General features: G+C 38.4%; 60 protein-coding genes, 1 pseudogene and 1 riboswitch (2 of these 62 running past the window's edge). Of the genes and pseudogenes, 16 read left to right on the top strand and 45 right to left on the bottom strand.

What is annotated here, in order from left to right; genetic code table 11:
• On the bottom strand, nt 1-457 hold the 5' portion of the coding sequence (gene queC, locus A3GQ_RS0115380) for a 7-cyano-7-deazaguanine synthase QueC (protein WP_028777815.1). The gene continues 227 nt to the left of window position 1, outside the view; 457 of the gene's 684 nt are visible here — the first part of the coding sequence; its start codon is at nt 455-457; its stop codon lies off the left edge, out of view.
• A 1-nt stretch (nt 458) separates the two neighbouring features.
• Nucleotides 459-1,145, bottom strand: a complete 687-nt coding sequence (locus tag A3GQ_RS0115385; RefSeq protein WP_037465170.1) for a 7-carboxy-7-deazaguanine synthase QueE — start codon at nt 1,143-1,145, stop codon at nt 459-461.
• Nucleotides 1,146-1,331: 186 nt separating this feature from the next.
• Between A3GQ_RS0115385 and A3GQ_RS0115390 the strand changes: the two genes are divergently transcribed.
• Both A3GQ_RS0115390 and A3GQ_RS0115395 read left to right on the top strand, forming a co-directional pair.
• Entirely contained in the window at nt 1,332-2,714 is a 1,383-nt protein-coding gene (locus A3GQ_RS0115390) for a TcaA 3rd/4th domain-containing protein (RefSeq protein ID WP_028777817.1), read from the top strand.
• Nucleotides 2,715-2,887: 173 nt separating this feature from the next.
• The gene (locus A3GQ_RS0115395) at nt 2,888-3,664 is read left to right on the top strand and encodes a hypothetical protein (protein WP_028777818.1); all 777 of its coding nucleotides are present in this window, start codon (nt 2,888-2,890) and stop codon (nt 3,662-3,664) included.
• A 27-nt stretch (nt 3,665-3,691) separates the two neighbouring features.
• Here A3GQ_RS0115395 and A3GQ_RS0115400 read toward each other — a convergent pair whose 3' ends face one another.
• Together A3GQ_RS0115400 and A3GQ_RS0115405 are read right to left on the bottom strand one after the other, a co-directional pair.
• The gene (locus A3GQ_RS0115400; RefSeq protein WP_028777819.1) at nt 3,692-4,120 is read right to left on the bottom strand and encodes a hypothetical protein; all 429 of its coding nucleotides are present in this window, start codon (nt 4,118-4,120) and stop codon (nt 3,692-3,694) included.
• 18 nt (nt 4,121-4,138) lie between these two features.
• Entirely contained in the window at nt 4,139-4,879 is a 741-nt protein-coding gene (locus A3GQ_RS0115405; RefSeq protein WP_028777820.1) for an IclR family transcriptional regulator, read from the bottom strand.
• 218 nt (nt 4,880-5,097) lie between these two features.
• Here A3GQ_RS0115405 and A3GQ_RS27185 point away from each other — a divergent pair, with 218 nt between their 5' ends.
• Nucleotides 5,098-5,241 (top strand): hypothetical protein, encoded by a 144-nt coding sequence (locus A3GQ_RS27185; RefSeq protein ID WP_156877756.1) that lies wholly within the window; start codon nt 5,098-5,100, stop codon nt 5,239-5,241.
• A gap of 281 nt (nt 5,242-5,522) precedes the next feature.
• Here A3GQ_RS27185 and A3GQ_RS0115415 read toward each other — a convergent pair whose 3' ends face one another.
• From A3GQ_RS0115415 to A3GQ_RS0115430, 4 genes are all read right to left on the bottom strand, one after another.
• Entirely contained in the window at nt 5,523-6,920 is a 1,398-nt protein-coding gene (locus A3GQ_RS0115415; RefSeq protein WP_156877757.1) for a HAMP domain-containing sensor histidine kinase, read from the bottom strand.
• The gene (locus A3GQ_RS24565) at nt 6,910-7,623 is read right to left on the bottom strand and encodes a response regulator transcription factor (protein WP_051271881.1); all 714 of its coding nucleotides are present in this window, start codon (nt 7,621-7,623) and stop codon (nt 6,910-6,912) included. Before A3GQ_RS24565 ends, A3GQ_RS0115415 begins: the two co-directional genes overlap by 11 nt.
• Nucleotides 7,624-8,235, bottom strand: a complete 612-nt coding sequence (locus A3GQ_RS0115425) for a DedA family protein (RefSeq protein WP_028777822.1) — start codon at nt 8,233-8,235, stop codon at nt 7,624-7,626.
• Between the two features lie 66 nt (nt 8,236-8,301).
• Nucleotides 8,302-8,862, bottom strand: a complete 561-nt coding sequence (locus tag A3GQ_RS0115430) for a class I SAM-dependent methyltransferase (protein WP_028777823.1) — start codon at nt 8,860-8,862, stop codon at nt 8,302-8,304.
• A gap of 190 nt (nt 8,863-9,052) precedes the next feature.
• Between A3GQ_RS0115430 and acnA the strand changes: the two genes are divergently transcribed.
• A complete protein-coding gene (gene acnA / locus A3GQ_RS0115435) occupies nt 9,053-11,764 on the top strand; it encodes an aconitate hydratase AcnA (RefSeq protein WP_028777824.1) in 2,712 nt (903 codons plus the stop codon).
• Between the two features lie 188 nt (nt 11,765-11,952).
• On the opposite strand, the gene A3GQ_RS0115440 is transcribed toward acnA, so the two are convergent.
• From A3GQ_RS0115440 to A3GQ_RS0115450, 4 genes and pseudogenes are all read right to left on the bottom strand, one after another.
• Nucleotides 11,953-12,402, bottom strand: coding sequence for an SMI1/KNR4 family protein (locus A3GQ_RS0115440; protein ID WP_028777825.1), 450 nt, complete (start codon nt 12,400-12,402; stop codon nt 11,953-11,955).
• A gap of 64 nt (nt 12,403-12,466) precedes the next feature.
• Nucleotides 12,467-12,698, bottom strand: a pseudogene (locus A3GQ_RS26335) (IS1595 family transposase); the annotation flags it as partial.
• 571 nt (nt 12,699-13,269) lie between these two features.
• Entirely contained in the window at nt 13,270-13,524 is a 255-nt protein-coding gene (locus tag A3GQ_RS0115445; RefSeq protein WP_028777826.1) for a hypothetical protein, read from the bottom strand.
• Between the two features lie 179 nt (nt 13,525-13,703).
• Nucleotides 13,704-14,087, bottom strand: coding sequence for a hypothetical protein (locus A3GQ_RS0115450; protein ID WP_028777827.1), 384 nt, complete (start codon nt 14,085-14,087; stop codon nt 13,704-13,706).
• 450 nt (nt 14,088-14,537) lie between these two features.
• Between A3GQ_RS0115450 and A3GQ_RS0115455 the strand changes: the two genes are divergently transcribed.
• Both A3GQ_RS0115455 and A3GQ_RS0115460 read left to right on the top strand, forming a co-directional pair.
• Nucleotides 14,538-15,659: a cytochrome P450 gene (locus A3GQ_RS0115455; RefSeq protein ID WP_425423385.1), complete on the top strand. Its 1,122-nt coding sequence runs from the start codon at nt 14,538-14,540 to the stop codon at nt 15,657-15,659.
• Nucleotides 15,660-15,989: 330 nt separating this feature from the next.
• Nucleotides 15,990-17,933 carry a glycoside hydrolase family 3 protein gene (locus A3GQ_RS0115460; protein WP_028777829.1) on the top strand — a complete coding sequence of 648 codons (1,944 nt, stop codon included), beginning with the start codon at nt 15,990-15,992 and terminating at the stop codon, nt 17,931-17,933.
• A gap of 812 nt (nt 17,934-18,745) precedes the next feature.
• On the opposite strand, the gene A3GQ_RS0115470 is transcribed toward A3GQ_RS0115460, so the two are convergent.
• Complete coding sequence (locus tag A3GQ_RS0115470; protein ID WP_028777830.1) at nt 18,746-19,552, bottom strand: ATP-binding cassette domain-containing protein; 807 nt, start codon at nt 19,550-19,552, stop codon at nt 18,746-18,748.
• A gap of 316 nt (nt 19,553-19,868) precedes the next feature.
• Nucleotides 19,869-20,390 carry a thiol peroxidase gene (gene tpx, locus A3GQ_RS0115475; RefSeq protein WP_028777831.1) on the bottom strand — a complete coding sequence of 174 codons (522 nt, stop codon included), beginning with the start codon at nt 20,388-20,390 and terminating at the stop codon, nt 19,869-19,871.
• A gap of 137 nt (nt 20,391-20,527) precedes the next feature.
• On the opposite strand from tpx, the gene A3GQ_RS0115480 reads away from it, so the two are divergent.
• On the top strand, nt 20,528-20,869 hold the full coding sequence (locus A3GQ_RS0115480; RefSeq protein ID WP_028777832.1) for a hypothetical protein: 342 nt from the start codon (nt 20,528-20,530) through the stop codon (nt 20,867-20,869).
• Nucleotides 20,862-21,437: a YdcF family protein gene (locus A3GQ_RS0115485; RefSeq protein ID WP_037465174.1), complete on the top strand. Its 576-nt coding sequence runs from the start codon at nt 20,862-20,864 to the stop codon at nt 21,435-21,437. The genes A3GQ_RS0115480 and A3GQ_RS0115485 overlap by 8 nt, the downstream gene beginning before the upstream one ends.
• Here A3GQ_RS0115485 and A3GQ_RS0115490 read toward each other — a convergent pair.
• Nucleotides 21,411-21,794: a DUF309 domain-containing protein gene (locus A3GQ_RS0115490; protein WP_028777834.1), complete on the bottom strand. Its 384-nt coding sequence runs from the start codon at nt 21,792-21,794 to the stop codon at nt 21,411-21,413. The genes A3GQ_RS0115485 and A3GQ_RS0115490 overlap by 27 nt on opposite strands.
• A gap of 34 nt (nt 21,795-21,828) precedes the next feature.
• On the opposite strand from A3GQ_RS0115490, the gene A3GQ_RS24570 reads away from it, so the two are divergent.
• A complete protein-coding gene (locus tag A3GQ_RS24570) occupies nt 21,829-22,059 on the top strand; it encodes a DUF1128 family protein (protein ID WP_028777835.1) in 231 nt (76 codons plus the stop codon).
• On the opposite strand, the gene A3GQ_RS0115500 is transcribed toward A3GQ_RS24570, so the two are convergent.
• Complete coding sequence (locus tag A3GQ_RS0115500) at nt 22,047-22,439, bottom strand: acyl-CoA thioesterase (RefSeq protein ID WP_028777836.1); 393 nt, start codon at nt 22,437-22,439, stop codon at nt 22,047-22,049. The genes A3GQ_RS24570 and A3GQ_RS0115500 overlap by 13 nt on opposite strands.
• A 689-nt stretch (nt 22,440-23,128) precedes the next feature.
• Here A3GQ_RS0115500 and A3GQ_RS0115505 point away from each other — a divergent pair.
• Nucleotides 23,129-23,401, top strand: a complete 273-nt coding sequence (locus A3GQ_RS0115505) for a hypothetical protein (RefSeq protein WP_028777837.1) — start codon at nt 23,129-23,131, stop codon at nt 23,399-23,401.
• Between the two features lie 6 nt (nt 23,402-23,407).
• Here A3GQ_RS0115505 and A3GQ_RS0115510 read toward each other — a convergent pair whose 3' ends face one another.
• From A3GQ_RS0115510 to pdhA, 5 genes are all read right to left on the bottom strand, one after another.
• Nucleotides 23,408-23,989, bottom strand: coding sequence for a carbohydrate-binding protein (locus A3GQ_RS0115510; RefSeq protein ID WP_028777838.1), 582 nt, complete (start codon nt 23,987-23,989; stop codon nt 23,408-23,410).
• A 221-nt stretch (nt 23,990-24,210) separates the two neighbouring features.
• Nucleotides 24,211-25,617 (bottom strand): dihydrolipoyl dehydrogenase, encoded by a 1,407-nt coding sequence (gene lpdA, locus A3GQ_RS0115515; protein ID WP_028777839.1) that lies wholly within the window; start codon nt 25,615-25,617, stop codon nt 24,211-24,213.
• Nucleotide 25,618: 1 nt separating this feature from the next.
• Nucleotides 25,619-26,917, bottom strand: coding sequence for a dihydrolipoamide acetyltransferase family protein (locus A3GQ_RS0115520; RefSeq protein WP_028777840.1), 1,299 nt, complete (start codon nt 26,915-26,917; stop codon nt 25,619-25,621).
• A gap of 61 nt (nt 26,918-26,978) precedes the next feature.
• A complete protein-coding gene (locus A3GQ_RS0115525; RefSeq protein ID WP_028777841.1) occupies nt 26,979-27,956 on the bottom strand; it encodes an alpha-ketoacid dehydrogenase subunit beta in 978 nt (325 codons plus the stop codon).
• Between the two features lie 12 nt (nt 27,957-27,968).
• Nucleotides 27,969-29,066 (bottom strand): pyruvate dehydrogenase (acetyl-transferring) E1 component subunit alpha, encoded by a 1,098-nt coding sequence (pdhA, locus tag A3GQ_RS0115530; protein ID WP_083964264.1) that lies wholly within the window; start codon nt 29,064-29,066, stop codon nt 27,969-27,971.
• A gap of 678 nt (nt 29,067-29,744) precedes the next feature.
• Here pdhA and mnmL point away from each other — a divergent pair.
• Nucleotides 29,745-30,722: a tRNA modification radical SAM protein MnmL/YtqA gene (gene mnmL, locus A3GQ_RS0115535; protein WP_028777843.1), complete on the top strand. Its 978-nt coding sequence runs from the start codon at nt 29,745-29,747 to the stop codon at nt 30,720-30,722.
• A 195-nt stretch (nt 30,723-30,917) separates the two neighbouring features.
• Here mnmL and A3GQ_RS0115545 read toward each other — a convergent pair whose 3' ends face one another.
• A complete protein-coding gene (locus A3GQ_RS0115545) occupies nt 30,918-31,373 on the bottom strand; it encodes a hypothetical protein (RefSeq protein ID WP_028777845.1) in 456 nt (151 codons plus the stop codon).
• An 856-nt stretch (nt 31,374-32,229) separates the two neighbouring features.
• Complete coding sequence (locus tag A3GQ_RS0115550) at nt 32,230-32,634, bottom strand: S1 RNA-binding domain-containing protein (RefSeq protein WP_028777846.1); 405 nt, start codon at nt 32,632-32,634, stop codon at nt 32,230-32,232.
• A gap of 270 nt (nt 32,635-32,904) precedes the next feature.
• Here A3GQ_RS0115550 and pckA point away from each other — a divergent pair, with 270 nt between their 5' ends.
• Nucleotides 32,905-34,476: a phosphoenolpyruvate carboxykinase (ATP) gene (gene pckA, locus A3GQ_RS0115555; RefSeq protein WP_156877772.1), complete on the top strand. Its 1,572-nt coding sequence runs from the start codon at nt 32,905-32,907 to the stop codon at nt 34,474-34,476.
• A 157-nt stretch (nt 34,477-34,633) separates the two neighbouring features.
• On the opposite strand, the gene A3GQ_RS0115560 is transcribed toward pckA, so the two are convergent.
• The 6 genes from A3GQ_RS0115560 to A3GQ_RS0115585 all read right to left on the bottom strand — a co-directional run bounded on the left by A3GQ_RS0115560 (nt 34,634) and on the right by A3GQ_RS0115585 (nt 37,613).
• The gene (locus A3GQ_RS0115560) at nt 34,634-35,167 is read right to left on the bottom strand and encodes a hypothetical protein (RefSeq protein ID WP_028777848.1); all 534 of its coding nucleotides are present in this window, start codon (nt 35,165-35,167) and stop codon (nt 34,634-34,636) included.
• Nucleotides 35,168-35,320: 153 nt separating this feature from the next.
• Nucleotides 35,321-35,737, bottom strand: a complete 417-nt coding sequence (locus tag A3GQ_RS0115565) for a hypothetical protein (protein WP_028777849.1) — start codon at nt 35,735-35,737, stop codon at nt 35,321-35,323.
• Between the two features lie 184 nt (nt 35,738-35,921).
• Complete coding sequence (locus A3GQ_RS0115570; protein ID WP_037465176.1) at nt 35,922-36,149, bottom strand: DUF2553 family protein; 228 nt, start codon at nt 36,147-36,149, stop codon at nt 35,922-35,924.
• A gap of 18 nt (nt 36,150-36,167) precedes the next feature.
• Nucleotides 36,168-36,548: a glycine cleavage system protein GcvH gene (gene gcvH, locus A3GQ_RS0115575; protein ID WP_028777851.1), complete on the bottom strand. Its 381-nt coding sequence runs from the start codon at nt 36,546-36,548 to the stop codon at nt 36,168-36,170.
• Nucleotides 36,545-36,994 carry a TlpA family protein disulfide reductase gene (locus A3GQ_RS0115580; RefSeq protein ID WP_028777852.1) on the bottom strand — a complete coding sequence of 150 codons (450 nt, stop codon included), beginning with the start codon at nt 36,992-36,994 and terminating at the stop codon, nt 36,545-36,547. The genes gcvH and A3GQ_RS0115580 overlap by 4 nt, the downstream gene beginning before the upstream one ends.
• Before the next feature lie 79 nt (nt 36,995-37,073).
• Nucleotides 37,074-37,613, bottom strand: coding sequence for a peroxiredoxin (locus A3GQ_RS0115585; RefSeq protein WP_028777853.1), 540 nt, complete (start codon nt 37,611-37,613; stop codon nt 37,074-37,076).
• Between the two features lie 142 nt (nt 37,614-37,755).
• On the opposite strand from A3GQ_RS0115585, the gene A3GQ_RS27195 reads away from it, so the two are divergent.
• Nucleotides 37,756-37,893 (top strand): hypothetical protein, encoded by a 138-nt coding sequence (locus A3GQ_RS27195; RefSeq protein ID WP_156877759.1) that lies wholly within the window; start codon nt 37,756-37,758, stop codon nt 37,891-37,893.
• A gap of 193 nt (nt 37,894-38,086) precedes the next feature.
• Here A3GQ_RS27195 and A3GQ_RS27865 read toward each other — a convergent pair whose 3' ends face one another.
• Nucleotides 38,087-38,713 carry a hypothetical protein gene (locus tag A3GQ_RS27865; RefSeq protein ID WP_051271887.1) on the bottom strand — a complete coding sequence of 209 codons (627 nt, stop codon included), beginning with the start codon at nt 38,711-38,713 and terminating at the stop codon, nt 38,087-38,089.
• 304 nt (nt 38,714-39,017) lie between these two features.
• Here A3GQ_RS27865 and A3GQ_RS24580 point away from each other — a divergent pair, with 304 nt between their 5' ends.
• Nucleotides 39,018-39,785 (top strand): AIM24 family protein, encoded by a 768-nt coding sequence (locus A3GQ_RS24580; RefSeq protein ID WP_037465180.1) that lies wholly within the window; start codon nt 39,018-39,020, stop codon nt 39,783-39,785.
• 377 nt (nt 39,786-40,162) lie between these two features.
• Entirely contained in the window at nt 40,163-41,104 is a 942-nt protein-coding gene (locus A3GQ_RS27210) for an LPXTG cell wall anchor domain-containing protein (protein ID WP_028777855.1), read from the top strand.
• Nucleotides 41,105-41,137: 33 nt separating this feature from the next.
• Here the strand turns inward: A3GQ_RS27210 and A3GQ_RS0115610 are convergent, their stop codons facing one another.
• From A3GQ_RS0115610 to A3GQ_RS0115690, 15 genes are all read right to left on the bottom strand, one after another.
• The gene (locus A3GQ_RS0115610; protein WP_037465184.1) at nt 41,138-41,491 is read right to left on the bottom strand and encodes an arsenate reductase family protein; all 354 of its coding nucleotides are present in this window, start codon (nt 41,489-41,491) and stop codon (nt 41,138-41,140) included.
• A gap of 13 nt (nt 41,492-41,504) precedes the next feature.
• Nucleotides 41,505-42,062, bottom strand: a complete 558-nt coding sequence (locus A3GQ_RS0115615) for a cob(I)yrinic acid a,c-diamide adenosyltransferase (protein ID WP_028777857.1) — start codon at nt 42,060-42,062, stop codon at nt 41,505-41,507.
• A gap of 428 nt (nt 42,063-42,490) precedes the next feature.
• Nucleotides 42,491-43,291 carry an ABC transporter ATP-binding protein gene (locus A3GQ_RS0115620; protein ID WP_037465186.1) on the bottom strand — a complete coding sequence of 267 codons (801 nt, stop codon included), beginning with the start codon at nt 43,289-43,291 and terminating at the stop codon, nt 42,491-42,493.
• Nucleotides 43,288-44,304, bottom strand: coding sequence for a FecCD family ABC transporter permease (locus A3GQ_RS0115625; protein WP_051271890.1), 1,017 nt, complete (start codon nt 44,302-44,304; stop codon nt 43,288-43,290). Before A3GQ_RS0115625 ends, A3GQ_RS0115620 begins: the two co-directional genes overlap by 4 nt.
• A 1-nt stretch (nt 44,305) precedes the next feature.
• Complete coding sequence (locus A3GQ_RS0115630) at nt 44,306-45,226, bottom strand: ABC transporter substrate-binding protein (protein ID WP_028777860.1); 921 nt, start codon at nt 45,224-45,226, stop codon at nt 44,306-44,308.
• 73 nt (nt 45,227-45,299) lie between these two features.
• Nucleotides 45,300-45,508: riboswitch (cobalamin riboswitch) on the bottom strand.
• A gap of 52 nt (nt 45,509-45,560) precedes the next feature.
• Nucleotides 45,561-46,064, bottom strand: a complete 504-nt coding sequence (locus tag A3GQ_RS0115640) for a hypothetical protein (RefSeq protein WP_028777861.1) — start codon at nt 46,062-46,064, stop codon at nt 45,561-45,563.
• Between the two features lie 94 nt (nt 46,065-46,158).
• The gene (locus A3GQ_RS0115645) at nt 46,159-48,780 is read right to left on the bottom strand and encodes a transglycosylase domain-containing protein (RefSeq protein ID WP_028777862.1); all 2,622 of its coding nucleotides are present in this window, start codon (nt 48,778-48,780) and stop codon (nt 46,159-46,161) included.
• Nucleotides 48,781-49,188: 408 nt separating this feature from the next.
• Nucleotides 49,189-49,365 (bottom strand): hypothetical protein, encoded by a 177-nt coding sequence (locus tag A3GQ_RS27215; protein WP_156877762.1) that lies wholly within the window; start codon nt 49,363-49,365, stop codon nt 49,189-49,191.
• 54 nt (nt 49,366-49,419) lie between these two features.
• Entirely contained in the window at nt 49,420-49,761 is a 342-nt protein-coding gene (locus A3GQ_RS24590; RefSeq protein ID WP_051271893.1) for a DUF2085 domain-containing protein, read from the bottom strand.
• Nucleotides 49,758-50,003: a hypothetical protein gene (locus A3GQ_RS0115660; protein ID WP_028777863.1), complete on the bottom strand. Its 246-nt coding sequence runs from the start codon at nt 50,001-50,003 to the stop codon at nt 49,758-49,760. The genes A3GQ_RS24590 and A3GQ_RS0115660 overlap by 4 nt, the downstream gene beginning before the upstream one ends.
• Before the next feature lie 108 nt (nt 50,004-50,111).
• A complete protein-coding gene (locus A3GQ_RS24595) occupies nt 50,112-51,758 on the bottom strand; it encodes a transglutaminase-like domain-containing protein (RefSeq protein WP_051271896.1) in 1,647 nt (548 codons plus the stop codon).
• A 257-nt stretch (nt 51,759-52,015) separates the two neighbouring features.
• The gene (gene ligA / locus A3GQ_RS24600; RefSeq protein WP_037465189.1) at nt 52,016-54,022 is read right to left on the bottom strand and encodes an NAD-dependent DNA ligase LigA; all 2,007 of its coding nucleotides are present in this window, start codon (nt 54,020-54,022) and stop codon (nt 52,016-52,018) included.
• Between the two features lie 10 nt (nt 54,023-54,032).
• Nucleotides 54,033-56,159, bottom strand: coding sequence for a DNA helicase PcrA (pcrA, locus tag A3GQ_RS0115680; protein ID WP_037465239.1), 2,127 nt, complete (start codon nt 56,157-56,159; stop codon nt 54,033-54,035).
• A 12-nt stretch (nt 56,160-56,171) separates the two neighbouring features.
• Nucleotides 56,172-56,882 (bottom strand): heptaprenylglyceryl phosphate synthase, encoded by a 711-nt coding sequence (pcrB, locus tag A3GQ_RS0115685; protein WP_028777865.1) that lies wholly within the window; start codon nt 56,880-56,882, stop codon nt 56,172-56,174.
• 119 nt (nt 56,883-57,001) lie between these two features.
• Entirely contained in the window at nt 57,002-57,298 is a 297-nt protein-coding gene (locus tag A3GQ_RS0115690; RefSeq protein WP_028777866.1) for a YerC/YecD family TrpR-related protein, read from the bottom strand.
• Nucleotides 57,299-57,517: 219 nt separating this feature from the next.
• Here A3GQ_RS0115690 and A3GQ_RS27220 point away from each other — a divergent pair, with 219 nt between their 5' ends.
• Nucleotides 57,518-57,671, top strand: partial view of a hypothetical protein gene (locus A3GQ_RS27220; RefSeq protein ID WP_156877763.1) — the start only. It continues 320 nt past the right edge of the window; 154 of the gene's 474 nt are visible here — the first part of the coding sequence; the start codon lies at nt 57,518-57,520; its stop codon lies beyond the right edge, outside the window.

The raw sequence follows: 57,671 nt of genomic DNA on the forward strand, positions 1-57,671 counted from the left end.
CTCCAACTTTTGTTGCTAAATTGATCGTTTCACTCATGGATTCAATAAATTCAGGACGGCAGTCGGGATATCCGCTGTAATCGACTGCACTTACTCCAGTATATATTTTTTTTGCTCCTACGACTTCTGCATATGCAGTTGCTAAAGAAAGGAAAATCATATTTCGTGCTGGTACATAAGTGTTTGGGATGTCGTCCGTGACGCCATCTGTTTGAACTGATTCCGTTTTATCTGTCAATGAACTTCCGCCTAGCTGTTGAAAAAAGGAAAGGTTCACAATCCGATGATGCTTGGAGACTCCATAATACTCTGCTATTTTCCGCGCACACTCCACTTCACATTCATGTCGTTGTTCATAATGAAATGTAATGGGGTATAGCTGATATCCTGCTGCTTTTGCGATACCCATACAAGTGGTGCTATCCAACCCACCACTCAGTACAATAACTGCCTTCATATTATACGCCCCTTAAATCTGGATCCCAAATGAATTTATGTGTTTGCAAATTTAATTTCACTTTTTTAAGTTTATCAGCTAAAATCCAATTCACTAATGTGTCTGGAGCCATCTTTCCCCAAACTGGGCTAAACAATCCTGTTCCTTTTTGTTGAAGATTCTTATAAACTTTCACAGCTACCTCATAATCATTCCGATCTTGTATCACAAACTTTACTTCATCCTGTTGATCCAAGTAAGTAAAGTTTTCCCCTATCATCTTTTCTATTTCTCCACTCGCAGGAAGCTTATAATCCATGATAAAACGCATTTTCTTCTTTACATTGGTATCTTTTTCACGTAATTCAGCAAATGGCTCCAATGAAATTGCTCCGTTTGTTTCAATATGTATATCTTCTATAAAAGACAGACTCGCCAATTGTTCTATTAATTGAAGAGATTTCTCCCCATGCATCAGAGGTTCGCCCCCTGTCAGGCAAACATTTACGTTTCCAAATTCCGTTACTTTTTGGATAATTTCTTCTAGTGTGGAAAAAAACTCGGGTTTAGATGGTGCATAACTATATGTTGTATCACACCATGTACACCTTAAATTACAATTAAAAACGCGCACAAAAGTAGTGGGGAAACCAGCTCGCAACCCTTCCCCCTCTACTGTTTCAAATATTTCAACCATAGGTAGCTTCATCAAACTCCCCCTAGACACAATAAAATATAAATACTTTCTATAGCATATAGGGAATATGATGAGTGGTAAACCCATTTTTTCCTTTTCTATCGTTATTTAAATTATTTATGGCGGACATTAGAAAGACTTCTTTCTTTAAATCTGTTAAAATACGTAATAGTCTAATATGAAATGGAGGAAATTAATTTGGAGCCGAAACAACAACTCACTGATTTCCAAAATACGGTAAAACAAACTACTAACAAATTATTTCCATTTTTTAGAAAAAATAAAAAATGGAGTTTTGCACTTCTAAGCGTTGTTTGTTTGATCGTTGTTGCATACATAGCAGGTGCATCCTTGATGGACCCCAGAGACAAAGTAATTCAATTTGAACAAGCAGTGCATAATGGCGATGTGAAAACGTTGAAAAGTTTAATAAACTCCCCAGAAAGCAACTTAGAAGTTGATGACAAACATATCAAAGATTTGATTACGTACAGCAAAGAAAACCAAGAATATCTACCTGATATGATCAGCAATATGATGTTTCAAATCAATGATGAAGAGAATGGAATTACGAATATAGGTTCAAGCTGCGATTATTACCTAAAACAGACAAAAATACCATTGTTCTACAGTAAATACAGCATTGAATTTAGACCTTATTTTCTTGAATTATCCACAAATGAAAGTGGAGCGACACTAAAGGTAGATAGTAAGCAAGTATTTAAAACAACAGAAAAAGAAAAAAAATTCACGTTGGGACCCCTCATGCCTGGGATTTATAAGACATCCGCTGAAAAAAAGTTCCCCTATGCCATGCTAAGTCAAGACAGCACAATAAGTGCATTTGATGAAAAAACAGCCAATTCCAAATCAAACTTAGAATTGAACGGTGGAACCCTCCAATTAGAAAGTAACTTTGAAAACACCACTATTTTTGTAAATGGCAAAGCCATTGGAAAAACAATCCACCAGATGCCGGAGATTGGACCAATCTCCTTTAATGGCACGATTCGAATTCATGGAGAACAACAAATGCCTTGGGGTCTTGAAAAGAGTGCAGATGAATTAGTAGAAGAAAGTACAAGCAGTATTAACATCACGCCAGTCCCTTTTGCTACGGAACCTACTCGAAAACCCATCATAGAACTTATCAATACTTTTTCTAAACAAGACCTTGAATCAAGAGTAAAACAAAATGCAAATGTATTGACAACCATTGGAGATACATTAAGAACCAAGTATATCGAAGACATCAATGATGATGTGAAATATAAGTATACTTGGAAAGGTAAAGCACTTGGTACACGTATTGACTTCGACAATATCTCGCTTTCACAGAACGAACAAACGAAAATCTATGAAGCTGTTGTCCCACTGGAAATACACGCCAAATACAAGCAGTATGGCACATTTTTTAGTTCTCCTAATGATCCGCTCGAAGATAAGATCGATTATTATAAAATAACTCTTTCTTATAATGAAAAAACAAAAAAATGGTTGGTCACAACTATTGATTCTACCAACTATTCTACAGATGATTACTTTAATGGTAAAAACACGATAAAAAGCGAATTTAAATAATATCGACAATAACCCCTCTATTCTTTATAAGAGGGGCTTTATTTCGGATAAATATGATACAATATATTACAAACAAGGAAGTTTCATTGTAATAATAAAAAACATTTTATTTTTGGTTCATTTTATAATATTATGTTGACGATGATAACTTCATAAAGGAAATTGGTGATATTATGAAAAAACTTGCAATTCTTGCATCATCTCTTGTACTTCTTATCTTACTTGCTACTGGCTGTATGAAACCAGAAACCCAAAAAAATCCGGGGCCAAAACCTGATCCAAAACCAGTTGTAGAGGAACAAAAAACTCCTCTTGAAGTTTTAAAAGAGACACAAAAGAAAATTGCAACCATCCAAGGTTACAAATTTACTCGTATGTCTATGGAAAAAGGATACACCGATTCCTACAACAATACGGAATCAGGTGTAGAACAACTTAACCCTCAAGTTGCCCATTTTACCAACTCTAAAAATAATGAATATTATTATGACAAACAAAACGTTTATATGAAAAAAGATGGGCAATGGTTTAAAAAAGCAAATGCCGATGGAAAAGTATTGGTAAGTGTCCTTTTTACCAATAATGTGGAATTCCTTCTCCAGAATCTTGGAACAAAGGATGAAGTACCAGGAATTACAGTTACCAAAAAAGCAGATGAATATATTGTGACTGTAGACTATTTAGTATTTAAAGATCCTGAAATGTCAGATGCTGACTTTACAAAATCCAAAACGGAATCCAAAATACGTAAAACAGAGTTAGTAATTGATGCAAATTCATTTGAACCAAAAAAATATATGTTTAACTATGAGTCAATGGATGGTAAGAAACTTCGCTCTGTTGATATGGATCTAGCTAGTTATATTACACCAGTAGTCATCCCTGCTGATGTGATGCAAAACGCACAACCAGCTCCAACTACTCCGACCACTCCAAATAGCACAACCTAAAAAACCTAGGCTGATACCCTAGGTTTTTTATTTTACCCAGAAATAGATCGATGTTATTGTCGCGATGAACCATACTGGCCATAAGTTTGGTATCCATCTACCCAGAAGAACTTCAAAAAAACCTTCATCTGTCCCTACTAACGAAGGACTTTGTTCACTCCATATAAGTAAATAACCGGTTTTCACATCCATGATTCGATCTAAGTAGTTGCCGTCTAATTTTTCAGCGATTTTCTCCTCTTGCCCAACAGGAATGTAACTTACTTGCTGCTCCACACCCGCTATCCAGTTTTCATCAAGTTGAAATAACCAACCCGTTGGCCGGTGTGCCCCCACCTCTGCAAAATCGATCAATTGAAGCCCTGTACCTAACTCCTGTTGTAACCACCGAACCATTTTTTCTGGTTCCGTATGCACGGGAAAAAATCGGTATAAAGGGACTTTTCTTTCTCCCATCTCTATCCCCCCCTAAGCCTATCTTGCGATCTGTTTGCAATGTTCTGCAGCATCTTTTAGTGTGGGGATAAAAGTATACATTTGATCCGTGCTCATTCTAGATACAGGGCCAGATACAGCAAGTGCTGCAAGCAGATGTCCGTCCCGATGAAAAACGGGTACAGATATTGCCGCTGTTCCTGTCTCCCGTTCTTCAACACTCAGCGCAAATCCATTTTGTCTTATTTCCTGCAATTGGTTCTCATACTCTTGTTGTTCTGCTACTGTCATCTCGGAATCTGCAAACAATCGCTTTCGTTCACTTGCCTGCATAAATGCCAGAAATACCTTTCCTGAAGCCCCCACAAGAACGGGCATCCTTACTCCGATCGGAGCTACACGGCGTATCGCTTGAGTGGATTCTACCGCCTGTACACGTATCCGCTCCGATTTATCCTGTATATAAAGACTCACAGTCTCATCCAGCGTATCTCTTAGTTGTTCCATCTCTGGCAAAAATAGCATCGCGGGATCACTTGACTGATAAATCTGACCTGCTAACTCCCAAATTCGTATCCCAAGTTGGTATTTATCTGAACGTATATCCCGTTTTACAAATCCTTTTCCCTCTAACGTAGCGAGGAGTCGGAAAACAGTACTTTTATTTAATCCCGTCTCTTTGGAGATTTGCATGAGACCGAGTTCATTTTGATTGGTAAAACACAATAAAATATCTAACGCACGTTCTGCTGCCCGTACTGTATTTTTCTTCTCGTCTATCATTTTGGAGTTCTTCCCTCCTCGTAAAGTCTTTTGTCCATTATATAACAAAAACATCTCTGCTGAGGTATCTTGTCTTCATAGGTCAACTTTTTAAAGGAAAGCAAAGAGATGAAAATATTGCCCATACTATCGAAAAGAGGGATCTTGTGATTGCAAATTTTTTATTATAGATCCACAGATAGTCTGTGGTGATCGATGTGATCAGAGAGGCCACCATGAGCCAGCCCGAAAACCGTGAGCAGCCCGCCGAGCAGCAGGGCAACCCGTCAACCGTACAGCAGGGATACGATCCGGACACCGATGTGGCTGATGCGGCCGACAAGTGGATGCGTGAAATGCGTGAATCCCGCGGCTGGTAGCGCCGGGGTCAAGCAGGTCTAGAAGGCCTCGACCGATCCAAGGTGGTGCATCTGTCAACGACAGACGCACCGCCGCAGAAAATAAATGCAGTAATATATAAGATAGTTTTTTCAAGATAACAGCATCTACAAAGGAAAACACCTCATATGTGGTGTTTTTTTGATCTATGATAAAAAGCTTCTATACGTCACCCCTGTCAGCAAAAAGATCGCTGGCAGAGGCGGGAGATCACTTAGGATCATCAGTCGGGAATCACTCCCAGTGCCTAGGCTCCAAAAACCTACCCTAGTTCTATTGGCAATGTAATCATAAATAGGAGATTCCCCTCTTCTTGTTTTGCACTAATTCTGCCTCCATGTAACTCCACAATCCGCTTTACAATCGCTAATCCCAAACCACTACTACCCGCTGGCCTAGCAGCATCTCCTGTGACGAAGGTTTCAAATAGTCGATCAAAGGTGGTTCCCTTTATTGGTTTTGCTCGGTTTGCTAGGGTTAACTCAGCAAAATTGGATTTGTTCTCTAGTGAAATACTTACTGTGCTAGGTTTAACAGCATAGCGAATAATATTTTGCATGAGATTGTCCATCATTCTTACAAACAAGATGGGATCAATCGAAACTTTTAAAGGCTCTTTTATAAACTTTATCTCTACTTGTAATTGGGCTTGTTCCAACAAAAACATTTCTTCTTCTATTTGCTGATAGAGAATATGTTGCAAAATGTGCGTTTCGGGTTGAAATGGAGTCTGATGATACATCAGTTTGTTGAACAGAAACAACTGATCTATCAAGCTCTTTAATACTTCCGATTTGGATAAAGCAATTTGGATGTACGTATCTCGTTGGTCTGCTGACAGCTCTCTTTGCTCAGACAAATATCGCAAATACCCGATGACAGAGGTAAGAGGCGTCCGTACATCATGCGAAAGATTGGTGGTTAGCTCCGTACGTTCTCTCTCTAACTTTTGTCTTTCTTGCCTGCTTTCTCTTAATTTATTTGCCATGAGATTGATATGTGTCGCAATACTGCCGATCTCATCTCTGCTTCTTTCGGCAAGTGAAATACTAAGCTCTCCATGCGCGATGCGATCCAACCCCAAAGTAATCTCTCTTAACTGCCGTAATTTCTTGGTTGTAAGGAAAATATAGCTCAGAAGAAAACCCAATACTCCAAACAATAAAGAAAAGAATGGATCATTTTTATCATAAGTAACAGGTACACCTACTATTTGCTTATACATAAATAGAAAAAGTATTTTACCTTGATAAACAAAAGGTTGAGCCACATAAACATATCTTGTTTCTTGTTTATTGGATGGTTGATCATTCACTTGCATGGACTTAGCTATAAAACCAGAAAAAGGAAGTTTCAGATTTAGGTTACCACTAACAGATTGAGCATAAATCTCATTTCGATCATCCATGATAAATAATTTACTATGAGTTTGATCCGCATATTTTTTTATATTTTCATTCCATTTTATTTTGGGAAGACGCTGTAAAACCAAAGTATACAATTGCACTATTTGTTCCAATTCATAACGGGTTGGATAATGGTAACGAATATCTCTTTCTGTTTTTAATTTCCCACCTAGTAGAGCAAAAATAAAACCCGCGAACAGGCTAATAAAAATATATATCACAAATAAACTACGTAATCCTAACTTATTTTTCATCGCATCCAACTGTCCCTGACACTGCTTTATATCCTACTCCCCATACTGTCTGAATCACCGTCGGCCGCTTTGGATCATGCTCAATTTTTTCTCTTATTTTTCGAATATGCACCATAATCGTATTTTGTGAAGTAAGCATTTCCTCTTTCCAGACCTGTTGATAGATCTGTTCCATCGGCATGACAATCCCTTCATTCTGTGCCAATAAAAGTAAGATATCATACTCCCGAGGAGTGAAAGATACTGTTTTTTCATCCACTTTCACTTCTCTTTTTGGTATAGAAATGCTTACATGTTGGAGAAAGATTTGATCTGATCGAACTGTAGAACTTACATATTGAAGATATCTTCTCAGTTGTGCTTTCACTCTTGCTATTACTTGCAAGGGTTGAAATGGTTTTGTCACATAATCATCTGCTCCCATACTCAACCCTTGAATAACTTGTAAATCATTGGCATTGGCTGTGAGCATAATAATCGGCATTTGGTAATTTTTTCGTATCGCTATACACGCTTGTAATCCGTCCATTTCGGGCATCATAATATCCAATAAAACAAGATCAATCCGCTGGCTATTAATTGTATGTAGTACCTCTTTCCCGTTTGATGCTTGAATCACTTGATAACCTTCATTAACTAAATAAAGTTCCAGTAAGTTACGAATGTCTATATCATCATCTGCAACCAAAATATTAGTTTGCATCTAACTGGACACCTTGGTTATCTTTTTTTGCCGATAAAACCGAAACACCTGTACAAGAACAATACCTAGTAGTACTATACCTAATGCGATGTACCCCCAATTGCGACTCGTTGCGGCAATTGCTGGTATTGCCTCACCAAATTGATAGCCGAGCCAAAAAAAGCCGCCTGTCCAAAGTAAACCAACAGAATAGGAATACAGTGCATAGTGAGCAAACTTCATTTTGTGGCTTCCCACTACATAGGGTATGAGATGACGAACCACAGGTAAAAAATAACTCACACACAAAGCAAATTTCCCATATTTCTCTATCAGTTTTTCTGATTTAATCAAATAAGGACGCCATTTTTCTTTCTCTTTAAATTTTTTCGTTAGGCTTACCCCATAGTATCTACCTAATGTGTAACCGATCGACAATCCAGATACTACTCCAAGATAGGTAACGACAAAGGAAGGTGCTATTTGCAATACACCAAGTGAGGATACAAACCCACCTGTCATCACAATAACTTCATCTGGTATGGGCATGCCTACGATTCCTAGCCATAAACAGAAAAACAAAGCTACATATCCATACTCGCTAATCCATTGCATCAACTGCTCCATTCCCATCGATTCCAACTCCTTTGCTATGTATATAAAAACAACTAAATTCGAAACAAAAAGATACACGATAGATCAAACGGTTTGTTCCCTATACGGTCTGCAAATATATACAAAACTGGGGGGGATATTTATTGGAACAAAGCGAACATTTACTTGTCCAAAATGAGACAAGAGGCGTTTCCGCATTTGCAGCGAATACTGAAATTGAACAAATAATCCATCAGGTGCAAGCGAATGACTTGCTTCCTGCAAAATTCTCGTAGTTAAAAAGCTAGGAAAGTTAGCAAATGGCAAGCATGATATAATCGCATCTACTTGTGGGATGTCATTTTTTTGTAAGGTATATCGCATTTGCTGCGCATCTTCTGCATGGTAAAAATGTGGGAATTTTTCTTTTAGTTGCTCGCTTAAAATCGAGTCATTTTCAAAAATAATCGCTTTCGCATCTGGAGCAAGACGATTGGCTATCTCACGTGTAACCGCACCAGTGCCTCCACCCAATTCTACTACTGTTTTTATTTTGTCCCATGGAATGGGATCTACTAATGCATGTACCAAAAATTTGGAACTGGGAACAATACTACCGATACTCCGAGGTGAGGTAAGAAAACGCCCTAGCAACTGAAAATGCATATTGCAACTTCCTTTCTCTGTTTTACATTCTAAGGGAAAAAAATGAAAAGAATAGTAAGATACTCTTAAGATTCCCTGAAGAAAAATAGTTATAAGCTGATTTACAGAAAACACAAATCACGTTATAATTATAACGAAAAAAGAAACAAGGTTTCACCTAGTGAAACAACGACTAAAAGGAGGTACTCCTATGGATTTATCTAAGGTACGTGTCCCTTTGCAAGTAAAAGGGCGTCCATATGTGATCTATGATATCAACCAATTAGAAAAACAAGGATTAGGAGATGTTTCACGGCTGCCCTTCTCTATCAAAGTAATACTGGAAGCAGCAGTTCGTGGATTTGATGGAAAATCCGTAACATCTGAACACATTGAGCAGCTATTGAATTGGACGGAATCCAAAAGCGATAAAGAAATCGCATTCAAACCTGCACGAATTGTACTTCAAGACTTTACAGGTGTTCCTGCTGTTGTCGATCTAGCAGCACTACGTTCTGCTATGGCCCGAGTCGGCGGTAACCCTGAACGTATCAATCCCCTCATCCCAGTTGACTTGGTCATTGACCATTCCGTTATGGTGGATGAAGCAGGTACTCCAACTGCACTTACGAACAACATGAAATTAGAGTTCGAACGCAATGCAGAACGTTATCGGTTACTTCGTTGGGCCAAAGAAGCATTCTCAAACTTTCGCGCAGTTCCACCTGCAACTGGGATTGTGCACCAAGTAAATTTAGAGTTTTTAGCTAGTGTAGTTACTTCAAAAGAAGAAGCTGGAGAAACAGTACTCTATCCAGACTCCCTAGTCGGTACAGATTCCCATACCACGATGGTCAATGGACTTGGTGTGGTAGGATGGGGAGTTGGAGGTATTGAAGCAGAAGCTGGAATGCTTGGTCAACCTTTGTATTTTGTAACCCCTGAAGTAGTAGGTTTTAAACTTATCGGAAAATTACCAGAGGGTGCTACTGCTACAGATTTGGCGCTCACTGTTACCGAACTCCTGCGGAAAAAAGGAGTAGTTGGGAAATTTGTTGAGTTTTATGGAGCTGGTCTTACCAGCTTAAGCCTAGCTGACCGTGCTACTGTTGCAAATATGGCTCCTGAATACGGTGCTACTGTCGGCTTCTTCCCTGTAGATGAGGAAGCTCTTCATTACCTAGCTCAAACTGGCCGTGATAAAGATCACATTGATTTAATCCGTGAATATTGCATCGCTCAAGGACTATTCCGTACAGATGACACACCAGATCCATTCTTCCGTGATACAGTAGAATTGGATTTAAACGATGTAAAACCAAGTTTAGCAGGTCCCAAGCGTCCACAGGACCGTGTTAACCTTACCGATATGAAAAAAGTGTGGCAAAACACACTTGTTAAACCTATTGACGAACGTGGTTTTGGGCTTTCCGAAGAAAAATTAGATGCACAAGGCTCTATCACAAGAGATGGAAAAATATACGAGCTTCCTCATGGTGCAGTCGCTATTGCTGCCATCACAAGTTGTACCAACACTTCCAATCCTTCCGTTATGATCGGAGCTGGACTAATTGCGAAAAAAGCGGTAGAAAAAGGATTGGAAGTTCCAGCATATGTAAAAAGCAGCTTAACTCCTGGATCTCAAGTTGTAACCAAATACTTGGAGCGAGCAAACCTTCTTCCTGCCCTAGAGTCACTTGGTTTTAACGTAGCAGGTTATGGCTGTGCTACTTGTATCGGGAACAGTGGACCGCTCGCTGACGATGTAAGCGATGCAATCACCCAACATGATCTGACTGTTGCATCTGTATTGAGCGGAAACCGTAACTTTGAAGGTCGGATTCACCCACTTGTCAAAGCAAACTATCTTGCTTCTCCTCCATTGGTAGTCGCTTATGCGCTGGCTGGAACGGTAAATATTGATTTTGAAACAGAATCTATTGGTACGGACAAAGATGGACAGCCTGTCTATCTCCGCGATATTTGGCCAAGTTCTTTCGAGATTAGCGAAGTCATGGAACAAGCAATCGACAGTGAACAGTTCCGTAGTCAATACAGCAAAGTATTTGATGCAAATGAAGATTGGAATGCACTTCCTACTCCAAAAGGTGTTTTATATGAATGGGATGAAAAATCTACCTATATTCAAGAGCCGCCATTCTTTGTGAATTTGGATTCAAAAGTAGGTAACATTGAAGCGGTTCAAGGTGCACGCGTTCTTGCACTTCTTGGAGACTCTGTCACCACGGACCATATTTCTCCTGCGGGTAGTATTGCATCATCCAGTCCAGCAGGTAAATTCTTGCAAGACAATAGTGTCGCTATAAGAGATTTCAATTCTTACGGCTCTCGGCGTGGAAATGACCGTGTGATGACAAGAGGTACCTTTGCCAATATCCGCATTCGCAACAAATTGGTGCCTAATTCAGAAGGAAGTGTAACCAAACACATCCCAACTGGTGAAGTCATATCTATCTATGAAGCTGCTATGCGTTATCAACAAGAAGGTACTCCATTAGTTGTTTTGGCTGGAAAAGAATACGGTACAGGTAGTTCTCGTGACTGGGCTGCAAAAGGTACCAACTTGCTTGGTATCAAAGCAGTTATTGCAGAAAGCTTTGAACGGATTCACCGTAGTAACTTAGTTGGAATGGGTGTATTACCTCTCCAATTCAAAGAAGGAGAATCTGCTGGTTCCCTAGGTCTGACTGGTGAAGAAGTATTCCATATTGCCGGACTGAACGATCAAGTAAAACCCGGAGATACGCTAACCGTGCAAGCTGTAAAAGAAGATGGTTCTATTATTTCTTTCCAAGCACTTGTGCGTCTTGATAGTGTAGTAGATGTAGAGTACTACCGCAATGGCGGCATCCTACAAACGGTTCTCCGTCAAATTTTAGATGACCAAGGTGTTACGATTTAAAAACTTGATTTTAGATTACTGTATAAAAGGCATGTAAAAAACACACTTAAGGTTTATTTGGTTCTACGACTTGAGTCTTAAATAAAGGCTCTGTTAAATCTTAATGTTGATTTTATGAAATAAAAAGAAGTCATCTCAGATATGACTTCTTTTTCCTTTTTTAGAGCTCCCATTCTACACAGATATTCCTACTCTTCATGATTGTATAAACCATCAAGAAATGTTTTAAAATCTGGTGCTAATTCTAAAATGAAAATATCTTCTCCCCATTCTAAATCAACATAAATGATTGGTGGTTCTTCTTTCGTCTGCCTGTAATCCATTGCAATCCACCAATGTCCATCTCCACATATAAGCACAATACCTTTAGGTAATCCCCATTCTTCAATGTAATAATTACTAGACAGGATTCCCTCATCTTCAATTCCATTAATGTAATCAACACTAACGTGGTCATCAGCCCATCCTGTTGGAACAGAAGTTGGGAAAGCATCGTAAGTAATACATCCTCCGTTTTGAATGTTACATATTTCAATATAGGAATTTGGTAATTTAACACCTAACATTTTTTCAGCGTTAGCAACCATTTTATTTGTTAGCTTTGTCTTTTCGTTATCTGCATTCCAAATATTTTCCAAATATAGTAACCCTTTCAAAATTCACTAGTTTCAAAGTTTTGCATTTTGACATATGCAAACTATCCTAAGTATCAGTCATTTCAAATAAAAATGATGGAAGCAAGAACTCTTCGATGTGTTTTGTACTTCATTGCTGCACCTATCGACAAACAAGAACCAAGCAAGATAATTACTAAGGTACTTGGTAGCCACACCTTTAAAACGTCTATTCATTATTACATCCGAGAGTGAAGACTGTTGCTATTTTGAATATGATACAAGCCCTTTATAACGTGTTTTCCAGCGTTTGTTTTAACCATTGAAACACTTGCTCTTTCTCGGTATGTGACAATTGCAGATATGTTTCAATAGATTACTAAACTCTTTGCCCAACCTTGCTACTTCTCGAATATTTGTTCTTGTGATGATTATACAAAGATTTCGGGTAAGTTACAAATATCAGCATCTACCTTTAACAGAGCCTAAATGAAAAAGTAGCCAATTAAATTGGCCACTTTTTTTCATACTCTCTTTAAGAAAGGGATACATTTAAAACTGGGGAAAACAGTTATAAAATCCATTCCTGATTGAATGTTAACTTTCTAGAAAGCAGAAGGATAGCTCTTCCTCTATATGCTGATAATCGGACTTTAACTTATATCTGGGTGACTAATCCAATGAACTGCTTGCACATACTTTGCATCGTTTCTGTGGTATCAGCAACTCATCAATATCCTGTCTTGCTTTTCACATCCAGCGTCATAGATTTTTTCTTATGAAAGAAATTTCTGCGCTGACCATGTAGTGCAATTTGAATTATCTTTATTAATTCTATCTAACATAAATCTTGGAAACTCCTCCAATTAAAAGATGGCATCAAGCTCATTTTTATAACCACCAATACGATTTGTCCGTCAGTTCTTTTTCTAAACGTTTTATTTCCTTTGATACTTCGTGTAATCTTTGTTCAGCGAACTCCCGAGCTAGATCACCTCTAAGATGTTTTCGAATCAAATCAATTTGTAGTTGCTTTGTATCAAGTAACTCCATTGCAGTTTGATCTATTTTTATAGCAGTTTCTTCCCCTTGAAAACCCATAACTTCCTGAATTAATTTTTCCATATCCAATTTATGTTTCTTCATGATGACTGTCCTCTTTCTTTAGCATTTATTTCATAAAATTATTATACTATTCCATTGTGACCAATAAAAAAGATACAAAGAAAGGTCAAAATTTTGACGTTCCCTATCTGTCTGAAAAATAGCTATGGCGCTACCATGAGAAGTAGCGCCATTTGTATGTAACAATATCAGAGAACTTCTTATGTCATTTCATCCTCATAACCAATTCTGGCAATCCTTTTTCGTAATTCATCTGTCAATTTATCCGAAAACCTTTTTTCATTTCCAACAAAAAAGGATATTTGGCATGGCGTAATTTCTCCTGCTTGAGCCATTAATTCATATCCTTCTTTTGAAAATACAAGCGCTTGCATTGCTTCCTCAGATTCAAAATGTGTTTCCATGATGACTTCGATTCCTTTTAAATCTTGCGAGATATCTGGACTGACTTCATGAACGCTTGTTATATCTGTACATATTACTCCTGGCAGCTTATGTATAGCTGGGAAAATAACATCGATATAAAAGTTCAAGAGCGCATCCAAATCCTGTACTTTTTTAAAAATTGTGATTGTTTTAATCATATTACAATATTTCCTTTCCCCTATCTTTGAACTTACGCATATAAAAAGCATTAAAAGTAACTCATTGGAAAAAGGTAAATCAGACTCCTTTTTACTATAATAACATTTATTTGCTGAAAATAGAGATTATTCTTATGCTATTTACGGAACACTCTTTATCATAATCCATTGTTTATTACACATCAACTTTCTTTCATTTTCTATTTGGTTCTAATCTATTTCTAATCTCATCACTTTCTATTTTTTACTTTTTTTGTTACAACCCTTTATGAATAATAAACTTCCTAACATTTAATAAAATGTATGATTTACAATATTTTAAATTCATTCAATATATTTGTTTATTTTATTAATAAAATGAAATAAACTATATAAAGATTGCAATTTACAACATGGAGGAGATCATTTTTGAAACATTCCATTTCGAACCCTTTCCCTTGGTATAAAAAAATGAGTACCGAAAGCCCTATTTATTATGATAAAGACTTTCTTCATTTTTTCGGAGCAAAAGGTGCTTGGCAAGTATTCCGTTATGATGATGTCCAAACAATATTATACGATTGGGAAAATTTCTCCAGTGAATATTACCCAAAANAAAACAATACCTTGTCATCTGCAATCAATGTAACAGATCCTCCTCGTCATAAGCAGCTTCGTTTACTAGTTTCGAAAGCATTTACTCCTAAAACGATTGAAAATATGGGACCATGGATTAAAGAGATAACCCAAGAGCTATTGGAAACAGTAGCGGATAAAAGCGAAATGGATATCACGGCAGATTTAGCGACCCCTGTTCCTATTAAAGTAATAGCTAAAATGTTAGGGATTCCCTATTCTGATCAAGAAAAATTCAAAGTATGGTCTACTAACATTATAAAACCTCCAACTGAATTTGAAGATGGTCCTGAAGGTTACATGCGTTCACAGCAAGAAATGGCAGAATACTTTATATCGATGATCGAAAGCCGTTCAGGCGAGCCAAAAGATGATTTGATCTCTCAACTCTTACTTGCTGAATTAGACGGAGAAAAACTATCGACACAAGATCTCTTGGCTTTTTGTATTACTCTATTAGTAGCTGGTAATGAAACTACCACCAATCTTATCAGTAGTTTTGTTTATTCCGCTATGGAAAACCCAGAAATCCAAGAACATCTCTATCTACATCCAGAAGATATTCCTAACGCAATTGAAGAATCCCTTCGATATCGAGCACCTGTTCAATATATGAACAGAATAGCAAGTAGAGATGTCAAGTTGGGCGATCAGTTGATTAAACAAGGAGACATCGTTAATGCTTGGCTGGGATCAGCCAACCGTGATGAATCCGTTTTTCCTAAACCTGATCAGTTCGATCTTCATCGCACCAACTTGAAACATACTAGTTTTGGTCATGGCATCCATTACTGCATGGGAGCCCCTCTAGCTCGATTAGAGGCTAAAATAGTATTAGAACTCCTATTTAGTCAATTTAAAGAGCTCCGACTAAAAGACATTGGAGAACCTATTATGAATGAAACACCATTGATGTATTCAATTAAAACGCTACCTATTACCTTCCAAAAACGTTAAGATTGAATCATTTTTCATCATCCACGTTTTATTCTCTAATGATAAAACGTGGATTTCTTTTTTAAAAATAAATGGAATCATCTATTATATTCTTATCATTCTGTTTATCGCTCTATTTTTTGGCCGATAAACTATTTTTAAAATTTATAATTTCATTAATTATATTGTTCATTCTATATATGTTGGTTATTATTAAGGAAACCTAAATATCTTCGAGAACAGTGCTATTTTTTACTTGTGGCAATTTTTCTTACATATTTTATCTAATCCCCCATAAGTAAGCGCTTTCTTTGGAGGGAAGGTCAATTCAAGCCAACTAGGGAGGTACTCATGCTAGGAAAAAAATTAATGGCTTTAGGAATGGCATCTTTACTACTTGGTGGGAGCGTTATTAGTCCAAAACCTGCCATCGCCGAAGAAAGTACTCCGAATCCAGATGTGAAACAGATTGTAGCAAACATGTCTCTAGAAGAAAAAGTCGGACAAATGCTTATGCCTGACTTTCGTAATTGGCAAAAACAAGGCGAAAGTAAAGCAACTGGTTTTACTGTAATGAATGATGAAGTGGGTTCGATTATTAAAAAATATCATCTTGGCGGGGTTATCTTATTTGCTGAGAATGTAGTAGGCACAGAACAAACTACCCGCCTCGTTGATGGGCTACAAAATGCGAGTGAGAAGATTCCTTTGTTCGTTACCATTGACCAAGAAGGCGGAATTGTAACGCGTTTGCAATCTGGTACAAATCTACCAGGAAACATGGCACTCGGAGCTTCTCGCAACGGACAATATGCCTACCAATCAGGTACAGTGATCGGAAAAGAACTGTCTTCACTTGGTATCAATGTGAACTTTGCGCCTGATATGGATGTGAATAATAATCCAGCTAACCCTGTTATTGGAGTACGCTCATTCAGTAACAACCCAGAATTGGTTTCTCAACTTGGTACGAAATTAATCAAAGGACTACAAGATCAAAATATCGCAACAACCGCAAAACATTTTCCAGGCCATGGTGATACAGCAGTAGACAGCCATTACGGCTTACCGCTAGTAAACAAAAGTCAAGAAGAGTTGCGTAAAGTAGAACTTTACCCTTTCCAGAAAGCCATTGATAATGATGTAGACATGATCATGTCTGCTCACGTTCAATTCCCAGCTTTCGACAATACTACTTACACTAGTAAAAAAGATGGACAACAAATATTAGTTCCAGCAACCTTATCTAAAAAAATTCTTACCGGTTTACTTCGTGAAGATATGGGATTCGATGGAGTTATTGTGACAGATGCACTTAACATGCAAGCAATCGCAGAAAACTTCGGACAAGCAGAAGCAGTTATTATGACCATCAATGCAGGGACAGATATCGCCTTGATGCCTGCACCAGTAACCTCACTGGCAACTGAGAAAAACTTAGACAACGTATACAAAGCAGTTATCCAAGCAGTTCATGATAATCGTATTCCTATGTCACGAATTAACGAATCGGTAGAACGAATCCTTACTTTAAAAATCAAAAGAGGAATCTACAAACCAGGTACTTCCTATATTTCTGATGTAGATAAAATGGTAACTAATGCCCTACAGGTTGTAGGTAGTAAAGAACATCAAGCGATTGAGAAAAAAATCACAGCAGATACAGTAACACTATTGAAAAACGAAAACAAAACCTTACCATTTAGACCCAAGAAAAACGATAAAGTAGTTGTCTTCGCACCAAATCCTGATCAAGTTCTCGCATTGAAAAATGCAATTGCAGACCTTGTGGCAAAGAAAAAAATCAATCCTGTTGATGTGGAAGGTATTGCCTTTGCGAATAAAACATTTGATGATAGCATGAAAAAAGCGATCGATAATGCAAAGTATGTGATCACTGGCTCTTATGTCGTAAAAAATGATCCTGCTGTCAACGATGGTGTCATTGATGATACAGTTGTTGATAGTAGCAAATGGGCAACCGTCGTTCCACGTGCGATCATGAATTATGCACAAGGAAAAAATAAGAAAAACGTAATTATGAGTTTACGTAATCCATATGATGCCGCTAACTTCCCAGAAGCAAAAGCACTGCTTGCTGTATATGGATTCAAAGGATATTCCAATGGCCGATACAATCAACCGAATATCCCGGCAGGTATCCAAGCAATCTTCGGACAAGCCAAAACAGTTGGGAAACTACCAGTAGATATTCCATCTGTTACCGACCCAACGAAAGCAATGTTCTCCTATGGGTATGGCTTAAATATCAACAATGGAAAACCGTTAAAATAAGATTTCACCGTCAAAAAGACAGGTTCTAGTGAACCTGTCCTTTTCATGCATCTATTTGCTATTTCATCATTTCGGGGGCGACTTCGTCCGGCAGCTTGTCCTACGCCAGTACGGCGAGGTGGCCTGCGTTGTACCCCAGACCAGCGCCCAGTGCTACTCCTACGAGAAACTTACGCACGTGTAACTCCTTCTAGAGTGGATGTTCACTTTCTCTGCCATTATATCAGAATAGATCTGTAACTAGCATTTGTTTTTTTACTTCTTCCAAGTCGAATTAGGAATATATTTTCTAATAAAAAAGACCTGTTCCTAAAAACGAGTCTTTTCTTACTATCTATGATAAATATCTTCATTTTTCGGTGGTGGCTTTGCCTCTTGGAGACAAAACCACCGTACCCAGAAGAAATACCTGGCATCATATGGGTTAACTCACCAGCTATCTTCTAAGGAAATCCCAGATGCACTAAGCTTCCGTATCAGCCGGCTTCAGGTTCTTGCCGAACATACGGATCACCCCAGCGTAAGCCAGAAAGAAACCAACTGCTGCCCAAGCGAGACTACGCATGATTCCCCTTCTAGATTCGGATGTTTCCTTGTCATTTTATCAAATAAAGTAGAAGATGGAATGATTTTTGTAAATCTTATGCTAACTTTTTCCCACCCCAATTTCCTGCCCCTCCACACATGGAACCGAAACAAGCGAAATATGACTTCCAAATCCTTCTGTTCATACACCACATGCGAAGGTGCTTCATTGTAAAAAAGCTTTCATGTGGTTATTTTTTCTCAGCTCCAATATAGCATCTAATAATTTACTGTTCTAGTATTTTTAGGTTAGAAAACGTTTGCATTGCCTTGTACCAGCCTTCCACTGTTCCCTCAGAAACACACGCGGTCAAATATTTCTTTCTGCCCAATCTACGACACGATCCATTCTCCAATAGTATAAGATCGTCTGCACATTCAGCAAACGCTAGATTACTTGTGCTGATCAATATGATACGTTCCTTGGGTTGGTGAACAATCTCTTGCCACAATATCTGCTTACCGATCGGATCTAAACCCTTTGTCGGCTCATCAAGTAATAAAATATGCGGAGACTTAACAAAGCATTCTGCAAGATAATATCGTTTGAGTACTGGACCAATCAATTTGGAGACACTTGTCCTTCTCCACCCTGCCAAGCCCCATTTAGCAATACATTCTGCTGCGTATTTTTTTGGAGAGGGTACACGCCGCACCTGAGCAAAGTAGAGCAATGTCTCTTCTACTGTTTCATCATAACGTTGTGTGGGTACAGATGGTAAATAAGCAATCTTGTCATGCCAATCGCTCAAGCTAGTTGAATCACTTGCAACGACACTTCCACGTGACCAAATAAATCGCTCTCCTTCCCTCGATCCATATGTAATTCTTCCATCATCAGGTAACATGGTAGCGGCTGTCAAGCGAAGAAGTGTGGACTTACCTGCACCTTCTGGTCCTAAGATAACGGTAACTCCAGCTCGAACAGTGGCTGAAAAATCAAGTAAACCAATGTTGCTTTTTTGGGCACTGACTTTGTTTCTATTTTTAGTTAAGTTGTACTTTTTTGTAATATGTGACCATTCAATCCACAAAGGAAACTTCCATCCTTTCTATTAACAACTATTGCTAGTTTAACTGTTGACCGAATTTAAATATAGCTTTTTTAGCATATTTAAAATTATATTTACATTGGTAAAAAATTCTATTGTAAAAATATCTTACCATGAATAGAAAAAAAGAAAAGCTCATTTTACAAAAAATCACATATCTGTAACGCAAATCCGATTTTTATTTATCTCTTTAGTAAATTAAATGTATTCAAATAATTACTTCCAGTGGCTATGAAAAAAGGTATAAGTCAAAATAAAAAGCGATTCCATGGAAAAACTACGGAATCGCTCTTATATATTATACTTGGCTAGCTTTTTTGGCTGCTTCTACTGGTGCTTCGTAATCAGGATGATTGGTAGCCTCCGAGCAGTACTCCACATATACAACTTTATCATTTTTATCCACTACAAAAACAGCACGAGTGAGCAAACGAAGATCTTTAATCACCACACCATAAGCAGTCCCAAAAGAAAGATCGCGATGATCAGATACGGTTTGCACTTGTTCGATCCCTGCTGCTCCACACCAACGCTTTTGTGCAAATGGAAGATCCACGCTCACTGTTAATACTTTTACATTGTCTAAATTGCCTGCCTCTTCATTGAATCGACGAGTTTGCGCATCGCACACACCTGTGTCCAAAGAAGGAACTACACTGATAATACGCACTTGACCTTCGCTATCATCTAAAGTAACAGGAGATAGATCATTTGCAAGCACGGTGAATGCAGGAGCTTGATCTCCTACTTTGATTTCTGGACCTAGCAATGTTTTTGCTGCACCTTTAAAAGTAATAGCTGCTTCGCGTTCGATTGTCATGGTTATACCCCCTACATATGTATCCAAGTTCCATAAACTTAGCTTGTTTTACCAAAATTAGTTGTTACAAACTCTAGTTTATCATATTCCTTTGCGATTACTAGACGAAGTGTTTAAAATATAAAGTGGTGATAACAATGGAAATACAAATAACAGAGCTAGCTGCTGCAAAATTACGACTTCTATTATGGAAAGAAACGATTGATGTCCCACTTGCTTTTCATATTGTACTGCTTACATCAGGTTGTAATACGCCATCTTTTGGTTTAGAAGTCATCGAACAACAGGAGGATCTAAAGCAAATCAAGATAAGAAATATACCATTTGTTTGGTATACAGAAGATGAACAATGGTTAGAAGGAATTTCGATTGATATGAATCGAGAAAATGGCAAGTTTATCATCGAACATCCTGATCCATCACAACTTACCAACTGCCCAATGGAACTTCAAGGAGTTGATTTACATCAAGATGAATAAAGGCACATGGATTTTAATCGGTTGTTTATTAATCCTAATAGGTGGATCTATTGTCTATCACTATATCAAAGTATCCCGTTATGACAATTGGCAAATCGATAACAAACATCGAGATGCAGGGATTATACTTGGCGCTGCTCTCTGGGAGAACAAACCATCCCCTGCGTTACGTGAAAGGTTAAACAAAGGTCTGGAGTTATATCGAAGTGGAAAAGTAGATCGACTCATTTTGTCTGGGGGCTTAGGAAACGCTGAACAGCAATCTGAAGCACAAGCAATGAGAACATATTTAATGAAATACGGGGTACCAAGCGACAAAATGATCCTAGAAGATCAATCTCATAATACAAAAGAGAACTTGCGGAATACCTCTGCACATTTAAAAGAGAAACCTATCCATTCCCTCTATTTGATTACACATGATTATCATATGACAAGAGCTCTGCTCTACGCGAAACAAGCCAATTTATCAGTCACTCCAGCACCTGCACATTCTTCTGTTTTATTTATTCCTTACCATAAATTACGAGAATGTGCGGCACTATGGAAACTTTACTTGTTCGACTAGTTCCAATAATTGCTTGTCCCATATTTCGATGGACAGACCAGTTGGCATTTGATCATTTGAATGCACAAGGGTATTTAGATAATTTTTAGCATCATGAATGATCTTATCTACTTTTATCCCTTGCCAATCATCTGGATAAAAGGATAACTTTTGAATAGCAAGCTGCATTAACTTGATCGCACCAGAACGATTTCCTTGATTATAGTGATAGCAAGAAACAGCTACTTGCAATAATCCTTGATAGAAGGGTTCTCTTCCCTCTTCTAACCATAAATCTTCTAATAAATCATGGCATGTATAGTAGTCTCTTGACACATTAAAACAATACAAAAATATGATATACTGGCGTTCATACATGGCATTACCCCAACAGAAAAAGGATGAGAAACTTTTGACGACAAATGAGAATAAAAACCCAGATTTAGAAACCTTAGTCCTTGAGATTAAGAACCATTTAAATGTTGTAAATGCGGCTCTGATACAGCCAGAAGATTTTTCTGCCGCGAGCTACGATGACATTGTAGAACTGCATGAGTATGTTAAGAAAAAACAAGGAAAACTCACCTTGATGGAAATCGAAGGTGTACTAGACGAACTTCGTTCCCTTCGTCAATCAAAATAACGCCTTAAAACATCTGGAAGTGGTTTGCTTTTACGATTTCCAAGATCAATGGTAACATTGATCACCTCTGCATCAGCGACCACTTCTCCTTTTTCATTATGAATCTCTTGAAAAAAGACAAAACTACTTTTCCCGCAGCGAAGAGGCCTTGTTTTAATCGTCAATTTCTCTCCAAGTGTTGCTTCTTTTCGATACTGAATGTGAATGCTAACTGTTACGGTCCCTATTCCCATCTCCGTAAATTCATCAAATGGCAATTTTACTTGGTTATACCACTCTTCTCTTCCCCACTCCATATACTCCAAATATTTCGCATTATTCACATGCCCCATTACATCAATCTCTGTAGATCGAACCTCAATCGTTAAACATACTTCCACTGTATAGCTCCCTCCTTTAGTTAAAGAAAATGACCTGATTAACAAAAGATTATTGAAAGCGCAAACAATTCCGCTTGAAAGAAAGAATATAAAAGGAAACTAGTCATTTATTCAAATTATGTTTATTATAATTAGCCATTTAAAATGTTGATTGGTAGTGTATGTTATCATCTTTGTATGGAAGCTGTTGACTCATGCATGGTAAATTCGGCAACTAAGTACTTCGTTCCCAAACCCCATCCCAGTGGCACTCCAATAAATAGGAACTTAGAAAACGCCTGCTCAAAGGATAATAAGAGTGAAATCAAACTCAAATCCCCATAACTCGTGTTTCTTTTCCATTGTGAGCTTTTAATTTTATTATCTAGCCTTCTGTGCCATTCTCTCTAAATCAACCTTCCTATAAATTTTAAAGTAGATGGAAACACCCGACACAACGCCATTGGATCTAATATGTCATTTGCTCATTAGTGATTACATGACTTTGCTTATAATTATAACATGACAACCTTTTCTATACGAATGTTAGGATATAACTTCATGAACAAAAACTTAATAGTCGAATTTTAACAAAAAAAAGATGGCTGCTCCTTATTCTAGAAAAGAAAAATATGGTCTGTTCCTCTTGACCCGAACAAATATTTGGATATAATAAAAATAAGAGAACTTTTGTTCGGGAGGTTTTGCCCATGTATCGCTCTTTGCTAGAATGCAAACAGACCTTACCTCTTCCTGCTGTTCCATACATTACAATGGAAAATGATATTATGTTTAAACTTGAAAATGCTTTAACTGTAGAAAAACCCCTGCTGATTTTATTTGAAAGTCCATTTGGACAACATCAGTTTAGTGGCTATATTACCGAAATCGCCCCACATGACCAATGGATTTGTATCGAAAATGGCCTTTTAGCAAAAAGAATCTTTATCGATCAGATCCTTTTGGTAGTCGAATGGAGCTAACACTTGTTATTCCTCTACTTCATCCCATGAGCTTCCAAACAAAAAATGCTGCTGATCTGGTGGAGAGTCGGAATTGGGCTCATTTGCCTCATACAGTTTATCGTTATATATCACGCGATCGCCTATTTGATAAGTTGTGTTTGCAATCCATTCTGGGTATGTCTTAGCAGGAGGGGTCTGTTGTTCTGGTGTTTCTATTGGCTTAGAAGTAGGGACAGAGGATTCTTGCGCAACTACTTTACTAGAAGTTGGGGCGGTATTTTCTAATTTCATCGTGCTTGTTGCTTTAGGCAATGGTTTTTGCTTCTCATTCTTTACTTCTAAAGGTTTACTTTGCTTTGTTTTTGTTATGTTAAAATCTGTTCTCTCAGATGTAAGATTAACTGCTTGGTTGTTATCCATCACATAAAAAGGTTCTTCACGTACCGAAAATGGAGAAACAACAGAGTAAGTAGCAAAAACAACCACACTCAATCCAACCGAACATAACATCATCCGATATCGTTTGATTTTTACTAGTTTTTCAATGGTAGCTTGCTTAGTAAACTTCTCTAAACGGCTTTCCAATGTTTTTTGGGTTTCAGTCACATATTTTCCTTCTTTCCTATGACTTCCAATTCTAATTATACAAAATATACAGTAAAAAGAAAGCGATAATTATGGTTTGTTTTGTAGAATAAAGTCAGCGAGCAATAGAAAAACACCAATCTATTTGTCTAAAAAGAGAATCTTTTTCTACTTTTTATAAATATACATTAAAAAACCACCCTTCTATGATCACTGACAAGAAGGGTGGTTTTTATCTATTTTTATTTATTCAAACGCAATACCAATGAATCTGCTGCTTCCATAATAGTCTCTGGAAGCGTGGGGTGAGCATGGATAGTAAGGCTTAAATCTTCGGCAAGAGCTCCCATTTCAATTGCAAATGCTGCTTCAGCAATTAAAGAAGATGCCTCTGGCCCAACGATTTGAACTCCTAAAAGTAAACCAGTCTCTTTATCAGCAACCACTTGAGCAAATCCTTCTGATTGATTCATGGACAGAGCTCGTCCGTTAGCTTGGAAGGAATAACGGGTTGCAACTGGATTGTATCCTTCTTCTTTTGCTTGTGCTTCTGTCAGTCCTGTGTATGCTATTTCAGGGTCACTGAAGATAACAAAAGGCATTGCTTGATAATCAATCGCACTCTTTTGACCAGCTATTACTTCTGCTGCTACTTTACCCTCGTAGCTTGCCTTGTGAGCGAGTAAAGCTCCACCCGCACAGTCACCAATAGCATAGATATGTTCTACGCTGGTACGACATTGGTCATCGATCTTGATAAATCCGCGATCATCTAGTTCCACGCCGATTTGTTCTAATCCTATTTCATCTGTATTCGGTTTGCGACCTACAGCTACAAGACAATAGTCAGCTGTAAATTCTTTTTCTTCCCCATTTACAGTTGCTTTCACGACTACTTCTTCGCCTTTGTTTTCCCCACCTTGAACCATTGCATCAGTGATAACTTCTACACCGATTTTTTTCAATTTGCGAGAAACAATGCGAGTCAATTTATCGTCTGTTCCTGGTAATAATGATTTGGTACCTTCTAAAATGGTCACTTCTGCTCCTAATTTGGCATAAGCGGTTCCTAGCTCTAAACCAATGTACCCTCCACCTACAACAACAAGTTTTTTAGGTACTTCTTGCAAATTCAAAGCTTCCGTCGAAGACAAAATGCGCTTGCCATCAAAAGGAAGAATTTTCAATTCAAATGGACGTGAGCCAGTTGCAATAATGATGTCTTGATATTTATAAGTTTGGCTAGCATTTTCACTTACCACACGAACTGCATCTTTGGCATTGAAGAAGACATCCCCTGTAACAACTTCTACTTTGTTACCTTTCATTAACTGCCCAACGCCACCAGTAAGTTTTTTCACCACACTATTTTTCCAGTCCATCAATTTTTGCATATTGACAGCAACTTCACCTGTTACTTCTAATCCAATTTCTTCTGCTTCTTTCATTTGGGCAAAACGTTCTCCTGCAGTGATGATCGCTTTACTTGGAATACATCCTCGATTGAGACATACTCCTCCAAGTTCATCTTTATCAACGATTGTTACACTTCGGCCTAGCTGTGCTGCCCGTGCAGCAGCAACATAACCTCCAGGACCGGCGCCAATAACGAGTACATCTACTTCTTGTGCTAGATCACCTACTACCATATTATCTCATCTCCATCATCAATAAGTTGGGGCTCTCTATGAGGCGTTTTACTTGGCTGAGGAAAAGAGCAGCCACATCTCCATCAACTAAACGATGATCCACTGTAAGCGATAAGAACAATTGTGGACGAGCTACGATCTCACCTTCATATACTACTGGTTTTTCTTTAATGGTTCCTACACCGAGGATCGCAACTTCTGGATGATTAAGAATTGGAGTGAAGAATTGTGCCCCATAACCACCAATATTTGAAATGGTAAAGGTGCTACCTTTTAGTTCACTTGCTTCCAATTTCATATCTCGTCCACGTACTGCTTTATCGGTAATTTCATCAGCTAGATCAAAGATTGATTTGCGGTCTGCATCACGCAATACGGGAACCATCAAACCTTTATCCGTTGCAGTAGCCATACCAATATGATAATAGTTTTTCAAAACGATTTCTTGTTTTTCATCATCAATAGAAGCATTTAGTGTTGGGAATTGTCGAAGAGCTGCAATTACGGCTTTCATAATGAATGGTAAATAAGTAAGTTTTGTGTTTCTCTCAAGGGCCACTGGTTTTGCCCATTTTCTAATAGCAACTAATTCGGTAGCATCTACTTCATCCATAATCGTCACATGAGCAGCAGTACGTTTGCTTTCTATCATCCGTTTTGCGATTGTACGCCGAATACCACGCAATGGCAAACGTTCTTCTGTGCCAGTTATCTCATGTTCTACAGCAACATCTGCGCTGGAAGTTTTCTCTGTTAGGAGTTTTACTTCATCTGCTTCCGCGGATTTAGTTGACCCCCCTTCAGCAAATTTTTTCACATCATCCGCAGTGATTCGACCATGTTCTCCTGTAGCTGTTACTTGAGTGATAACCACCCCAAGCTCACGAGCTAACTTACGAGTAGAAGGCATGGCAAGTACTTTTTGTTTCTTATTTGATGTTGTTTCTGTTTTCGCTGTTTTGTTATCTTCTTTTGCTTCTGTTTTTTCTTCTTTCACAGGCTCAGCACTTGCAGGTTCTTCTGTCGTAGTTTGATCCTCTTCTTGATCAGCTACATCACCTTCTGCATCAATAACTGCAATAACCGAATGGACAATCGCGATTTCGCCTTCTTCTACTTTTACTTCTTTGACAGTACCTGTTACAGGAGAAGGGATTTCCACAACTGCTTTATCTGTTTGAATCTCAGCAAATGGGGCAAATTCTTCAATTTTATCCCCTGCTTTTACGAAAAGCTTAACAATTTCACCTTCGTGAATACCTTCACCCACATCAGGCAGTTTGAATTGATAGGCCGCCATATGTAAATCCTCCAATCAGTCTAAAAGCTCTTAAGAGACGGTGGTTCCCCACCGCCTTACCCTAGTAAGACATCACTTTTTTTATAGCTTTTTGTACACGGTCTGGACTTGGAAGCCATTCTTCTTCAATAAGAGGGAAACCGAGAACTGTACTTGGACCAGTTACACGAAGAACTGGAGCTTCTAAATGGAAAATTGCTTTTTCATTAATTTGAGCAATCAACTCACCTGCCACACCTGCTTGCTTTGGAGCTTCTTGGACTATTATCGCGCGATTGGTCTTTTCAATCGATTGTACGACGGTATCCATGTCAAGAGGGCTCAAAGTACGAAGATCGATAACTTCCACACTAACTCCTTCTTTTTCCGCAGCTTCTGCAGCTTTAAGGGACGTGTGAACCATAGCACCATAAGTAAAGATACTGACATCTTTTCCTTCTTTCACAACATTCGCTTTACCAATTGGTACCGTGTATTCTCCCTCTGGAACTTCTCCTTTAATGGAGAAATAAAGCTTTAGGTGTTCCATAAAAAAGACAGGATCGTTATCACGAATGGCAGAAATAAGAAGTCCTTTTGCATCATAAGGATTAGAAGGACAAACAACTTTAATCCCTGGAGTTTGTGTAATGAGTCCTTCTAGACTATCACTATGTAACTCTGGGGATTTTACGCCAGCACCAAAAGGAGCACGGAACGTAACTGGGCAGCTATAGCGACCACCAGAACGATAACGCAGACGAGGTGCTTGCACTAGGATCGAATCCATAGCTTCAAAAATAAATCCGATAAATTGAATTTCAGCAATTGGGCGAAATCCTTGCGTTCCCAATCCTACAGCAAGACCGCCAATACCTGACTCTGCAAGAGGTGTATCAAAAACACGATCTACACCAAACTCTTTTTGCAAATTTTCAGTTGCGCGGAAAACGCCACCATTTACCCCTACATCTTCTCCAAAAATAAGGGTATTTTCATCTTTAGATAGTTCCACACGTAATGCATCATTTATCGCTTTTACCATTGTTAGTTGTGCCATTATTATATCCTCCTAGTCCACATACTCCGCTTTTTGTTCTTCCAGATGGGGAGGAGTCGTTTCGTACATGCTGTCAATTAAATCTGCCATTTTCATCTTTGGATATTGATCAGCTTTTTTGATTTCTTGTGACACCGTATTTTTAGCTTCTTCAATGACCCCTGTTTCCATCTCTTCTGTCCAGAGCTTCTTCCCTTCCAAATAGGTACGGAAACGAGCGAGTGGTTCTTTTTGTTCCCATTCGGTTGGTTCTTCTTTGATGCGATATCTCGTTGGATCATCTCCAGACATGGAATGAGGTCCAATCCGATAATTTAATGCTTCAATGAGTGTAGGCCCTTCACCATTAGCCGCTCTTTCTTTTGCTTTTGCAACAGCTTGGTAAACTGCCAATACATCCATACCATCTACTTGTAAGGATGTAATTCCAGCAGCAAGTCCTTTTTGTGCAAGTGACTCAGCTGCTGTTTGCTTGGAAACAGGTGTAGAAATAGCATAACGGTTATTTTGAACCACAAAAACAACAGGTAATTTATAAACACCCGCAAAGTTCATCGCTTCATAAAAATCACCTTGTGAGCTACCACCATCACCAGTATAAGTGATTACAATGTTATTCGTATTCCGTTTCTTTAAAGCCATTGCTACTCCAGCAGCTTGTACATATTGCGCCCCAATAATAATTTGTGGTAACAATACATTTACACCTTCTGGAATCTGTCCACCATGTTGATGGCCTCTAGACCAGAGGAAAGCTTGGTACATGGGATAACCATGAAAATGTAATGTTGGAATATCGCGATATCCAGGTAAGATAAAATCTTCTTTGTCTAGTGCATATTGACTACCGATCATCGTTGCTTCTTGACCTGCAACAGGGGCATAAAAACCTAAGCGGCCTTGACGTGCTAGTCCTGTAGCTCGCTGATCCCAAACACGTGTAAATACCATGCGTTTCATCAACTCTTGTAACTGTTCGTCACTGAGATTGGGCACTTCATCTTCATTGACGACTTTACCTTCAGGGGAAAGCACGGAGAAAGTAGTAATAGGTGCTACTTTAATTTCCGATTCCAGTAAACTCTGGGCTTTCTGTTTGGTTCTAGCCATGAAAGATCACCTCGAAAAAAATATCGACAAAATAAGTATGATTCACAACAAATGATTTGGAGCTTATTTGGAAGTAGTTGAACTGTTTAATATTAAAAACTTACTATGTATCCAGACGTAACTCCTTACTATCGATCAACTCTATCATACCGTAACCCTTACTTATCTTCAAAGGCATAAGGAAAGGGTACATACGTGAAATCACATATGCCCATACGAAACAATAGTTTATAAGTAGCATGCGCCTAATAAACAGTCACTATACCAATTATACATCCAAATAATAGCGAAACTCGAAAACGATGATTTAAAAAAGAATACCCTCTATAACTCTACTGCTTTCGGCTTCAAGAAACAATACATAAAAGAATAGTATTTGTATATATTGTTCTGCTCGTATGAAAGAAGTTGATCCTATAAAATACCTTTCTTCTAACCAGAAAACAGCAGAATAATAGCTTACATATATTTGAAAAGCCAAAAGAATAGGATCTATTTACCATGGTTCCTACAGATCACTTCGTGATGTGTTAAAATGGTACGATTGGATAGTTTTTTCATGAACCATTTTCACTCCCATCATAATAAAACTTTATTTATATATTTCACCTAAAATACAAAGCCTTTTCTTGCAGTATAGTAAATTTAATCACATTTTAACAGATAAAAGGATGATGAATGGTGATTTTAACAAATCAAGAAACTCCACTCATGTGGGGAGATAAACGTTACCATACGTGGAATCACCACCTTAGAAAAATACATGGTCAAAAAATATGTAAAATACCATTAGATGGAGGATTTACTTGCCCGAACCGTAATGGAGAAGTTGCAGTCGGTGGCTGTACGTTTTGTAGTGCTAGAGGTTCTGGTGATTTTGCTGGGTATCGCCGCGATGATTTGATTAAACAATTTGCTTCTGGGAAGAAAATGATGAGTGCAAAATGGCCAGATGCAAAGTATCTTGGGTACTTCCAGGCATTTAGTAACACCTATGCCCCAGTGGAAGAATTACAAGAAAAATATGAAGCGATATTAGAGCAAGAAGATGTAATCGGGCTCTCGATCGCAACGCGTCCAGACTGTTTACCAGATGACGTCGTAGAATACCTCGCTGAATTAAATGAACGAACCTATCTGTGGGTGGAGCTAGGACTACAAACGATTCATGAGCATACTTCTGATTTGATTAATAGGGGACATGACACAAATTGTTTCTTAGAAGGGGTAGCCAAACTGCGCAAACATGGCATTCGAGTTTGTACGCATATTATTCATGGTCTACCTGGAGAAACTCCAGATGAAATGCGAGAAACGGTGAGAGCGTGTGCAAATATGGATATTCAAGGAATCAAGATTCATTTGTTGCATCTGTTACGCAACACTCCTATGGTGAAACAATATGAAGCCGGTCTCTTAGAATTTCTAGATAAAGACACATATGTCGGACTGGTCTGTGATTCACTGGAAATGCTCCCCCAAGATGTGATCATCCATCGTATCACAGGAGATGGCCCCCCGGATATCATGATGGGACCAATGTGGAGTACGAAAAAATGGGAAGTTTTAAATGCAATTGATAAAGAGATGGCAAGACGAAATTCTTGGCAAGGGAAGCATGCCGTTGCAAGACGGAAAAATCAACTGTCTATCTAATACATTTGTTCATGTACAGACCAAACGTCTTGTAGTAGTTTATAATTTTCGGGTTAATTTTACAATGTTGACTGTACTTCCATGGAACATCGAAAATACAGCCAGCTATACAGAAAGATTTTACGAACAAAAACACTTGATCTCTATCTATTTAGGATCAAGTGTTTTATTTAAAAACCTCTTAAAAGCTATCATCTAATTTTCTTTTGTAACATTCGCTTCTTCGACACCCATAGAAACAAGTTTCGTTTGGATACCCAGCTCTTCATTGGCTACACATTCACCATGGCAATTGAAGGAAAATGTAATTTCATATTTACCAGCTGCATAAGTCATAGACCCTCCGTCTTCAGGTCCGGCCAAATAAGGTTCACCTAGTACTTTTTCTATTTCTCCCCAGGAAATCTGTTGATACTGTTTATCCATCTTTACTTGTTTTCCTTGTTTGGCTGATTCCATTGCTTCTTTGATCAATTTTTCATGTTTAGGTGATACGGTTATTTTATCAACAGGATTCTCTTCTTTTACAGGTGCTTCTTTTTGTGTTACAGGTGCTTCTTTCTTGTTTGAGTCTGCTCCAGTAGCACATCCAGTTAGCAGCACTCCAAAAGCAACAGCCGCAGAAAGGAAAGAAATAGTAGTTTTTTTCATAATATTAACCTCTTTTCATATATTAGGACATTTGTGATGATACTGACATAAAAATAGAAACGAAAGACTTATTAGAATCGGAATGATAGGAACAGACTAATGATGTTATCTCGGTTGACACTTTTACAGACTTTTGCCGACTGAAAGCCCACGGTTTGAATCGTGGGATGAAAGACGGCGTTGCTCCAAACCCCAAAAAAAGGGATTGCAAGAGCAATGAACATTCCATAAAATAGAACACATGATCGGTGATCATCCTACAGCTAGTAGGGTTGTTCTTTGAAAATGTAATGGTATAGGGTTTCGGTAGCAAATGGATCGGTCTCCTACCGAGTAAAACCATTAGAGGCAGGAAGAGGACTAGAACGCTGGTAACAGGCGTTCCGCCCATGTGGGTACACTTTTAACTGCATGGGACGGGCTGATGAGACAGCCCTGAACTTGGGAGTTGCACAAAGCAGAAATGGAGTGCGTGCGCTAACTACCTAAGAATCCCACGACTTTAGTCGTGTGGAGTCTCAAACTATTGTTCTCTTATTAGGATCACCCTTAATCATTCGTTAATTAGATCAAAAGAGCATTTATATTACCCTACTGCTTAATTTACGTTTATTATATTGCGTGTTTTTTTCGAAAAAAAATACAATTTGTTTCCAAAATGTAAACTAACTTTACCCAATTAGTGGATCGAATATATAATAGGAGAAAATATATAGGTTAGGTTAAGTTAAAAAAGGAATTCAACTTTTTTTAATGGATTTGTCTGGTGAAAAACCATTATGTACACAAGAAAAAAACATCCCTCTGTAACTCTGGGGATGCTTCTTCAATAAAAAAGTGAAAAAACCGACGGATATTAGCGGTTTTTCTTTTGTTTTGCAGCTAAAGCACTCAGGCGCTCTTCGCTACTCTTCATCCACTTTTTCATCATATCTTCGAAATCGGTAGGATTATTGTTGTTGTTTCTCCGTGATCCACCACGACGGTCTCCTCCGCCACGTTTGTTGTCGCGGGCTGGCCGATCATCACTCAATGCTTTGATCGAAAGGGAGATTTTTCCGGACGGGTCAATCGATAGCACCTTTGCTTTTACACTAGCACCTACTTGGAGAACATCTTCCACTTTTTCTACGTATTTACTAGAGATTTGGGAAATATGAACCAAACCGGACTCCCCAGTCTCTAACTTTACAAAGGCACCAAAGGGTTTCGTTGAGATTACTTCGCCCGTAACGATGGCCCCTTCCTTTAACTCACTCATTATAACACTCCCGATAGGATAATCAGTTCTGTAAGAAGATATCATTATTTTTATTCCTTGTCAATGGGCGTTTATGACTCTCTACACTCGATTTTCTTATGCTATCTACAAATTTCATATTCATGCGAATCCAAACATAATATTATTAGAATATTCAATGATATTATAGTGTAAAATTGCCCTGTTTAACAAGCTAACGAATTTTGTTATACTAGGTCGAATGCATTCAGACAGGAAAAACATTAAAAAAACAAAGGAATGAGGATGCAAATGGATATGGTTCTTGGGAAATCAGCTACAAACATCCCACTTGAAGGCTTGTTGCACAAAAACCTTTCTGTAGCTGAGCTAACCGAACAAGCTGTGAAACGAGAGGAAGCTGTGTTAACGGAAAATGGGGCATTGCGTGCAGTAACTGGTGAGTTTACCGGACGTTCACCACTGGATAAATATACAGTAAACAATGAACTAGTGGCGGAAAAAATGGACTTCACCACCAACCAAGCCATGGAACCCGAAAAGTTTGCAAAGATTTATGAGCGCTTAGAAGCTTACTTGAAAGAAAAAGAATTATTTATTTTTGATGGTTTTGCTGGCGCTGATAAAGATTACCGTTTGCCTATTCGTGTGATAAACGAATACGCTTGGCATAATTTATTCGTTCATCAATTATTTATACGTCCCACAGAAGAAGAACTTGCTGAGCATGTACCTTCCTTCACTGTAATTTGTGTACCGCATTTTGAGATCGATCCTGAAAAAGATGGAACACGTTCCAAGACACTTATTGCTGTTAACTTCGAACAACGAGTGGTTATAATTGCAGGTACACACTACGCTGGTGAAATGAAAAAGTCTATTTTTACCGTAATGAACTACTTATTGCCAGATCAAAATGTAATGCCTATGCATTGTTCTGCAAATGTAGGGAAAGCAGGGGATGTAGCATTGTTTTTTGGTTTGTCTGGAACTGGAAAAACAACACTATCTGCTGACCCTGAACGCGGTCTGATTGGAGACGATGAGCACGGTTGGTCTGAAAATGGGGTATTCAACTTTGAAGGTGGCTGCTACGCAAAATGTATCGGTCTTTCGGCTGAAAAAGAACCTCAAATTTGGAATGCGATTCGTTTTGGTACCGTTTTGGAAAATGTCGTATTGGATGACAATCGTATTCCTGTCTACAGTGATAATACGTTGACCGAAAATACACGTGCTGCGTATCCTGTTGATTTTATTGATGGTGCGGTCATTCCTGGTGAAGCTGGACATCCCAAAGTCATCTTATTTTTAACTGCTGATGCTTTTGGTGTGTTACCTCCTATCTCCAAACTGACACCTGAGCAAGCTATGTATCATTTCTTATCTGGTTATACGAGTAAATTAGCTGGAACAGAACGCGGAGTAACAGAGCCAGAAGCAACTTTCTCCACCTGTTTTGGAGCACCATTCTTGCCTAGGCCTGCTCATGTATATGCAGATCTCTTGGGCAAAAAGATTGCGGAACACCAAACACAAGTTTATCTCGTAAACACAGGGTGGACTGGTGGAGCTTATGGTATTGGGAAACGAATGAACCTAAAATATACACGAGCAATGGTCACAGCAGCTCTCAATGGAGATCTAAATAAGGTAGGATATATCCATGATCCTGTCTTCCAATTTGCTGTACCGACCCGCTGCCCTGGAGTACCAGCAGAACTATTGAACCCACGCAACACATGGAGCGATCATGCTGCATATGATAAGCAAGCACATGCTTTAGCGGAAAGATTCCAAAAGAATTTCACCAAGTTTACTCACGTAGATGAAAAAATAGTTGCAGCAGGACCAAAACTATAAGATTAGAAATTAAAAAACAACTTCTTTCCTAATTAGAAAGAAGTTGTTTTTTACTCATCTATAGAATAAGAAATGATTTCGCTGGATCACCAATCCTTTATCATTGGACAGGTGATCCACTTTCTGCACCTCATATATTCATGAGGTGCAGAAAGTATTAGTGGGGGTAGTGATGTCGGAAGTGCGCTACAAGCACGACATTGAATACCCGTTCGATCACTGACGTCGTCTTCTCATCCTCCTCGAGACAGTACTGCTTGACTTCCTTATAAATTGCCCCAGAAGGAAGGAGCATTCTCAGTGTAGCCGAATTCTCGTCGTCTACCCGCTTTGAGAAGAGATCCCATAGCTTGTCCTCGACAGTGGCATCAATCACAGGAATGTACTCACCTGAACACTTATACTTGAAGCAGAAGTACATGTATAGGGCTACATTGAACACCCTTTCAATCGCCCTCTTTGTCTCCAAGTCCACCTTACTCACGTCCAACTGGAGCTTCTGACACTCCACGAGGCAGTGTTGCTTGATGGCCTCGTAAAGCTGTCCAGAAGGACAGAGGTCTTCAATCGAGAAAGGCTGGATTTCTCCACTCATCCTTTCGATGAGGATTCTCTTGATCTTGTATTCCGCACATTCGTAAACGCTACGAATGTCACTGGACATGGCATCAGTGGAGTTCTTCTCAGACATTGATTCCTCCAAAACGAATGGACTCACATATCATTATAATTTGTCTAGTTCTGAAGATCTACTTTCTGTTAGCAATAAAATATGTATTTATTATATATTGAAACAAAACAAAATTAACTGAAATAAAAAAAGCCCTCAAGGGGCTTAAAAGTATTACAAACTGCTCTCCTTTTGTCTCTCCAACTGGATTAACCGTTTACTCAGCACTCGGAGGCGGTTCTTCAGTTCATTGGCCCAAGACTGGTCGGGTTTCGAGATGAGCAGAAGATCGAGAGATAAATCAATCTGTTCCCTTAATACTGCCTCTACATCATCCTCCTGGAAGCTAAAACAGGACTCCTTCCAAGTAGCCATAAGTTCGGGGTCGACTTGTTCGTAGAGGGACGTTTCTTTCACACGATCTTCTAAAGCATACTCTAGCACCAAATCAAACTGCTCTTTGGCTGCTGGGTGAACCTCGACATTGTGGCATACAGGACAAAAAAGCAACGGTACTTGATGAACCTTCACTGATTTTTGTTTCAGTGATCCAACCATCCCAATCATGCTAGCTCCACAACAGTAGATCATGTATATTCCCTCCTTACCCCTCATTGATCAAGAAAGATCAAAAAAGGTCTGAAGAACTTGTTTGTTACTAATATTTTACCACAAAATTTTGTATATCAAACCATAAAAATAATAGCTAGAGGACCTTATTTTCGTAAACTTCGGCCTCTAGCTATGAAAATCCTAGTTTTTTCTTTTTATTTTCCTACGGACACCAGCCCATATCGCAGTCTCCTGCATACTTCTCTTCAAAGGAATAGGTTCCAACTGCATATACACGAGACTCATCTGCCTCAAAACCATCATACAGTGTTATACTTTGGCCTTGTACAAGCAATTCACCGATTGGTTGATGATTGTGATACAAGATCAACTTTCCGTCTTCCAGCTTCCCGGTAATTTTTCTTGTAATATTAACACGATAATCGCTCATTCGGTGGCCTCCTATCTACTATTCTGAAATACTTTCTTGATATTGATTAGCAGATAACAGATTCTCTATCTCACTTTCATTTGAAACTTCGATCTTGATCATCCAACCAGCTTCATATGCTGCTTCATTCACATGTTCTGGAGTATCATCCAATTCACTATTTATAGCGAGTACTTTTCCTGAGAGAGGTGCATAGAGTTCAGAGACCGTTTTAACAGATTCTACACTTCCAAAAACATCCCCAACGGATATCTCTGATCCTTCTTCTGGTAGCTCTACAAAAACAATATCTCCTAATTCAGATTGAGCAAAATCAGTAATGCCAATAGTAGCTGTATTACCTTCTATTTTTACCCACTCATGTTCTTCTGTATATCGAAGTTCTTGTGGTAAATTCATGATGTTGCCCCCTCTGGCTGTAAAACTCGCTCTAGTGGTTTTTTAAGCATGGAAAGTGCTTTCTCACCAGCGGAACGATGGCGCAAAACTCCTTCGTGATCAAACAAATAAAATGCAGGAACAAACTCATTTTCAAATGAATCTACTACATTGTGCTCATTATCGATTCCTTGTGGATGTTTGAGTTCATATTTTGTAATGGTTTCTTTTACTGAAGATATATCTGTATCTTTCTGAGAACGTGGCATATGAATACCAACAATCTGTAAATCTGGGTATGTTTCGCGCATTTTATTGATCTCAGGAAGGCTTTCTTTGCACATTCCACAACTGACAGACCAAAAATGAATAAGCACAGGTTTGGAAGCAAGATCATTCTTGTTAACTTCTCCATTTACCCATTCGGTTATACCGGTAAGGGCTGGCATTTCCGTTCGCAATCGCATTGCCATGATCAAAATTCCTCCTTTTATCTTGTATAAAAGAGTGAGCGACTCCCACAAAAAGGAGCCGCAAACTACTTACTTATAGATTTTCTTGACCAGGTTTCCAGTCAGCTCCACAAAGTCCACCTGTTTGCAGTGCTTCTAGTACACGCAAGGTTTCATCCACACTACGTCCGATATTATTATCTGTTACTACTTGGTATCGAATAATACCTTCTGGGTCAATGATATAAAGACCACGTAATGCAATTCCTTCATCTTCTAAAAGCACACCATAATCTTTGGAAACTTGATGGTTGGTGTCTGCTCCCAGTGGATATTTAATTTCTCCTAAACCATTGTCATCACGAGATGTATGTATCCATGCACGGTGTGAGTACTTACTGTCTGTACTTACTCCAATAATATCACAGTCAAGGTCTGTAAATTCTTCATAGCGATCACTAAGTGCTGTGATCTCTGTAGGGCAAACAAAGGTAAAATCTAGTGGATAGAAAAATAACACCAACCATCTACCTTCATAATCAGCAAGTGATACTTTTTCATCCAAAGTTTCTAGGTTTTTGGTGCTTTCTAATTCAAAAGCTGGTGCTGGTAAACCGACTAAACGTGATGCCATTTTCTGAATTCCTCCTACAAAATGTATACTCATCTATACTATCACCTAATTGGTGCTTTAGAATGCAAAAACAAGATAACATATTCCTTTTACAATAGTCAATACAAGATTAAAGTTACTATAATTTGAAAAGTATTCTCAAGTGAATATTTATATAATTAAATGGAAGTTTCATGCTATTCCTCCCAATGTGCAAGGTGCAGAGGTGTGGTTTGAATCCATTACTTACCCACCCTCAGAAGAAAAATATCCTATTCGAACCAATGGTGGTATTTGGTAAAACAAAAAAGAGAATCATACAAGCTCTATATATGATGGATTTGATTGGAACCAAGATGAAGTTCTTTATATTCAAATGAACCTCTCCCACCTATAACGATGGGAATTTCTTACCAAAAGAACAAAAACGCTTCAACGTCAAGAAGGGTTAGCCTTCTTCCCTCGGCCTATTCGACCGGAAGTCATCTTCCTTCCTAAGTAAACAACAGGTACCAATGGTACAAGGGGCGGAACAACCCATCTACTACTTTTCGCCTAGGGCGGATTTTACGACCTGTAATAATCAGGGATTCTCCTGTTTCGCAGAAGGAAGCAATTGTATGAATTTCACCTAAATCTACTCCTGCGGATTTCCCAGATGTGTATGTCTCGTTCTGAATCCCATCTTCAAAGGATACCGATAGGTACAGCTTCTGATCGTAACAAAACTCGATTTCTTTGATTTGTCCCTGTGGCAAATCAGATGTATGAAGAACAATAGGTTTCTGGTGTTTTCCCTGTTGAATTCCCAAGGATAATTCGGCTCTTCCATTCGAAAAGATTCGAAACCCATCTTTTGCCCATTTGGTGTTATAGTGTTTCTTTTTCTTGTACGGATAGCGGACTGTCTGGATTCCCTTTTGAATCGCTTGATAGGCAGCATCTCGGGAGAACAGATACTTGTGACAAACCGCTTGAATCGATTGGCTATGTAAGAAAAATCGTCGCTTAGTTACTTTTTGTAATTCCGATTCCGAAATCCACTTCTGATTATTTTGAATATACTTCTTTGATATATAGACACTTGTTCCAAACCAGAGCGGATTCACGGTTACAAGCAAATAGACGATCTAGATCGTATTGGGATGTTTGAGAGAATACTTTTTTGCATGGATCATAATTACCTTCCCTCTCTAACTTTGAATTCTATCCACTTTTTCTTTCCTTACCTCTTCATCCGTGACTGATTATAGAATAGGATGAAAAAGGATACAACCAAAAAATGTAAAAATTTCAGAGATGACACTTTAAAATGGGAGACTTCTTGCGCAACTTGGTTAAATTTTTCGTTCTTTATGTCGTAATTTCATGTATCATAGAAGTAGAAATATTATTTTCTTTTTATCTAAGGAGGAACAGGCCTTTATGTCTGAAATGTTTGATGTAATTGAGTCAGTACAAGGTGCTGCAGCTCGATTTGATATTCTACGTTACAAACCTTTACAAGTAGCAAGCTTGTATAGCGCTCAAAAAGCAGGCGCACGTCTTCACCAAGTTCGTGTTGTACTCCAAAATGGAAGTGTTATCACCGAAGCAGGTGCACTTTCCTTTCTCAAAGGGCATATAACCGCTGATAATCAAGTTGGTGGCGGTAAAGGTGCTGCTGGTCTATTGAAAAACCTTGCGAGCTCCATGCTTACTCAAGAATCTACTTTCAAACCAAGTTACACCGGTTCTGGTGAAGTCTTTTTAGAACCCAGCTTCGATCATTTTCTTCTATATCAATTGAACAACGAAGAAATCATTGTAGACAAAGGTATGTTTGTAGCTTGTGAAAGTTCTGTACAAGTAGGGGTAGCAGCTCAAAAATCGATATCTGCGGCTCTAAAAGGTGGAGAAGGTTTATTCCAAACCAGCTTAAAAGGTTATGGCTTGGTTGTCCTTCTAAGTCCAGTACCTGCACATGAAATCATGAAACTTCAATTGAATAACGAACGCTTACAAGTAGATGGTAATTTTGCGATACTTCGTAATGGAAACATCAACTTTACAGTGGAACGTTCTGCAAAATCCATCGTCGGTTCCATGACAAGTGGAGAAGGCTACCTACAAACGTTTACTGGTACAGGTTCAGTATGGGTCGCTCCTACTTATCCTATTTATCACCCTTCTGTTGTACCAACAAGACCATAACCAAATAAAAAACAACCAGCTCATCAGTTGGTTGTTTTTTTATCTTTATTTTCCATCTAAAACTTTATTTCCAATGCCTTTAATTTGACAAATCTGCTAATTCAAAATATATTCCCTTGGACTGCATTTTTTGTTAGACTATTTAGGTGTCTTCCGGCAATTTGACATTCCCCTTTACCTTCAAATCATACATAACGAAAAGCATTTATTTCATCATTAGAAGTAAATATATTTCGATTATAAAAATGGCATTTCGACCTAGTTTTATGTCTAAATTGTTAATGTTAAACAAAAAAGGTAAATTATCTAACAAAATAAGGAGGAAATATTCTAGTCCGTAAAAAATATATATAAGCATACGAGGAGGTATTTCTTAAATGTTAAATTTTGTTAAGCGTTTTTCATTACTTGCCCTTATGGCAATCTTTGCTTTTGGCTTTCTACCATCGGTGACTTCTGCTACCACATTAAAGCAGGATGTAGACCTGAAGATTCTAGGTGAAGCTAATGTACTAAACATTGTGAAATTCGGTGGCAAGTGTGACAAGATTTTTGTTAAAGTACGTACAAAAGAATTAAAAGCTCTAGGTGTGGATATAAGCAAATTAAAGCTTTCTCTTAAATATGATATCTACCATGACATCAAACTAGATCCTGTAAAAGGGAAAATCGTTGGTACTGGAGAAGTTTCCACCAAACAAAAAGGTGACTTCTACGAAATCGTTTATGATCCTACCGCTAATCCAAATGGTCCAGCTGGTAACTATGCATTTAAAATATATCTAGCAGTTGATGGACATAAAACCAAAATTGCTGTAGTAGTTCGTATTAAGATTAACGAGCCTTGCAAAGGTGACAACAACGGTGGCGCTAACAACGGTGGAACCAACAATGGTGGTACTGACAATGGCGGAACCAACAATGGCGGTACTGACAATGGCGGTACTAACAATGGTGGAACCAACAATGGCGGTACTAACAATGGTGGAACCAACAATGGCGGTACTAACAATGGTGGAACCAACAATGGTGGAACCAACAATGGCGGTACTGACAATGGTGGTACTACTAACAATGGTGGTACTACTAACAATGGTGGTACTACTAACAATGGTGGAACCAACAATGGCGGTACTAACGCTGGTAACAATGGTGGCGCTAATGCTGGTACAAACGCTGGTGCTAATGCTGGTACAAAACCAAACGGTGGTAAACTTCCAAAAACGGCTAACGACTTCGCTACCTCTGTAGCACTTGGTGCAGCACTTTCCCTAGCTGGTGTTGCAGTCCTAGCTTTCCGTCGTCGTGAAACCAACTAGTTAAAAAAAAGAGCTACATCATGTAGCTCTTTTTTATGTCCATTTTTGCTGCCACTCCTCTTCTTTAAATCCAATTGTCACCTGATTTCCATCGGTTAAAATTGGACGCTTTACTAACATACCGTTAGAGGCAAGAATCTGTAATTTTTCTTCTTCCGACATAGTGGGTAATTGCTTAGACAACTCCATTTGACGATATACTTGTCCGCTTGTATTAAAAAATTTTTGAACCGGTAACCCACTTATAGCGACTAGTTCTCTTAATTCATCTACTTTTGGTGGTTCCTCAACAATGTGTCTATTTTCATAAACAATTCCTTGGCTATCAAGGAATTGTTTTGCTTTTCGACAAGTACTGCATTTTGGATATTGAAAAAAAGTCAACATAAAAATCTCCCAACTACTCACTCAAACTCTGAGTTTTTTTATATGGTATATCCACTTCTCCCGCCCGTACATTTACAACTCGTGCTAATGTAAAAAATAAATCTGATAAACGATTGAGATAACGCCTTACTTCTAGATTTGTTTCTTCCATGGAGCATAAACTTACTACTCTTCGTTCTGCTCTTCTTGCAATCACACGACATTGATGGAAAGCAGCTGCTCCCTTTGTACCACCTGGTAGCACAAAATTACGAAGTGCTGGACATTCTATATCATAACGATCGATTAATTGCTCTAGATCATCAATCATATTTGCCTTTACATGATAAACTCTTTTTTCCTCTACTTGGGCTAAATCTCCTCCAGCATCAAATAAATGATGCTGAATAATGATCATATCTTTTTTTATATCATCATGAACAACTTCTTCTAAACGTGTGATTGCTTCTCCTAGCATCGAGTTTAACTCATCAATTGTTCCATATGCTTCTACTCTCACATCATCTTTGCTTCTCCTAGCACCAACCAATCCTGTTTCTCCTTGGTCACCTGTTCGCGTATATATTTTCATGAGATTGCCGACAGGAAACTCGCCAAATTCATTGGCGTAGAGGAATGTCAGCGTTGCTCGGTATCCCTTATTGGGATGCTTAGAACAACCATTCCTTTCTCCTGTCTATTCACCACCTTTCAGAAGGTTTACAAACATATGTGTGGAATACATACAGCAGGAGCAAACCGTTCGCCAATTGGCTGAGGCACTCCTTGTTCTTTGACAACTGTATCTATGGAGTTGTAATAAGTAATGCTCTACTTACGTAAAAGATACAAGCTATCGAGAAGGTTCTGTTACCTTGGGAATTTTTAGTACCGAAACACAGGGTCTGTATCAGCATGTCTGATAGAGAACGGGTAACTGTCAATCTGCCCTGATGTAGCATCCATTCAAGGTCAGAGTCGAAAGACGTTTGCATGACTGGATGGTTACAAGCTCACCATTTAACGGTGAGTCGTTGACGGAAAATCTCCTTTTAATAGTATTTGAGGTACCTTTTGTATCGGATGTTGGATCAAGAGAGGGTCTATTTGGTATGTTTTATTGATATTCTCTGTTGTGAGTATATCTGATACCTTCCCTTCATCTAATACTTTGCCCTTATGCAATAAAAAACATCGATCACTGTACAAACTCGCCAAATTAAGATCATGCAACACGGAGATGATCGTGGTGTTATTCTTATTCTGCCATTCTTTGAGCAAATCAAAGAATGCAAGTTGATAGTACACATCCAAATAGGTAGTAGGTTCATCTAACAGTAAAATTTGTGGTTCTTGTGCCAATGCCAAAGCAATAGATACCCGCTGGCGTTCACCACCACTCAATAATCCAATCTGACTATTACGCAGACCAATAGTATTGGTAAACACCATTACTTCTTCCACAATTTCTTGATCTTTTTTGGAATACCATGGCATATAGGACTGTTGATAGGCATATCTTCCCATTTGGATGATTTCTTCAACTGTATTTGGCATGTCTGGTAATGATTCCTGTGTTAAAAATGCGATTACTTTTGCTTTGTCTTTCACGGTATATCGAGAAATATCTTTCCCAAAAACTTGGATAGTACCATAATCTACCTTACTGCTTCCAATCAAACAGGATAACAAGGTGCTTTTTCCGCTACCATTTGGCCCTAAAATACTAATCCATTCATTGTCTTTGACATAAAAATCAATACTATCAAGTATTTTTCGTGCCCCGTACGACTTAGTAATTCCTTCTCCTCGTATGATCATGTTCTATCACCCAATGATCGTGTTGTTTTTTGTAACAATACTGCAAACAGAGGTGCTCCCAAACACGCAGTTACGACACCAACAGGGATTTCTCTTGGCTCGAATAAAACACGTGATATAGCATCACTTCCAACCAAAAAAATAGCGCCTACCAGAAAAGAGTACGGCAATAAGTATCGATGATCAGAAGTACGAATAAGAATTCTCACAAAATGCGGAATGATCAGTCCTACAAAGCCAATCATTCCTGAAACAGATACAGCAATCGATGTGATTAAAGAAGCTAATATGAGAAGTACAAGGCGCGTTCGATAAACCGATACGCCAATATGTATAGCTGATTGGGTACCTAATAAAAAAATATTTAACTCTCTACTGCCCAACCATACCAAAAAAGTTCCAATAAAACTGACAGGCAACATCAACAGTACATGATCCCAATCACGAAGTGTAAAGCTACCCATCAACCAAAATTGAATTCGAGCCAATTCTGTTTGAGATACGGAAAGTAAAAAAGTAAGAATAGCAGCAAAAAAAGCATTGACGACAACTCCTGAAAGTAACAGGGATTGAACTTGTAAGCGAGATCTTGATAGAAATAGTACACAGGACAAAGCCATAATCGCACCGCAAAAAGAAAAAATAGGGATCTGCCATCCTTGGAACACCACTGCTCCCCAACCACTTGTAATTGCGATAACAGCACCTACCGCTGATCCAGAAGAAACCCCCAAAATATAGGGATCTGCTAATGGATTTCGTAAAAGTGATTGATAAATGACACCTGCAAGCGCCAACGATCCTCCAACCAAAGCTGCAATACATACTCGAGGAAAACGAATCTTCCAAATGATCGCTGTTGTAGCTGGATCACTTTGTCCAAATCCCAAAAGGGTTTTCCAAACATCCGTTATTGTAATAGATGTGCTACCTATTGATAAAGCAATACTCATTGTTAGAAAAAGAGTGAGGAGAAAACATCCTCCCCACCCAATCTTTTTGATTTGACCCATTTTATTTTACCTGACCTGGATAAAACGTTTTGGCAAGTTGTTGCATTGCTTCTATAATCCGAGGCCCAGGTCTAGAAATAATATTAGGATCAATAGAGATTATTTTCTTCTCTTTTACCGCATTTACTGTACTCCATCCTGCTCTATTTTTGATAACAGAAGTATCTCCATACATCGATACAATAACATCAGGATTCCACTTTACGACTTGTTCCGAAGAAATTTGGGGCCACCCAGCAATATTTTTGGCTACATTATCTCCACCAGCGATAGTAATTAATTCATTTAGTAATGTACCTTTTCCTGCAGTGTACAAGGAAGGATCAGATTCGATCCAAACTTTTACAAGTTTATTCTTTTTTGCTTGTGCTACTTCTCGAAAAACTTTTAGTTTTTCTTGTTCCATTTTTCCAATTAATTGATCCGATTGATTTAATTGATTGGTCACTTGTCCAGCTAAATCAATCGATTGGTAAACTCCTTTGATTGAATTTGCATCCAACACAAATACAGTCAAACCTAGTTTTTTTAACTTATCAATGGTCTCTTTTCCATTTAGCATAGATGCAAAGATAATATCTGGTTTCTGAGCCACCACTTTCTCTGCATTTATCGTCATATCGCCCACTTTTGGCAAACTCTTTACTTCTTTTGGATAATCATCATTTGTGGTTACTCCCACAACCTTCTGTCCTGCACCAATTGCAAATAAAATCTCGGTATTACTTGGTACAAGAGAAATGATTCGTTCTGGTATTTTAGGTATGGTTACCGTATTTCCAGCTTGATCTTTAATCGTTAATGGATATTTAACATCTCCAGGATCAACAGGTGACTGATCATTAGACATTTGAACGGATTGGCACCCAATAAGACTACAGACTAAAAGTATGAATGAAAACCATAAAGCAAACTTTTTCATTTTTTCCTCCTCAAACTTATGTGAATTGCGGGAGGTAACATGCGAATAATCGCATCTCCTTTATCCCGAAGGAGAACGAATTCAAAAGCAGGCAGGTCTCCTGACTCTGGAGTCATCAGCTTCTAGCACCTTCCCATCACCATTTTTTATAATAAATGGCAGAGCTAAGCTCCATTAGACAGTGGCATCACACTAGTCGCCCTCTTCCATTACAGTGGCGGGACCGTGCTGGACTTTCACCAGCTTCCCTTTTTTATAACAACCTGCTTTTTACATTTGTCGTTCACTTTATTATACATTTAAGAAACCGTGAACAAAAGGTTACAAATAGATCCTACCATTCAATCTGTTTTTCCAACCCACGCCGAAAACGGCGAAATTGATGGCGATGCTCCAAACAAACAATAATCCCTAAAGCAAAAATAGTAGCCCAAATAGCGAAGTGTGCTGCTAAGATCAAGCCAAATATTACCACTGCTGTAACGGTAAAATAGGTAGAAAGTAAGTAGTATCTGGTTATAAATAAGCTGATCAGAAAAACCACTATACCTACGAAGATTAAAACAGGACTCAATACAAATATAGATCCAGCTGCAATTGCAAATGTATTACATCTTATTAGAAATAAAGCGATCACCACAGCGAGAATAGAAGCTAGATATGCTTCAAACCATCCTCCAATGAGGTATGCTAGGAAAGTGATTACTATACCTTTTATTACATCTAATAACCAATAGACGATGATAGATATCGAATAATGACGAGGGTGGAAGGCGACGAGTTTTGGAATAGGAACGAGTACAATCGTTACAGCAATAATACTTGTTAAAATAATCATGACTTAACATCCATTCTTGTTCTGTCTTATGTACAAGATACAAAAGGACAACAAAAAAAAGACCAGTTTTTAAACTGATCTTTTTTTATTAGATTTATCCGCCACCATTTTTACGGTTGCCTCCGATAAACGGTCCACCATCATTCGGATTGGTGCCACCGTCACCAGCTTCTTGGGGTTCGCCGTTCTCTTGACCACCTGTATTAAATGGGTTTCCGTTGCCACCGTTTTTGCTGTTACCCCCTTTATTGTTACCATTGTTTTGTGGTACACAACCTTCTGGTTGACCAAATTGATCACAAGGCACAGGTTCATCTTTTTTCTTGGACTTAATTTTAATTTCGAGTGCTCCAGATTCCTTTTGGGAAGTTGCTTGATCCGCAGCTTGGGTATCTACCGCAATTACTTTGTAGTAATAAGATTTGTTTCCGCCAAGACCTAAGAATCCTCCACCGTCAGGTGCTTGCACGCTTGTATCAGTAAAGGAATTGCCGCTTACATTGGTTTGAAGATCGGAGAAATTCACACCGTCTTCCGAACGCTGGATCGTATAAACTACCCGACCATCTTGTTTCTGCCAGTTTAATTGAACACTGTTATTATCTGCATTGTAACTACCAGATAAGTTTGGTGTTTGTAGCTGGAATGGCGGTACAGGCTCTTTTACGCCTTCAGGCTTCTTAAAATCTTTGGCAGGTTTACCTTCTAATACATGTTTTAAAATATAGTTAAATACTTTAGCGGGCATAGAACCACCGGTAATTTTTGCATTGGCTCTTTTCCCATCAACTGTATCGTTAAATACATTAACTGCCATAACCAAATCAGGTGTATAACCGACAAACCATCCTGCTTGTTCATTCTGAATGGTACCTGTTTTACCAGCTACCGGTCTGTTCACTTTAATTGCACTATGAGCAGTACCACCAGGATTTTTCACTACCTCTTGCAGCATCTCAGTCATATACCAAGCAGTTGTAGGTGAGAATACTCGTTTTGGATTTCCCTTATTGTCAATCTCTTTTCCGTCTTTTGGAGGAACTTCTTTTCCTTCACTATCTTCGATTCGAATAATCGTATGCGCTGTTGTCATTTCTCCATTGTTTGGAAAAGCCGTGTAGGCTTGAGCCATATCAACGGGGCTCACACCTTCAGTCAAACCACCCAGTCCCAGAGATGCAGGACCTTTATCTTTTGGAAGCAAAGGCAATTTTAATTTTTCTTTACCATATTCAAACGACTTTTCCAAACCTACATCTTCCATCGTCAATTTAACCGTCACTGTGTTGATGGATTTGTATACTACTTGTTCCATCGTGACATCACCAGAATACCTTCCAGAAAAGTTTTTCGGTGACCATGATCCCACTTTATACTGCTGATCTTTAAATGGTGTATATTTGTTGTAGCCTTTTTCTTCGATCGCAGGTGCAAATACCGTCAATGGCTTGATCGATGAACCAGGTGACACTTCAAAAGTTGCTCTATTGTAGGAACCTGGATTATAGTTCCGTCCTCCACCGAGCGCGCGAATCAACCCAGTATGTGGATCAATCATGGATACTCCTGAGTCTACTTGCCCCTCATAATCAGATTTTCCTTTGAACAGGCTGTCTGTTTTCATCGCTTCTTCTACGACTTCTTGGGCAGTGGTATCGATTCCTGTGTAAATCTTATATCCATTACTATTGAGAGCTTCTTTATCTAGATCATAGCGATCTATAATTTCATCATAGACTAAATCTTTATACGCTTGATATTTGGAAGATTTTCTATATTTTGCTAAAAATTCTTTATTTGTCCCAAGCGGCATTTTTTGTAGTTTTTCTTTTTCTGCTACCGTGATAATAGCTGGGCTTTCTTCCGACTCTGTCATCTTCATCAAAACGACATTACGTCGTTCGATTGCTCTTTTCATCTTTTTTTCCCCACCGTATGGGTTGTAACCATATGGAGCTTTTGGTAATCCTGCTAAAAAGGCAATCTCTTGAGGTTCTAGTTTTTCTTTCTTCAAATCTTTACCAAAATAAATTTTAGAAGCCATTTGGATACCCGCTACTTGATTCCCAAAATCAATGTAGTTAAGATAGACTTCCAATATCTCATCTTTGCTATGTTCGCGTTCGATATTTAAAGCAGCACCTATTTCTTTTAATTTACGAGTATAAGTCTTGGTTCTATCTTGAAGAAGAACATTTCGAGCAACCTGCATGGTAATGGTACCGCCACCTTCTCCTTTTTCAAAGAAGATGACGTTTTTCACTATTGCACGAGTCAATCCAAACCAGTCTACTCCTGAGTGTGAGCGGAAACGCTGGTCTTCTACTTTTATAAATGCTTCTGGTAAATCTGGATTTATTTCCTTTAATTGCTTCATCGAGACATACTCTCGATACACGCTACCAATTCGACCAATCTCTTTCTTCCCTGTTTGATCATATACACTAGTAGAAAATTCCAGATTTTTTAGTTCATCAATTTTATACGTATTTGCTGACATCATTACAGCGGAACAGCCGCCTATAATGAGTAATAGAGAAGTGATTCCGACTAAAATAAACCATTTTTTGTTAAAGAATCTGCTATATTTCCCTTTTTTTCCGTTTTTCCCTGACATTTGACTTACACGAGAACCTAATCGCTCTGTTCTTGTTCTTGGTTGAAATGATTGTTGATTATTACGACGTTGATCATTGCGACGTTGAAAATCATCCATCCAACTTACCTCCTATAAAACTGCCTACAAAAACAAACTTTGGTGCATATTTTATTTGGAAAAAAACTATTTCCATGTCAATTCATATTAAATTATAAAATTGCAACCTAAAACTTATGCCCATTTTGGCATGATAACATTATAACGCAAAGATAATTTTTTGGGCGCTTTCTTCCCAAAAAATATTACAGTAATGTTACGAATAATTCGCTAAGATAAGACGTTTTCCCTCTATTGGATAATATTAGCTCCTATCAACCTTGTCAATTAAGAAAACTTGCCAATTGGGCTTTTTGACGTTCTCGTAGGCATATTTGCTTAAAAAAATACATCATTATCCAAAATAGAGGCACCCAAAATAGTTATGTGACTTCTCATAAAAAAAGAGCCAAATGAATTGGCTCTTTTTTAGCTAAATAATAATACCCATTGTAACACATCTTGTACCCAGTCTGGTATATATGGATTTGTCAACCACTGCATAGCGTCATCAAAAAAGTAAGATGCAATGCTCAATCCAACGACTACAAGTACAAGTAAAATGACAATCACAACAACCAAACATCCTACAATAGTACCGATCAAGGAAAATCCCCCTTTAAAATAGTAATCATCTTTGTTGCACGTTAAAATGTTTGTTTACCATTTCAAGTAAGTAGTAAGAAAATCGGTCCAATACCATATAAATAAACATTGTCCAATCCCACTGATAAAACCAGTAATCACACGAAGATAATTATTGCTTTCACGCCATTGCCTCAATTGCGTATATCCATCGATAAACATGGGCACTTGAAACAGAATACCTAATATCAAAAAGTATATCGTTTTAGGAATAAAAGCAAAAATAGGTAAAATAAGATATGCGGCGTATATTGCTGTACACCTTGCACAGAGCGGAAATTGTTTTCCATGAAAGAAAAGCGATCGATCAGCTCTGCGATGACATGGAATTTGATAGAGTAACTTGGTTAAAATCAATCACAATCACACCCGCAATCAGCTACATCCATACAATCACAAATATCCCATTTACTCTTCTTTTTATTTCCATTATGCTGTTGCTGTCTTCTTTGACGTCTTTTACTCCAAAAGGAGGAAAAAACAGGAACAATACCTGAAATTATTAGTGCAGGAACACCAGCTACTACATAGCCTCCTGCGACTAATTGTAGTCCACTGATCGACAAAATAAAAAAGGTAATAATAGTTAGGAAAAACAAATATACCCCTCCTTTTATTTACAAAATATGAATTTTAATTATTCCATGAAATCATTATACTATATTCACAAAGAAAATAATAAAAAAACATCCATTATGGATGTTTTCCTAATATACAGTGCCTGTTCTTTTATGTGTTTTGGTTAACTTTTTGCTGGACATGTCAAAAAATTCACCATCGTAGTGTTTGATAAATCCTTGATCAGGCTCAATATAACCAGAACCCCATGTAGGATCCATAACAAGCCAGTCTCCATTTACTTTTACCTCTACCCAAGCATGGTTTTGATTATTGGCAACACCTTCCACAAATCGAGCAGGAATATCTAGGGAACGAAGCATAGATAATGTTAAAAACACATAATCTTGACATACGCCCCGCCTTAGTTTTAAAGATTTCACATCACTGTCGTCCCAAGAAAAACTATTCTGTTCAAATTTATTCACATCATAGTTCATGTTTTTTGCGATGTAACGATAAATCATTTTTGTCCGTTGATAATCAGAGTTTGCACCCGCTGTAATCTCTTTTGCCAAACGAATGATATCCGGATTTTCTGGGTCAATCCCTCTACTTGGCAACAAATCTCTTTTATCCTCTTTGGCATAACTGGATACCTGAAATTTGGCTACCATGAAAAACCGAAAATAATCTCTTTGCTGGGATGTTATTTCAGGTACAAATACAATGACATCATAATCACCCGAACCAAAACGAAGCGGAATCTTGCTCTGGAAAGCAAAATCTTTAATGGGAACAAAATAGGTAGCTAACAAACCATCTTTTTTCGTTTGAACAATCAGATGAGTTGTTTTTTTCGCATGTTCCGCAGCAGGATCAATATAACCCTTTACCGGATAAAAATATTCTGCTTGCCCACCACCTGCAATAGGGGTGGTAAGATGGATACCGCGTTGCTCATACATAACAGAGTATTGAATCGGAGAGCGGCTATCTCTTGTTTTATTTTCAACATAAAATTTCGCACCGCTTAAAAAATAGTTGTCTCTGTTTTCATCAGGTAAGAGTACTTCAACTTGGTGTATCCCTTCCCCATACAACAATGGTACTGTCTCTTGGAATGTAGCTTTTTTGGAAATAGAAATGACTCTTTGCCATTTCTGACTTCCTTTTTGAACTTGAATCAAAACTTTCTTCTTCGCTAAGCTTTCATCTACACTACCACGCAAAGAAATGGATCCGTTAGCCGATTGATATCCTTTGGATGGGTTAGCAATCTGTAAACCTTGTTGTTTTGCCAGTAGCGTATAGGTTACATCTGCTTGTAAATCTGGGCTGGAATGATGGACATCAAATTTAGAAAACAGGTAGAAAGACCGATTTTCTTGCGTTCCTGAAACATAAATTTTGACAATATAATCCCCTACACCAGAAAATAATTTTATTGATTCTGAAAATTTTCCATCCTTTATGGCTGTGTAGTATTCAAATGTTTTTGGTATACCGTTTTCTTGCTTCCCATCATATGTAACTTGAATCCACATATAGGGTTGTGTCAGTTGTTGGTATTGTTTAACGACACCTTCTACTTGCAAAGTTTGATCGACACCGGCCCCATCGAACTTAGGGGAAATGATTTGTCCACCTAATTGCTTTCCAAAAGAAGTAATGGACACCTGTTTTTTTTCTAATCCTGTGTAAAACTGTTGTTCCATCGTGCTAAGATCAGGTAACTTGTTGTTACATCCTACTAATGTAAGCAGAGTGAGAACCAAAAGGATGATACGTTTCACCTTGTCTTTCCTACCTTTCCAAACACAACCAATCCACCAGTTAATCCCATTCCATATAGGCCCTTCTAAATCCTTTTTCTATACAAAAAAGAGAATTGGTGGCAGCAGCCACAATTCTCTTCATAAATAAACACCAAAGATCAAAATTGAGATATACAATCATCTTTATCAGTATACATGGTAAAGGGGTCAATTGTAAATGAATGATATGAAGAAAGCATACTTTTCAGTAGCATATTTTATGAAACAAACGATGATTACTGGATTTCTGCCAAAAATGCTTCCTCATCTAAAATGGATACTCCTAAAGTTTGAGCTTTTGTTAACTTAGAACCTGCTTTCTCTCCCGCTAACAAAAAATCTGTTTTTTTGCTCACACTATTGGTCACCTGAGCACCTAATTGTTCTAACTTTTCTGCTGCTTCCTGTCTTGTCATACTTTCCAGCGTTCCTGTTATCACAAAAACTTTTCCAGCAAATGAATGCTCCGATTCACTTACACGAACGATCTTAGATCCTTTGTAAGTCATGTTCACATTGGCTTGTTTAAGTCTGTCTAACAATGCTTTGACCTCTGGTTTTTCGAAATAGGTCACAATACTTCCAGCCATTTTTGGTCCAACTTCTTCAATGGTTAATAAATCTTCTTCCGTTGCTTGTACAATTGCATCCATCGTTTCAAAATGTTGGGCAATCATTTTTGCACCTTTGGAACCAACAAAACGGATACCTAAACCAAAAAGCAAACGTTCGAGTGAATTATTCTTGCTTTTTTCAATGGAGTTCAAGATATTCCCTACTGATTTCGCACCCATTCGAGGAAGGGATAACAGAGCTTCTTCCTTTAAATAATAGAGATCTGCTATAGAAGAGATTAGCTTATATTCATAAAGTTGAATAACTACTTTCTCTCCTAAACGCTCCATATTCATCGCACCACGAGATACAAAATGAATGATACCTTCTTTGATTTGAGCAGCACACGCTGGATTGATACATCGTAGGGCAACTTCTCCCTCCAATCGTACCAGCTCGCTTTGGCATTCTGGACAGTGCGTTGGCATGTGGAAAGCAACTTCTTCTCCAGTACGTTCTGTTGTAATTACTTTCACCACTTCAGGAATAATATCTCCTGCCTTTTTAACCACTACATGATCGCCTAGCAAAAGACCTTTTTCACGAATGATATCTTCATTGTGAAGAGAAGCCCTTTTTACTGTGGTACCTGCTAAAACGACAGGCTTTAAAATCGCAGTTGGTGTAATAACCCCAGTACGACCAACACGCAGTTCAATATCTTCTAAGATGGAAATTGCTTCTTCCGCAGGAAATTTATAAGCAATAGCCCATCGTGGACTTTTCGCAGTAAAACCTAACTCTGCGCGTATTGCATAATCATCTACTTTCACGACAATTCCATCTATCTCATATCCCAGATTACTACGTTCTAATTGCCAGTGTTCAATATAACTCCACACTTCATCAATACTATTTGCCACTTTCCACTCTGCATTTACTTTCAATCCCAATTTAGAAATGGCTCGAAATGTTTCTTGGTGAGTGGTAAATCCATCAGAAGATTCTCCGTCCATCCCATAAATAAACAAATCCAGAGCACGTTCTGCCGCTAGTTTTGGATCTAACTGTCGAAGTGACCCGGCTGCTGCATTACGAGGGTTTGCAAACAACGATTCTCCCACTTCAGCGCGCTTTTGATTGATGCGCTCAAATTCTTTTTTGGGAAGATAAGCTTCTCCTCTTACTTCTAAACTAATAGGATCAGCCAGTTTTAAGGGTAGGGATCGAATCGTCTTTACATTTTGTGTAATATTTTCCCCGACTTGACCGTCTCCTCTAGTTGCTCCAAGTGTGTATACTCCATCTTCAAATCGAATGGACACTGCTAATCCATCGATTTTCAACTCACAAACATAAGTAATTTGATCCAAACCCATCGCTTTCTTTATTCGCTGATCAAACTCTATCAAATCTTCCTTATTAAAAGCATTACTCAAAGATAACATCTGGCTCGTATGTTCTACTTTTTCAAAAAAAGGAAGAGGCGCGGCCCCTACTCGTTGTGTTGGAGAATCTGCTGTCTGTAATTCCGGAAATTCTGTTTCCAATTGAATCAATTCTCGCATCAACTGATCGTACTCTGCATCGGTAATAATCGGATCATCTAACACATGGTATCTTCTATTATGCTCAAACAGTTGTTGATGCAAGGACTCTACACGTTCTTTGGCATCAGCAAATTGCATATGTACCCTCCTACACTTTTTCGATTGGGGCAAACTGTGCAAGTAATTTCTTTACGCCTACAGGAGCAGGGAAGGCAATATTTAATTCCTCTCCATCTACTTTTACTACTGTACCTATACCCCACTTTTTATGGTTCACCTGATCTCCTACATTCCATGTACCAACAGGACGAGGACTTGGACGATTTACGACTCTCTTTTCCACACGTGGGTTTGTTTTTCCTACTTCTTGCAAGAGTTGAGGAGAGATCTCTGCTAAAAAACGAGAAGAAGTGTTCATGCTGGTAAAACCATACAAAGTACGAGTCCTCGCCCGTGAAAGGTATAACATTTCTTCCGCACGGGTTACTGCAACATAGGCTAACCTGCGTTCTTCTTCCATCTCTACCTCGTCTTCCAAAGAACGGCTATGTGGAAAAATATTTTCTTCCATTCCAACAATAAATACATGAGGGAACTCCAAACCTTTCGCACTGTGTACCGTCATCAGGGAGACTGTATCTGTTTCTTCTGGTTCATTGTCTACTTCCGCTACCAATGCAAGCTCCGTGAGTAAGGAGAGGATACTCTTATCTTCGCTTCTATTTTCAAATTCTTTGGCAACCGAAAGAAACTCATCAATATTTTCCAATCTTGCTTGTGCTTCGATGGATTTATCCTTTTTGTATTCTTCCCGATATTGGGTACGAGATAAGATTTCTTCTGTCATTTCTACTGCTGATAGATACTCGGCCATACCATGAAACGCTTGAATCGTTTGGACAAATCCTGTAAGCGCATCCTTGATTCGTTTGGAAAGAGGGATATAGTCTACTTCTAGTATCGCCGAAAAGAGGGAGACATCTTCATTTGTGGCGTGAGCACGAATTTTATCCATTGTCGTAGCACCAATTCCCCGTCTTGGAACATTAACGATCCGCTCTAAGCTAATATCATCATGTGGATTTACGACAACTCGGAGATATGCCAAAATATCCTTGATCTCTTTACGCTCATAAAATTTGATCCCTCCAACTACTTGGTAAGGAACATTCGCTTTCAGTAAAAATTCCTCTAACACACGAGATTGTGCATTAGTACGATACAAAATCGCAAAATCTTGATATGCTTTGCCTTCTCTACTCAGCCTTGCAATCGTATCCACTATAAAATAAGCTTCTTCTTGCTCATTTTCCGCAACAAAGAGAGAGGCTTTCTCGCCTTCCGATTTATCCGTCCACAAATTTTTTGGTCTACGTTCTGTATTGTTGGCAATGATCTGATTTGCAACTTCTAAAATATGTTTGGTAGAACGATAGTTTTGTTCCAATTTGATGACTTTGGCATTTGGATAGTCTTGTTCAAAACGCAATATATTTTGGATATCAGCCCCACGAAAACGATAAATGGATTGGTCCGAATCTCCTACAACACAAATATTTTTATGTCCTTCTGCAAGTAGTTTCATCAACATGTATTGAGCATGGTTGGTATCTTGATACTCATCCACATGAATATATTGAAATTTCTTTTGATAATAATCCAACACATCTGGTACTTCCTGAAACAATTTCACTGTGATCATGAGCAAATCATCAAAATCAAGTGATTCATTTGTACGTAATTTTTGTTGATATCGATCGTATACTTGTGCTGCAATCTGTTCCATAAAACCAGAAGCACTCGCGCGAAATGTTGGAACATCGATCAATTGGTTTTTTGCTTGACTGATTTGGAAAAGTAAATTACGAGGTTCAAATTTCTTTGGATCCATGTTTTCTTCTTTTAAAATCTGCTTAATTACAGAAAGTTGATCTGCTGTATCAAGAATGGTAAAGCTGCTAGTATATCCGAGACGATCAATGTTTCTCCTTAATATCCTCACACACATGGAGTGAAAAGTAGACACCCAAATGTCTTGAGCCATCGAGCCGATCAATGCAGAAATACGTTCTTTCATTTCTTTCGCTGCTTTATTGGTAAAAGTAATAGCCAAAATATTCCATGGATGAATCCGTTTCTCCCCCAATAAATAAGCCACACGATGTGTTAGTACTCGTGTTTTTCCACTGCCAGCACCTGCGATGATTTGTACTGGTCCGTCTGTTGTAAGTACAGCTTGTCTCTGTACATCATTCAAGCCTTCTAAAGATATCATTGTTGATTGCACTTACTTCTTCTCCCCTCGTTTTATCGATTTAACCCATTTCACTGTATGTATTGCTTTTATCCAATCATCATAGATGAGATTTCCCACTATTACCGTATCTGCCCATTTAGCCATCTCTTCTGCCTGCGATTGGCCTCTAATTCCTCCACCATAAAATAGGCGAGTCTGCTTTAACTTCGATGATACTTCCTTTACCATATCTACTCGACCATACGTTCCGCTATATTCTACATAAAAAATGGGAATTTGCAACCATTCTGCCATCTGTGCATATGCGATTACATCTTCGATTTGAAGATTTGTGTTTGCATTTGTCCTTTTTGCTACTTTTGCATTTGGATTTAATACCACATATGCTTCTAGCAACACCTTGTCCCATGGTATAAAGGAACCGAACCTTTTAATGGTTTGGTGATGCATGCCAAGAATCCATCTAGCATCCTCTGTATTCAAGACAGTAGGAGTAAGATAAGCAGAAAAACCTGGCACAAGCGAGGTAGGTGTGGATATTTCTTGAAAACAAGGTACCAAACAATTCCGTAAACGGTACAGAAGATTGGCAGTATTTGCAAAGGTTACATCATCTGTTCCACCAATTATAATTGCATCCGTACCAGATGTGGACAAGGCCTCTAGTGCTTCATCAGAAATGTTTTTTGCGGGGTCTAATTTAAATACATGTCTGAACTCTTCTATTTTTTCACGTAACATTACAAAAACCTCCGCCATCATTATAACATTGCACGAATAAAACCCCTAGCATAGACAATCCAATAACGAAAATCTCCATCTCTCCACTAAAAAAGAAGCGACTATGAAGTCGCTTCTTTTTATTGTTTACCTTCTAGGCGATCCAATGCTAAATGGTAACCATCCATTCCATATGCTAGGCACCTTTTCACTCTGGAAATAGTCGCTGTACTTGCTCCTGTTTCTTTTTCAATTTGCGTATATGTACTGCCGTTTCGCAACATTTTTGCAACTTCTAGCCTCTGGGAAAGGGATTTTACCTCCCCAACCGTGCACAAATCTTCAAAAAATACATAACACTCTTCCATCGATTTTAAATTTAGAATAGCTTGGAACAATTGTTCCACTTCTCTTTTACTTAATTTATCAAGCTGCATAAAGGTCCTCCGCTTCCGCTCTATGTTTGATTGCATTTATTCGATGAATGCAAATAAAACCTTTCCACAAATATTATCAGATTTTTGCATCAATCGCACGATTTGAAAAATCCCTTTACAAAAACAAAACATAGTAATTCACTTGGATAACTTCATTTTTTTACGGTAAAGCAGTATACTGTTCTTATAACACAGTTCCTCCGAAAAAGAAATGGAACCATGGACAATCAGCAACACCATAATGAACTCGTAGAAAAAATCTCTCACCTTGATCAGGTGATTGATCGGATCTACTCCCGGAGTTACTGTGACAACTACCGCAGAGAACAGAAAAAAGACTTGGTGAGGTACTTCCTTACACGTAAACTTCCGA

This window comes from Shimazuella kribbensis DSM 45090 (genome assembly GCF_000428065.1).
GTDB classification, from domain to species: Bacteria; Bacillota; Bacilli; order Thermoactinomycetales; family Thermoactinomycetaceae; genus Shimazuella; species Shimazuella kribbensis.

Bases quoted from the DNA above. Each gene is read 5' to 3' on its own strand.
- A3GQ_RS0115505 (WP_028777837.1), top strand. From the start codon at position 23,129: ATGTATCGCTCTTTGCTAGAATGCAAACAGACCTTACCTCTTCCTGCT.
- A3GQ_RS0115640 (WP_028777861.1), bottom strand. From the start codon at position 46,064: ATGATTATTTTAACAAGTATTATTGCTGTAACGATTGTACTCGTTCCT.
- gcvH (WP_028777851.1), bottom strand. From the start codon at position 36,548: ATGAATTTACCACAAGAACTTCGATATACAGAAGAACATGAGTGGGTA.
- A3GQ_RS0115395 (WP_028777818.1), top strand. From the start codon at position 2,888: ATGAAAAAACTTGCAATTCTTGCATCATCTCTTGTACTTCTTATCTTA.
- lpdA (WP_028777839.1), bottom strand. From the start codon at position 25,617: ATGGTAGTAGGTGATCTAGCACAAGAAGTAGATGTACTCGTTATTGGC.
- A3GQ_RS0115610 (WP_037465184.1), bottom strand. From the start codon at position 41,491: ATGTTGACTTTTTTTCAATATCCAAAATGCAGTACTTGTCGAAAAGCA.
- A3GQ_RS0115485 (WP_037465174.1), top strand. From the start codon at position 20,862: ATGAATAAAGGCACATGGATTTTAATCGGTTGTTTATTAATCCTAATA.
- A3GQ_RS27210 (WP_028777855.1), top strand. From the start codon at position 40,163: ATGTTAAATTTTGTTAAGCGTTTTTCATTACTTGCCCTTATGGCAATC.
- A3GQ_RS0115620 (WP_037465186.1), bottom strand. From the start codon at position 43,291: ATGATCATACGAGGAGAAGGAATTACTAAGTCGTACGGGGCACGAAAA.
- A3GQ_RS0115425 (WP_028777822.1), bottom strand. From the start codon at position 8,235: ATGGGAATGGAGCAGTTGATGCAATGGATTAGCGAGTATGGATATGTA.
- pcrA (WP_037465239.1), bottom strand. From the start codon at position 56,159: ATGATATCTTTAGAAGGCTTGAATGATGTACAGAGACAAGCTGTACTT.
- A3GQ_RS0115460 (WP_028777829.1), top strand. From the start codon at position 15,990: ATGCTAGGAAAAAAATTAATGGCTTTAGGAATGGCATCTTTACTACTT.
- A3GQ_RS0115625 (WP_051271890.1), bottom strand. From the start codon at position 44,304: ATGGGTCAAATCAAAAAGATTGGGTGGGGAGGATGTTTTCTCCTCACT.
- A3GQ_RS27185 (WP_156877756.1), top strand. From the start codon at position 5,098: ATGAGCCAGCCCGAAAACCGTGAGCAGCCCGCCGAGCAGCAGGGCAAC.
- A3GQ_RS0115385 (WP_037465170.1), bottom strand. From the start codon at position 1,145: ATGAAGCTACCTATGGTTGAAATATTTGAAACAGTAGAGGGGGAAGGG.
- A3GQ_RS0115490 (WP_028777834.1), bottom strand. From the start codon at position 21,794: ATGTATGAACGCCAGTATATCATATTTTTGTATTGTTTTAATGTGTCA.
- ligA (WP_037465189.1), bottom strand. From the start codon at position 54,022: ATGCAATTTGCTGATGCCAAAGAACGTGTAGAGTCCTTGCATCAACAA.
- A3GQ_RS24580 (WP_037465180.1), top strand. From the start codon at position 39,018: ATGTCTGAAATGTTTGATGTAATTGAGTCAGTACAAGGTGCTGCAGCT.
- A3GQ_RS0115480 (WP_028777832.1), top strand. From the start codon at position 20,528: ATGGAAATACAAATAACAGAGCTAGCTGCTGCAAAATTACGACTTCTA.
- A3GQ_RS0115585 (WP_028777853.1), bottom strand. From the start codon at position 37,613: ATGGCATCACGTTTAGTCGGTTTACCAGCACCAGCTTTTGAATTAGAA.
- A3GQ_RS0115415 (WP_156877757.1), bottom strand. From the start codon at position 6,920: ATGAAAAATAAGTTAGGATTACGTAGTTTATTTGTGATATATATTTTT.
- pcrB (WP_028777865.1), bottom strand. From the start codon at position 56,882: ATGTTACGTGAAAAAATAGAAGAGTTCAGACATGTATTTAAATTAGAC.
- A3GQ_RS0115450 (WP_028777827.1), bottom strand. From the start codon at position 14,087: ATGATTAAAACAATCACAATTTTTAAAAAAGTACAGGATTTGGATGCG.
- A3GQ_RS0115570 (WP_037465176.1), bottom strand. From the start codon at position 36,149: ATGAGCGATTATCGTGTTAATATTACAAGAAAAATTACCGGGAAGCTG.
- A3GQ_RS0115400 (WP_028777819.1), bottom strand. From the start codon at position 4,120: ATGGGAGAAAGAAAAGTCCCTTTATACCGATTTTTTCCCGTGCATACG.
- tpx (WP_028777831.1), bottom strand. From the start codon at position 20,390: ATGACAATCGAACGCGAAGCAGCTATTACTTTTAAAGGTGCAGCAAAA.
- mnmL (WP_028777843.1), top strand. From the start codon at position 29,745: ATGGTGATTTTAACAAATCAAGAAACTCCACTCATGTGGGGAGATAAA.
- pdhA (WP_083964264.1), bottom strand. From the start codon at position 29,066: ATGGCTAGAACCAAACAGAAAGCCCAGAGTTTACTGGAATCGGAAATT.
- pckA (WP_156877772.1), top strand. From the start codon at position 32,905: ATGGATATGGTTCTTGGGAAATCAGCTACAAACATCCCACTTGAAGGC.
- A3GQ_RS24565 (WP_051271881.1), bottom strand. From the start codon at position 7,623: ATGCAAACTAATATTTTGGTTGCAGATGATGATATAGACATTCGTAAC.
- A3GQ_RS0115645 (WP_028777862.1), bottom strand. From the start codon at position 48,780: ATGGATGATTTTCAACGTCGCAATGATCAACGTCGTAATAATCAACAA.
- A3GQ_RS0115560 (WP_028777848.1), bottom strand. From the start codon at position 35,167: ATGTCTGAGAAGAACTCCACTGATGCCATGTCCAGTGACATTCGTAGC.
- A3GQ_RS0115525 (WP_028777841.1), bottom strand. From the start codon at position 27,956: ATGGCACAACTAACAATGGTAAAAGCGATAAATGATGCATTACGTGTG.
- A3GQ_RS0115690 (WP_028777866.1), bottom strand. From the start codon at position 57,298: ATGCAGCTTGATAAATTAAGTAAAAGAGAAGTGGAACAATTGTTCCAA.
- A3GQ_RS0115550 (WP_028777846.1), bottom strand. From the start codon at position 32,634: ATGAGTGAGTTAAAGGAAGGGGCCATCGTTACGGGCGAAGTAATCTCA.
- acnA (WP_028777824.1), top strand. From the start codon at position 9,053: ATGGATTTATCTAAGGTACGTGTCCCTTTGCAAGTAAAAGGGCGTCCA.
- A3GQ_RS0115520 (WP_028777840.1), bottom strand. From the start codon at position 26,917: ATGGCGGCCTATCAATTCAAACTGCCTGATGTGGGTGAAGGTATTCAC.
- A3GQ_RS0115430 (WP_028777823.1), bottom strand. From the start codon at position 8,862: ATGCATTTTCAGTTGCTAGGGCGTTTTCTTACCTCACCTCGGAGTATC.
- A3GQ_RS0115565 (WP_028777849.1), bottom strand. From the start codon at position 35,737: ATGATCTACTGTTGTGGAGCTAGCATGATTGGGATGGTTGGATCACTG.
- A3GQ_RS0115445 (WP_028777826.1), bottom strand. From the start codon at position 13,524: ATGAAGAAACATAAATTGGATATGGAAAAATTAATTCAGGAAGTTATG.
- A3GQ_RS0115545 (WP_028777845.1), bottom strand. From the start codon at position 31,373: ATGAAAAAAACTACTATTTCTTTCCTTTCTGCGGCTGTTGCTTTTGGA.
- A3GQ_RS0115630 (WP_028777860.1), bottom strand. From the start codon at position 45,226: ATGAAAAAGTTTGCTTTATGGTTTTCATTCATACTTTTAGTCTGTAGT.
- A3GQ_RS0115615 (WP_028777857.1), bottom strand. From the start codon at position 42,062: ATGAAAATATATACGCGAACAGGTGACCAAGGAGAAACAGGATTGGTT.
- A3GQ_RS0115580 (WP_028777852.1), bottom strand. From the start codon at position 36,994: ATGCGATTGCGAACGGAAATGCCAGCCCTTACCGGTATAACCGAATGG.